65 protein-coding genes and 1 pseudogene (1 of these 66 only partly in view) are annotated in these 57,060 nt (G+C 37.2%); 44 read left to right on the top strand and 22 right to left on the bottom strand.

The genetic code is table 11. From position 1 onward, the window contains the following. The 6 genes from sstT to M5121_RS11195 form a co-directional block, all read right to left on the bottom strand. A protein-coding gene (gene sstT, locus M5121_RS11220; protein ID WP_249571221.1) for a serine/threonine transporter SstT crosses the window boundary here: on the bottom strand, window positions 1–403 show its 5' portion. The gene continues 797 nt to the left of window position 1, outside the view; only the first 403 of its 1,200 coding nucleotides appear in the window; it begins with the start codon at window positions 401–403; the stop codon falls past the left edge of the window. 424 nt (window positions 404–827) lie between these two features. Further along, a complete protein-coding gene (locus M5121_RS11215; protein ID WP_249571220.1) occupies window positions 828–1,613 on the bottom strand; it encodes a thiazole synthase in 786 nt (261 codons plus the stop codon). Between the two features lie 23 nt (window positions 1,614–1,636). Further along, window positions 1,637–1,834 (bottom strand): sulfur carrier protein ThiS, encoded by a 198-nt coding sequence (thiS, locus tag M5121_RS11210; protein WP_087535859.1) that lies wholly within the window; start codon window positions 1,832–1,834, stop codon window positions 1,637–1,639. A gap of 9 nt (window positions 1,835–1,843) precedes the next feature. Further along, window positions 1,844–2,209, bottom strand: coding sequence for a DUF423 domain-containing protein (locus M5121_RS11205; RefSeq protein ID WP_005159854.1), 366 nt, complete (start codon window positions 2,207–2,209; stop codon window positions 1,844–1,846). 107 nt (window positions 2,210–2,316) lie between these two features. After that, a complete protein-coding gene (rpoH, locus tag M5121_RS11200; protein ID WP_004662417.1) occupies window positions 2,317–3,186 on the bottom strand; it encodes an RNA polymerase sigma factor RpoH in 870 nt (289 codons plus the stop codon). A gap of 131 nt (window positions 3,187–3,317) precedes the next feature. Then, window positions 3,318–3,557, bottom strand: a complete 240-nt coding sequence (locus M5121_RS11195; RefSeq protein WP_005159855.1) for a sulfurtransferase TusA family protein — start codon at window positions 3,555–3,557, stop codon at window positions 3,318–3,320. A gap of 564 nt (window positions 3,558–4,121) precedes the next feature. Between M5121_RS11195 and M5121_RS11190 the strand changes: the two genes are divergently transcribed. From M5121_RS11190 to fba, 3 genes are all read left to right on the top strand, one after another. Beyond that, the gene (locus tag M5121_RS11190; protein WP_004653893.1) at window positions 4,122–4,334 is read left to right on the top strand and encodes a cold-shock protein; all 213 of its coding nucleotides are present in this window, start codon (window positions 4,122–4,124) and stop codon (window positions 4,332–4,334) included. A gap of 100 nt (window positions 4,335–4,434) precedes the next feature. Beyond that, window positions 4,435–5,586 (top strand): ATP-dependent RNA helicase RhlB, encoded by a 1,152-nt coding sequence (gene rhlB / locus M5121_RS11185; RefSeq protein WP_005159857.1) that lies wholly within the window; start codon window positions 4,435–4,437, stop codon window positions 5,584–5,586. A 199-nt stretch (window positions 5,587–5,785) separates the two neighbouring features. Then, window positions 5,786–6,823: a class II fructose-bisphosphate aldolase gene (fba, locus tag M5121_RS11180; protein ID WP_004662410.1), complete on the top strand. Its 1,038-nt coding sequence runs from the start codon at window positions 5,786–5,788 to the stop codon at window positions 6,821–6,823. 98 nt (window positions 6,824–6,921) lie between these two features. On the opposite strand, the gene M5121_RS11175 is transcribed toward fba, so the two are convergent. Both M5121_RS11175 and M5121_RS11170 read right to left on the bottom strand, forming a co-directional pair. Further along, a complete protein-coding gene (locus M5121_RS11175) occupies window positions 6,922–8,232 on the bottom strand; it encodes a peptidylprolyl isomerase (RefSeq protein ID WP_249571219.1) in 1,311 nt (436 codons plus the stop codon). Beyond that, a complete protein-coding gene (locus M5121_RS11170) occupies window positions 8,232–10,697 on the bottom strand; it encodes an LPS-assembly protein LptD (protein ID WP_249571218.1) in 2,466 nt (821 codons plus the stop codon). Before M5121_RS11170 ends, M5121_RS11175 begins: the two co-directional genes overlap by 1 nt. A 118-nt stretch (window positions 10,698–10,815) precedes the next feature. On the opposite strand from M5121_RS11170, the gene M5121_RS11165 reads away from it, so the two are divergent. The 27 genes from M5121_RS11165 (at window position 10,816) to M5121_RS11035 (ending at window position 32,210) form a co-directional block, all read left to right on the top strand. Further along, window positions 10,816–11,829: an aminoglycoside phosphotransferase family protein gene (locus M5121_RS11165; RefSeq protein WP_249571217.1), complete on the top strand. Its 1,014-nt coding sequence runs from the start codon at window positions 10,816–10,818 to the stop codon at window positions 11,827–11,829. Continuing rightward, window positions 11,829–12,518 (top strand): N-acetylmuramate alpha-1-phosphate uridylyltransferase MurU, encoded by a 690-nt coding sequence (gene murU, locus M5121_RS11160; protein ID WP_087535853.1) that lies wholly within the window; start codon window positions 11,829–11,831, stop codon window positions 12,516–12,518. Before M5121_RS11165 ends, murU begins: the two co-directional genes overlap by 1 nt. A gap of 176 nt (window positions 12,519–12,694) precedes the next feature. Further along, on the top strand, window positions 12,695–13,330 hold the full coding sequence (rsmG, locus tag M5121_RS11155) for a 16S rRNA (guanine(527)-N(7))-methyltransferase RsmG (protein WP_087545343.1): 636 nt from the start codon (window positions 12,695–12,697) through the stop codon (window positions 13,328–13,330). 18 nt (window positions 13,331–13,348) lie between these two features. Continuing rightward, window positions 13,349–14,131, top strand: a complete 783-nt coding sequence (locus tag M5121_RS11150; protein WP_249571216.1) for a ParA family protein — start codon at window positions 13,349–13,351, stop codon at window positions 14,129–14,131. Beyond that, on the top strand, window positions 14,128–15,015 hold the full coding sequence (locus M5121_RS11145; protein ID WP_249571215.1) for a ParB/RepB/Spo0J family partition protein: 888 nt from the start codon (window positions 14,128–14,130) through the stop codon (window positions 15,013–15,015). The genes M5121_RS11150 and M5121_RS11145 overlap by 4 nt, the downstream gene beginning before the upstream one ends. 47 nt (window positions 15,016–15,062) lie before the next feature. Then, window positions 15,063–15,692 carry a MotA/TolQ/ExbB proton channel family protein gene (locus M5121_RS11140; RefSeq protein WP_005159881.1) on the top strand — a complete coding sequence of 210 codons (630 nt, stop codon included), beginning with the start codon at window positions 15,063–15,065 and terminating at the stop codon, window positions 15,690–15,692. 14 nt (window positions 15,693–15,706) lie between these two features. Then, window positions 15,707–16,135, top strand: coding sequence for an ExbD/TolR family protein (locus tag M5121_RS11135; protein ID WP_005159883.1), 429 nt, complete (start codon window positions 15,707–15,709; stop codon window positions 16,133–16,135). Further along, window positions 16,132–17,859 (top strand): lipid A export permease/ATP-binding protein MsbA, encoded by a 1,728-nt coding sequence (gene msbA, locus M5121_RS11130; protein ID WP_087535850.1) that lies wholly within the window; start codon window positions 16,132–16,134, stop codon window positions 17,857–17,859. Before M5121_RS11135 ends, msbA begins: the two co-directional genes overlap by 4 nt. A 2-nt stretch (window positions 17,860–17,861) precedes the next feature. Then, a complete protein-coding gene (gene lpxK / locus M5121_RS11125; RefSeq protein ID WP_249571214.1) occupies window positions 17,862–18,869 on the top strand; it encodes a tetraacyldisaccharide 4'-kinase in 1,008 nt (335 codons plus the stop codon). Between the two features lie 9 nt (window positions 18,870–18,878). After that, window positions 18,879–19,640 (top strand): 3-deoxy-manno-octulosonate cytidylyltransferase, encoded by a 762-nt coding sequence (gene kdsB, locus M5121_RS11120; protein WP_249571213.1) that lies wholly within the window; start codon window positions 18,879–18,881, stop codon window positions 19,638–19,640. A 2-nt stretch (window positions 19,641–19,642) separates the two neighbouring features. Beyond that, the gene (locus M5121_RS11115) at window positions 19,643–20,626 is read left to right on the top strand and encodes a DNA polymerase III delta subunit-related protein (protein WP_249571212.1); all 984 of its coding nucleotides are present in this window, start codon (window positions 19,643–19,645) and stop codon (window positions 20,624–20,626) included. A 338-nt stretch (window positions 20,627–20,964) separates the two neighbouring features. Next, the gene (locus M5121_RS11110) at window positions 20,965–21,309 is read left to right on the top strand and encodes a PilZ domain-containing protein (RefSeq protein WP_005159897.1); all 345 of its coding nucleotides are present in this window, start codon (window positions 20,965–20,967) and stop codon (window positions 21,307–21,309) included. A 17-nt stretch (window positions 21,310–21,326) separates the two neighbouring features. After that, the gene (locus tag M5121_RS11105) at window positions 21,327–22,100 is read left to right on the top strand and encodes a TatD family hydrolase (RefSeq protein ID WP_249571211.1); all 774 of its coding nucleotides are present in this window, start codon (window positions 21,327–21,329) and stop codon (window positions 22,098–22,100) included. Window positions 22,101–22,140: 40 nt separating this feature from the next. Next, window positions 22,141–22,752 (top strand): TetR/AcrR family transcriptional regulator, encoded by a 612-nt coding sequence (locus M5121_RS11100; RefSeq protein WP_034601445.1) that lies wholly within the window; start codon window positions 22,141–22,143, stop codon window positions 22,750–22,752. Between the two features lie 8 nt (window positions 22,753–22,760). Continuing rightward, window positions 22,761–23,312, top strand: coding sequence for a prepilin-type N-terminal cleavage/methylation domain-containing protein (locus tag M5121_RS11095; RefSeq protein ID WP_005159908.1), 552 nt, complete (start codon window positions 22,761–22,763; stop codon window positions 23,310–23,312). Beyond that, the gene (gene gspI, locus M5121_RS11090) at window positions 23,299–23,685 is read left to right on the top strand and encodes a type II secretion system minor pseudopilin GspI (RefSeq protein WP_004662377.1); all 387 of its coding nucleotides are present in this window, start codon (window positions 23,299–23,301) and stop codon (window positions 23,683–23,685) included. Before M5121_RS11095 ends, gspI begins: the two co-directional genes overlap by 14 nt. Next, entirely contained in the window at window positions 23,685–24,314 is a 630-nt protein-coding gene (gene gspJ / locus M5121_RS11085; RefSeq protein ID WP_087545369.1) for a type II secretion system minor pseudopilin GspJ, read from the top strand. Before gspI ends, gspJ begins: the two co-directional genes overlap by 1 nt. Continuing rightward, window positions 24,311–25,267 carry a type II secretion system minor pseudopilin GspK gene (gene gspK / locus M5121_RS11080; RefSeq protein WP_249571210.1) on the top strand — a complete coding sequence of 319 codons (957 nt, stop codon included), beginning with the start codon at window positions 24,311–24,313 and terminating at the stop codon, window positions 25,265–25,267. Before gspJ ends, gspK begins: the two co-directional genes overlap by 4 nt. A 110-nt stretch (window positions 25,268–25,377) precedes the next feature. Beyond that, window positions 25,378–25,974, top strand: coding sequence for a 6-pyruvoyl trahydropterin synthase family protein (locus M5121_RS11075; protein WP_005159917.1), 597 nt, complete (start codon window positions 25,378–25,380; stop codon window positions 25,972–25,974). A 45-nt stretch (window positions 25,975–26,019) separates the two neighbouring features. Then, window positions 26,020–26,733 (top strand): uracil-DNA glycosylase, encoded by a 714-nt coding sequence (gene ung / locus M5121_RS11070; protein WP_249571225.1) that lies wholly within the window; start codon window positions 26,020–26,022, stop codon window positions 26,731–26,733. Then, complete coding sequence (locus tag M5121_RS11065; protein ID WP_249571224.1) at window positions 26,730–27,854, top strand: enoyl-CoA hydratase/isomerase family protein; 1,125 nt, start codon at window positions 26,730–26,732, stop codon at window positions 27,852–27,854. The genes ung and M5121_RS11065 overlap by 4 nt, the downstream gene beginning before the upstream one ends. Before the next feature lie 5 nt (window positions 27,855–27,859). Next, window positions 27,860–28,384 carry a tRNA adenosine(34) deaminase TadA gene (gene tadA, locus M5121_RS11060; protein WP_249571209.1) on the top strand — a complete coding sequence of 175 codons (525 nt, stop codon included), beginning with the start codon at window positions 27,860–27,862 and terminating at the stop codon, window positions 28,382–28,384. Window positions 28,385–28,450: 66 nt separating this feature from the next. Further along, the gene (locus M5121_RS11055) at window positions 28,451–28,891 is read left to right on the top strand and encodes an SRPBCC family protein (RefSeq protein WP_005159930.1); all 441 of its coding nucleotides are present in this window, start codon (window positions 28,451–28,453) and stop codon (window positions 28,889–28,891) included. Between the two features lie 9 nt (window positions 28,892–28,900). After that, window positions 28,901–29,581 (top strand): (d)CMP kinase, encoded by a 681-nt coding sequence (gene cmk / locus M5121_RS11050; protein ID WP_005159932.1) that lies wholly within the window; start codon window positions 28,901–28,903, stop codon window positions 29,579–29,581. A 115-nt stretch (window positions 29,582–29,696) separates the two neighbouring features. Further along, complete coding sequence (gene rpsA, locus M5121_RS11045) at window positions 29,697–31,379, top strand: 30S ribosomal protein S1 (protein ID WP_005159935.1); 1,683 nt, start codon at window positions 29,697–29,699, stop codon at window positions 31,377–31,379. 156 nt (window positions 31,380–31,535) lie between these two features. After that, window positions 31,536–31,838, top strand: coding sequence for an integration host factor subunit beta (locus M5121_RS11040; RefSeq protein WP_005216452.1), 303 nt, complete (start codon window positions 31,536–31,538; stop codon window positions 31,836–31,838). Between the two features lie 18 nt (window positions 31,839–31,856). Continuing rightward, complete coding sequence (locus M5121_RS11035; RefSeq protein ID WP_249571208.1) at window positions 31,857–32,210, top strand: lipopolysaccharide assembly protein LapA domain-containing protein; 354 nt, start codon at window positions 31,857–31,859, stop codon at window positions 32,208–32,210. A gap of 78 nt (window positions 32,211–32,288) precedes the next feature. Here the strand turns inward: M5121_RS11035 and M5121_RS11030 are convergent, their stop codons facing one another. Beyond that, entirely contained in the window at window positions 32,289–32,555 is a 267-nt protein-coding gene (locus M5121_RS11030) for a hypothetical protein (protein ID WP_249571207.1), read from the bottom strand. Between the two features lie 152 nt (window positions 32,556–32,707). Beyond that, window positions 32,708–32,968 (bottom strand): hypothetical protein, encoded by a 261-nt coding sequence (locus tag M5121_RS11025; protein ID WP_249571206.1) that lies wholly within the window; start codon window positions 32,966–32,968, stop codon window positions 32,708–32,710. Window positions 32,969–33,153: 185 nt separating this feature from the next. Here M5121_RS11025 and pyrF point away from each other — a divergent pair, with 185 nt between their 5' ends. Next, complete coding sequence (gene pyrF, locus M5121_RS11020; protein WP_249571205.1) at window positions 33,154–33,834, top strand: orotidine-5'-phosphate decarboxylase; 681 nt, start codon at window positions 33,154–33,156, stop codon at window positions 33,832–33,834. Between the two features lie 22 nt (window positions 33,835–33,856). On the opposite strand, the gene M5121_RS11015 is transcribed toward pyrF, so the two are convergent. Together M5121_RS11015 and M5121_RS11010 are read right to left on the bottom strand one after the other, a co-directional pair. After that, window positions 33,857–34,774: a LysO family transporter gene (locus M5121_RS11015; protein ID WP_249571204.1), complete on the bottom strand. Its 918-nt coding sequence runs from the start codon at window positions 34,772–34,774 to the stop codon at window positions 33,857–33,859. Window positions 34,775–34,822: 48 nt separating this feature from the next. Continuing rightward, entirely contained in the window at window positions 34,823–36,337 is a 1,515-nt protein-coding gene (locus M5121_RS11010) for a flavin-containing monooxygenase (protein WP_249571203.1), read from the bottom strand. 155 nt (window positions 36,338–36,492) lie between these two features. On the opposite strand from M5121_RS11010, the gene M5121_RS11005 reads away from it, so the two are divergent. From M5121_RS11005 to M5121_RS10990, 4 genes are all read left to right on the top strand, one after another. Continuing rightward, entirely contained in the window at window positions 36,493–37,512 is a 1,020-nt protein-coding gene (locus tag M5121_RS11005) for an AraC family transcriptional regulator (RefSeq protein WP_249571202.1), read from the top strand. A gap of 120 nt (window positions 37,513–37,632) precedes the next feature. Then, a complete protein-coding gene (zapE, locus tag M5121_RS11000; RefSeq protein ID WP_249571201.1) occupies window positions 37,633–38,778 on the top strand; it encodes a cell division protein ZapE in 1,146 nt (381 codons plus the stop codon). A 285-nt stretch (window positions 38,779–39,063) separates the two neighbouring features. Next, complete coding sequence (locus tag M5121_RS10995) at window positions 39,064–41,226, top strand: malate synthase G (RefSeq protein ID WP_249571200.1); 2,163 nt, start codon at window positions 39,064–39,066, stop codon at window positions 41,224–41,226. A 61-nt stretch (window positions 41,227–41,287) separates the two neighbouring features. Next, window positions 41,288–41,956, top strand: a complete 669-nt coding sequence (locus tag M5121_RS10990) for an SOS response-associated peptidase (RefSeq protein WP_005159978.1) — start codon at window positions 41,288–41,290, stop codon at window positions 41,954–41,956. Window positions 41,957–42,001: 45 nt separating this feature from the next. Here the strand turns inward: M5121_RS10990 and M5121_RS10985 are convergent, their stop codons facing one another. After that, window positions 42,002–42,466: a MarR family winged helix-turn-helix transcriptional regulator gene (locus M5121_RS10985; protein ID WP_004662340.1), complete on the bottom strand. Its 465-nt coding sequence runs from the start codon at window positions 42,464–42,466 to the stop codon at window positions 42,002–42,004. 699 nt (window positions 42,467–43,165) lie between these two features. Continuing rightward, window positions 43,166–44,023 (bottom strand): alpha/beta hydrolase family protein, encoded by an 858-nt coding sequence (locus M5121_RS10980; RefSeq protein WP_087545430.1) that lies wholly within the window; start codon window positions 44,021–44,023, stop codon window positions 43,166–43,168. Window positions 44,024–44,156: 133 nt separating this feature from the next. On the opposite strand from M5121_RS10980, the gene M5121_RS10975 reads away from it, so the two are divergent. After that, window positions 44,157–44,612: a hypothetical protein gene (locus tag M5121_RS10975; protein WP_249571199.1), complete on the top strand. Its 456-nt coding sequence runs from the start codon at window positions 44,157–44,159 to the stop codon at window positions 44,610–44,612. 32 nt (window positions 44,613–44,644) lie between these two features. Here M5121_RS10975 and M5121_RS10970 read toward each other — a convergent pair whose 3' ends face one another. Continuing rightward, entirely contained in the window at window positions 44,645–44,887 is a 243-nt protein-coding gene (locus tag M5121_RS10970; protein WP_005159983.1) for a hypothetical protein, read from the bottom strand. 401 nt (window positions 44,888–45,288) lie between these two features. After that, entirely contained in the window at window positions 45,289–46,599 is a 1,311-nt protein-coding gene (brnQ, locus tag M5121_RS10965) for a branched-chain amino acid transport system II carrier protein (protein ID WP_249571198.1), read from the bottom strand. A gap of 351 nt (window positions 46,600–46,950) precedes the next feature. Here brnQ and map point away from each other — a divergent pair, with 351 nt between their 5' ends. After that, the gene (gene map / locus M5121_RS10960) at window positions 46,951–47,745 is read left to right on the top strand and encodes a type I methionyl aminopeptidase (protein ID WP_249571197.1); all 795 of its coding nucleotides are present in this window, start codon (window positions 46,951–46,953) and stop codon (window positions 47,743–47,745) included. A 26-nt stretch (window positions 47,746–47,771) separates the two neighbouring features. Here the strand turns inward: map and M5121_RS10955 are convergent, their stop codons facing one another. Then, on the bottom strand, window positions 47,772–48,689 hold the full coding sequence (locus tag M5121_RS10955; protein WP_005216426.1) for a LysR family transcriptional regulator: 918 nt from the start codon (window positions 48,687–48,689) through the stop codon (window positions 47,772–47,774). 54 nt (window positions 48,690–48,743) lie between these two features. Then, window positions 48,744–49,167, bottom strand: a pseudogene (locus M5121_RS10950) (guanosine-3',5'-bis(diphosphate) 3'-pyrophosphohydrolase). 80 nt (window positions 49,168–49,247) lie between these two features. Here M5121_RS10950 and M5121_RS10945 point away from each other — a divergent pair. Continuing rightward, the gene (locus M5121_RS10945; RefSeq protein WP_249571196.1) at window positions 49,248–49,571 is read left to right on the top strand and encodes a hypothetical protein; all 324 of its coding nucleotides are present in this window, start codon (window positions 49,248–49,250) and stop codon (window positions 49,569–49,571) included. 51 nt (window positions 49,572–49,622) lie between these two features. Here the strand turns inward: M5121_RS10945 and grxD are convergent, their stop codons facing one another. Continuing rightward, entirely contained in the window at window positions 49,623–49,964 is a 342-nt protein-coding gene (grxD, locus tag M5121_RS10940) for a Grx4 family monothiol glutaredoxin (RefSeq protein ID WP_004662328.1), read from the bottom strand. Between the two features lie 163 nt (window positions 49,965–50,127). On the opposite strand from grxD, the gene M5121_RS10935 reads away from it, so the two are divergent. After that, window positions 50,128–51,342: an aspartate aminotransferase family protein gene (locus tag M5121_RS10935; protein ID WP_249571195.1), complete on the top strand. Its 1,215-nt coding sequence runs from the start codon at window positions 50,128–50,130 to the stop codon at window positions 51,340–51,342. Window positions 51,343–51,399: 57 nt separating this feature from the next. On the opposite strand, the gene M5121_RS10930 is transcribed toward M5121_RS10935, so the two are convergent. The 3 genes from M5121_RS10930 to M5121_RS10920 all read right to left on the bottom strand — a co-directional run bounded on the left by M5121_RS10930 (window position 51,400) and on the right by M5121_RS10920 (window position 52,876). Further along, entirely contained in the window at window positions 51,400–51,831 is a 432-nt protein-coding gene (locus M5121_RS10930) for a CBS domain-containing protein (RefSeq protein WP_004662324.1), read from the bottom strand. A gap of 139 nt (window positions 51,832–51,970) precedes the next feature. Continuing rightward, window positions 51,971–52,342, bottom strand: a complete 372-nt coding sequence (locus tag M5121_RS10925; protein WP_004662322.1) for a DUF2750 domain-containing protein — start codon at window positions 52,340–52,342, stop codon at window positions 51,971–51,973. A gap of 300 nt (window positions 52,343–52,642) precedes the next feature. After that, window positions 52,643–52,876 (bottom strand): SEL1-like repeat protein, encoded by a 234-nt coding sequence (locus tag M5121_RS10920; RefSeq protein ID WP_004662320.1) that lies wholly within the window; start codon window positions 52,874–52,876, stop codon window positions 52,643–52,645. 233 nt (window positions 52,877–53,109) lie between these two features. On the opposite strand from M5121_RS10920, the gene M5121_RS10915 reads away from it, so the two are divergent. The 5 genes from M5121_RS10915 to M5121_RS10895 all read left to right on the top strand — a co-directional run bounded on the left by M5121_RS10915 (window position 53,110) and on the right by M5121_RS10895 (window position 56,816). After that, the gene (locus tag M5121_RS10915) at window positions 53,110–53,469 is read left to right on the top strand and encodes a hypothetical protein (RefSeq protein ID WP_005160009.1); all 360 of its coding nucleotides are present in this window, start codon (window positions 53,110–53,112) and stop codon (window positions 53,467–53,469) included. Between the two features lie 107 nt (window positions 53,470–53,576). After that, entirely contained in the window at window positions 53,577–53,906 is a 330-nt protein-coding gene (locus tag M5121_RS10910) for a hypothetical protein (protein WP_005160011.1), read from the top strand. 118 nt (window positions 53,907–54,024) lie between these two features. Then, window positions 54,025–55,143, top strand: a complete 1,119-nt coding sequence (gene ftsY, locus M5121_RS10905; RefSeq protein ID WP_249571194.1) for a signal recognition particle-docking protein FtsY — start codon at window positions 54,025–54,027, stop codon at window positions 55,141–55,143. Window positions 55,144–55,318: 175 nt separating this feature from the next. Then, on the top strand, window positions 55,319–55,915 hold the full coding sequence (locus tag M5121_RS10900) for a nitroreductase family protein (RefSeq protein ID WP_004662314.1): 597 nt from the start codon (window positions 55,319–55,321) through the stop codon (window positions 55,913–55,915). Between the two features lie 223 nt (window positions 55,916–56,138). Further along, window positions 56,139–56,816 carry a YccT family protein gene (locus M5121_RS10895; protein WP_249571193.1) on the top strand — a complete coding sequence of 226 codons (678 nt, stop codon included), beginning with the start codon at window positions 56,139–56,141 and terminating at the stop codon, window positions 56,814–56,816. The last annotated feature ends 244 nt before the right edge of the window (window positions 56,817–57,060 follow it).

The raw sequence follows: 57,060 nt of genomic DNA, 5'->3' as shown, positions 1-57,060 counted from the left end.
GTACAGGATTGGCAATAAAGCTTAATAATAAGTTCTTTAAAATTTCAGCCAAACTACCGGGTGCTTGTAGAGCTGGTTGAGTTGATAAATTAAGAAATAGCTGACTTGGGAAGGCAATACTTGCTACAACAGCACTAAATGCTGCGAGTAGCATTCCAACCACATACAAAATCATAACAGGTTTTAAGTTTGAGTTTTGCCCAACTTTGAAATTAGCAATCGAAGCAAGCACTAAAACAAAAACAAGAATCGGGGCAACCGACTTTAATGCTTTAATAAACAATTCACCTAATAAACTCAAATAAGGTGTAAAGTTAGGAAAAAGCAAAGCTACGCCAATCCCTAAAAAAATAGCAATAATAATTTTGCTGACTAAGCTCAAGCGAGACAATACATTAAACATATAAAAGCCTTATAAACCTATATGTGGTTTAAGGTTAAACAAGCGCCGTATTCTATACCTAAGCACTGTATTTTTTTAAATTTTTTTGATGAACGAATTACTTTAAAAATACCATAAAAATTAAAATAATGTTTTTAAAAGTATTTTATTTAAAAATACAGAATCTTTTTGTGTAAAAAAAGATCTTATCTCTATAGTTTTACTAAAAAACTATAAGTAAAAAGTCAGTATTCTTCTATCTAGTGCTTAAAATTTAGATTGATAACTTATTGATAATTCTAGGAACAATAAATCATTTTATCTCAAAAATTATTGTACAAATGAGTGGTTTTTAAAGAATTTGGTCTTATCCATATAATTATTGCATTAAGCAAATAGCGATTAATACAAATAGAGAAGGGACTTATTTAGTCCCTTCTTTCTCTTACTTGAAAAAATATCCTGTTTCAGGTGAGCTTGCATTGGCCATACGCTTACGTGGCATACGACCTGCTAAAAATGCTTCACGACCTGCTTCAACCGCTTTCTTCATCGCAGAAGCCATCAAAATTGGATTTTGAGCAGCGGCAATCGCTGTATTCATTAATACGCCGTCGCAACCCAATTCCATTGCAATTGCAGCATCACTGGCAGTACCCACACCTGCATCCACTAAAACAGGGACTTTGGCATTTTCTTTGATGATGGAAATAGTATGTGGATTCAAAATACCAAGACCAGAACCGATCAAGCTACCTAAAGGCATGATGGCAACACAGCCCATACTTTCAAGTTCTTGCGCAACAATAGGGTCATCTGAGGTATAGACCATGATTTCAAAGCCATCATCAATCAAGGTTTGCGCTGCTTTAAGCGTTGCAGTGACATTAGGATATAAAGTTTTTTCATCACCAAGGACTTCTAACTTCACCAAATTGTGACCATCAAGCAGTTCACGAGCTAGCATACAAGTCCGAATCGCGCTATCTGTATCAAAGCAACCTGCGGTATTTGGCAGGATTGTGTATTTCTCAGGTGGAATCACAGAAAGTAGATTTGGTTGATCGGCATGCTGACCGATATTTACACGGCGAATTGCCACCGTCACAATCTCAGCACCACTGGCTTGAATGGCTAAATCAGTTTCATTGAGATCTTTATATTTACCAGTTCCGACCAATAAACGAGATTGGAAAGTACGAGAACCAATAATTAAAGGGGAATCTTGCATGGGCTTACTCCATTTTTAGCCGATTATCCGCCACCAACAGCTTGAATAATTTCAATACGATCTTCAGGAGCAATTTTCGTTTGCTCAAGTCTACTTTTCGGAATAATCTGTTGGTTCTTCTCTACAGCAAAACGTTTGCCTTCTAAGGCTAAATTCTGAATCAATTGCTGTAGGTTTTCACAAGACGTGTCGATTGACTCGCCATTTAAATAGATGTGCATGATTAATCCTTATTTCGCATGCTTGATTGCTTGCCATGCGAGTAACAGCCAGCCCGCTATCATAAACGCACCGCCAATCGGTGTAATCGCACCTAAAATACGCGGTAGTCCGAGCGCCATAATGTACAACGAACCGCAGAAAAAGATGATACCAATTTGGATCAAAATAAAAGGAATTTTTATTGGAAATGTTGCTGTGGTTTTATGCAGGACGCCTAAGATAAGCAAACCAATTGCATGATAGAAAAAGTATTGAGTTGCTGTACCCCACCAAGCGAGTTGTTCTAGGGTTGCAAAAGATTTGAGTCCATGAGCACCAAAAGCACCCAACATAACTGCAAGTGCAAGATTAAGCGCCGAGATAGCTATCCACATAATGATAATGGAACTGGAAATTTGATGAACAAACTTAACATATTCGGGTGCTTAAACAAAGCCAGATAAAACAAAAGGGCATTAAAGCCCTTGTGTTTGATTCGATTTTAGCTTGCAGACATGGCAGTTTTGATTTTTTCCATTGCATTCTTTTCAAGCTGTCTAATACGTTCTGCTGAAACGTTATATTCTGCAGCCAGTTCATGCAAAGTCGATTTATCATCATCTAACCAACGACGTTGCAAGATATTACGAGAGCGATCATCAAGCTGTTCCATGGCCTCATGTAAGGCAGAACTACTTTGCTCTTCATAATCTTCTTCTTCAATCAGTCGAGCTGGGTCGTATCGATTATCTTCAAGATAAAGTGCAGGAGCTGTATGTGGGGTATCGTCATCATCATCACCTTGAGCTTCAAAAGCAGCATCATAAGCGGTTAGGCGACCTTCCATTTCGAGCACTTGCTCTGGTGTCACATTCAAATCATTGGCAATTGATTTCGCTTCTTCTAATGTGAGTCGTTTGCTTGATTTTTTAAGACTACGTAAATTAAAGAATAATTTACGTTGTGCTTTGGTCGTTGCGATTTTGACAATACGCCAGTTACGAATCACATATTCATGAATTTCAGCTTTAATCCAGTGCACTGCAAAAGAAACTAAGCGAACACCCATATTTGGATCGAAGCGTTTGACCGCTTTCATTAATCCAAGGTTACCTTCTTGAATAAGATCGCCTTGTGGCAATCCGTAACCTGCATAGCTACGTGCAATATGTACGACAAAACGTAGGTGTGACATTACCAATAGTTTGGCAGCATCAAGATCTTGGTCATAATAATAACGTTCAGCAAGTTCTTTTTCTTGCTCGGCCGTTAGAATTGGAATTTGATTGACAGTACTGATATATGCACCAAGATTTACACCTGGCGCAGACAATGACAGGGGCATCAATTGATTGCTGCTGTCAGTAGTCATGGAGTCTCCTTATAGGATGGTATTTAAGTCAACAATTTCATCTTAATGCGAATGTTCTTCATCACTAAGGAAATTTGAGTATAAAAATGTAAAGTTATCTAGTTTATCTTTAGCTAGAGTTTATCAAAGAATTACATAGATTCAATTAAATAGTGAAACTCATTCTCTGAAATTTTTTGTGTCTGGCATTGAAGTTGCTGGATTTGGCAATATCGTGTTACATCAATTTCACTGTGTGGATCGGATGATTTCAATAAATACTGTTTAGATCCTTCAGCTTTTTTTAAAGCACGTTTCAACATCAATAGTGGCATTGGACAGGGTTGCCCAAGTGCATCAATCACTTCAGGGCATGCGGATATTTGGGTCATAAAGTTTTAATAAATTGAGTTCGATATGATTTTAACAAATTTATATGGTGATTACTGAGGATTTACTCTGAATTATTTGGGAAGTTATATTAATTCGGTTTTTCTCTTTTGAGCTTTTAATCTTAAAAATGGTTGTGAGTGTTTTTTAAACCTAATAACTAGCTCAATAGCGTTGAATGCAAATGAATCGCTTTGATTTTCTTTTCTGATTAATTTTATCTAAAATTGTTTCTCGTTTTATGGCAATAAAGCAGTGCATTTTTATACTAAAAAAAGCACTTGAAAACTGCTAAATTATTGAAAAAAACAGATAGAAACATTGGAAATAACTCAAAATAAATCTATTAATTATCATGAACCCATGTTAAGCTCGATGCGTTTTAGGATGTATGCTATACGATAAGATCGTTAAAAAAACCTATAACAAATGGATGTAACCGGAAATTGTTGATAGTTTTACAGAATGATTACAAGCTTTGAAATTATAAATATTTTAAAACCTTGTTGGCTCTGCTGTTTGCAACACCGGAAGGTCCTTATCTTTCAATATCTGAGGATTGACTTATGACAGCTCGTGAACAAGGCGTAGTAAAGTGGTTTAATGACACTAAAGGCTTTGGTTTTATTCAACGTAATGGTGGTGATGACGTATTTGTTCATTTCCGCGCAATTATGGGTGACGGTCACCGTTCTTTACGTGACGGCCAACGCGTTGAATTCAGCGTAGTTCAAGGACAAAAAGGTTTCCAAGCTGAAAACGTTCAGCCTTTAGACTAATTTGTTGCTTTAACGCAATATAAAAACGCTCCAATGTTATTTGGGGCGTTTTTGTTTATAATGCCACTTTCTTTTGATCATTGATGGTTCGAGAGCATATATGACATCTGGTTTTGAAACCTTAAATTTACATCCGCAGTTGAAGAAGGCAATTGATGCTTTGGGTTTTACACAAATGACCCCAATTCAACAAAAGGTTTTGAAATATACATTAGCAGGGCATGATGCCATTGGTCGAGCGCAAACTGGTACAGGTAAAACAGCAGCCTTTTTGATTAGTGTGATCAATGATCTATTAAATAATCCGCTACAAGAAAAACGTTTTCGTGGCGAACCACGTGCGCTGATTCTGGCTCCTACACGTGAGTTAGCACTACAGATTGAGAGTGATGCACAAGCTTTAACAAAATTTTCAAACTTACATCTTGTTACTCTACTTGGTGGTGTGGATTTTGATAAGCAAAAGAAAATGTTGGATAGTAATTTTGTTGATATTATCGTTGCAACGCCTGGTCGTTTAATTGATTTTGTCGAGCAAAAAGAAGTTTGGTTGGATAAGATCGAATTCCTTGTGATTGATGAGGCCGATCGTTTATTAGATATGGGTTTTATTCCATCGGTAAAACGGATTGTGCGTTATTCACCCTTCAAAGAACAACGTCAAACTTTAATGTTTTCTGCAACTTTTAGCTATGATGTGCTTAATCTTGCCCGTCAGTGGCTATTTGAACCTGTAACGGTTGAAATTGAGCCTGAGCAAAAAACCAATAATGATGTGGAGCAGCGTGTTTATGTGGTTGCGAAACAAGATAAGTACAAATTATTGCAAGAAATTTTGCGTGATGAACCAATTGATAAAGTTATGATTTTCGCAAATCGTCGAGATCAGGTGCGTCGTTTATATGATCACTTAAAGCGTGATGGTTATAAAGTCGGTATGTTATCTGGTGAAATCGCTCAAGATAAACGATTGAAGATGCTCGACCAGTTCAAACAAGGTAAGCATAATATTATGATCGCAACAGACGTTGCTGGTCGTGGTATTCACGTTGACGGCGTATCGCATGTGGTGAATTTTACTTTGCCAGAGCAGTCTGATGATTATGTACATCGAATTGGTCGTACAGGTCGTGCTGGTGCTCAAGGTGTGAGTATTAGTTTCTTATCGGAAGATGATGCTTTCTATTTGCCAGAAATTGAAAAAGCGATTGGTAAAAAGTTACCTTTAACGCGTTTAGATGGATATTGTTAAGTCTAAACAAGATTTTCTGATATTCACATAACATTTAAAAAGACTAAATTTTTTCTTAATTTAGTCTTTTTTTATTTTAAAAGGCTTTCATTTGTTAAATTACACAAATGATTCATGATTTTTTCGGAAATCCAGTGATTAGTTGCTGAATTGAAGTAAATCAACATGTAGAATATGGCGCATTACCTGGGAGGATATTATGGCACTCATCTCAATGCGCCAGCTCTTGGATCACGCTGCAGAACATAACTACGGCGTACCAGCGTTTAACGTAAACAATTTAGAACAAATGCGTGCAATTATGCTCGCTGCTGATGCAACGAATTCACCTGTTATTGTGCAAGCTTCGGCAGGTGCACGTAAATATGCAGGTGCACCTTTCTTACGTCATTTGATTTTGGCAGCTATTGAAGAATGGCCACATATTCCTGTGGTAATGCACCAAGATCACGGGACGAGTCCTGATGTCTGTCAACGTTCTATTCAATTGGGCTTTAGCTCTGTGATGATGGATGGTTCATTGGGTGCTGATGGTAAGACTCCAACATCATATGACTATAATGTTGATGTTACTCGTCGTGTTGTCGCAATGGCACATGCGTGTGGTGTTTCAGTTGAAGGTGAGATTGGTTGCTTAGGTAGCCTTGAAACTGGTATGGCTGGTGAAGAAGATGGTGTTGGTGCTGAAGGTGTGCTGGATCATTCTCAGTTACTCACTTCTGTTGAAGAAGCAACTCAATTTGTCGCTGATACGAATGTAGATGCTTTGGCAATTGCTGTTGGTACTTCACATGGTGCGTACAAGTTTACTCGTCCACCTACAGGTGATATCTTGGCAATTGATCGCATTAAAGAAATTCATGCTGCGTTACCAAATACGCATCTTGTAATGCATGGTTCAAGCTCTGTACCACAAGAGTGGTTGGCTGTGATTAACCAGTATGGTGGTGATATTAAGGAAACTTACGGTGTTCCTGTTGAGCAGCTCGTGGAAGCAATCAAACATGGCGTACGTAAGATTAATATTGACACCGATTTGCGTTTAGCATCTACAGGTGCGATGCGTCGTATGATGGCTGAAAAACCAAGCGAATTTGATCCGCGTAAATTCTTTGGTGAAACAGTTGAAGCGATGAAGCAAATCTGTGTAGATCGTTATAATTCATTTGGTACATCAGGTAATGCAGATAAGATCCGCCCAATTTCTTTAGAGAAAATGGTCGATCGTTACAAATAATTAATTTGTAATATAAAAATAGCGGCAATTGCCGCTATTTTTATTTTGAATATATTTAAAATAAAACTGCCGGCGATCGCTGGCAGTTTTAACTTGGATTATTTCGGTGCTTTCGTGTCTAGATTTGCATCCTTAATTTCAACATAAGCATTAGCTCGAAGTTCACGCATCCAACCGTCTACTTCGGTATCAAACAAACGCTCACCTAAAATTTGACGAGCCATACGTTCTTGCACTTCTTTGGTCATATCTTGTTGGCGAGTATCAGTCACTTGTAAAATGTGCCAACCAAACTGACTTTGGAAAGGCTTACTGATTTGCCCAACTGGTGTTTCTTTCATGACTTGTTCAAACTCTGGCACCATAACACCAGGACTTACCCAGCCTAAACTGCCACCATCACGTGCTGAACCAGTATCATTTGAATAGGTTGCAGCGAGGGTTGCAAAATCTTCGCCCGCCTTCGCACGATTATAAAGACTATCAATCATTTGTTTTGCACGATCTAAGCTGACAACTTCAGATGGTTGAATCAAAATATGTCGAGTTTTATATTGTGATACAAGTGCTTTTTGATCATTTTGTTTGCGTTCTAAAAGTTTTAAAACATGAACGCCATCGCGGACATTGATCAGTTCTGTGGTCTGACCTGTTTGTAATGGTGTTATGCGTGCTGCAAGTTCAGTAGGAATGTCTGATAGTGCTCTGAATCCCATATCAGCACCATCAACCTTGATTGCACTGGTCGCAAGCTTGGTACTAATCGCTTTAGGATCATCACTAGTTGCTAGTGCTTGTTTGACTTCTTGTGCAACTTTTTTAACTTCTTCGCTATTTTCACCAGAAATACGCATGTGAATCACATGGACTTGTGTGCCAAGCGCAGCTTGGCCTTCTGGTGAATTTAAAAAGTTTTCAACATCATGATCACTGATTTTAATACGAGACATGACTTGTTGTTGGCGTAAGCGACCAATTGCTAAATCTTCCGCAATCCTATTGCGTAAATTTTCATAAGTATCTGGTGCAATCGCGTCCAATTTTTGTTGGAATGCTTCTAGTGTATTGGCACCTGATTGATTTGCAATTTTTAAGACTGCAGCATTTAAACTCTTTTCATCAGCTTTAATGCCAAAACGTTTGACCTGTTCTAATTGGGCTTGACGGATAATGAGCTGATCAAGCACTTGCATCTGTAAATACTGTTGGGGCGGCACAGTTTTATTTTGTGCTTTTAACTGATGTTCTGTTTCTGCAATTCCTTGTTCTAAATCACTTTTAAGAATGACACTACTATCAACTATTGCAACAACCTCATCCGTAGGTTGCGCAAAGCTTTGCATTGATGAAGAAATAAGTGTAGCGAGAACAGTCGCTTTAAAGATATGTTGGAAAGATTTTATCTTCATTAACGTTGTGTCCAAGATTGATTAATTTTGTTGAAACCTAAAACTCTATTTTCAAGAAGAGAGGCTAGCTTATTGTTGAGTGCACCTAGACCTTTAAGTGTAACCTCAGCCATAACAGCACGTTTTCTATGAACATCTGGTGAGTTTGGATCATCTAAATCATTGTAGTAAGATCTGCCATAAACTGAAATTGCCCAACAGCAAGATTCATAATTCACACCAAGTAAGTATTCTCGCATTAAACTATTATCTAAGTCATATTGAGCGTGACCCATAATACGCCAATTATCTTTTATTGGTTGTATAAACGATGCAACAGCTTGGTCGTATGAACTTTGACGATCTTGAATATTGCTACGATAGAAATAACCTACATTGTATAAGTTGCCTTTTTCTCCAGCATAGTAGGCTTGGAAGTCACGTTGAGCATTGTCGCCATTTGACATCCAAGCAGAATTTGCAGCTATGGTAAAGTTTTGATTCAATTGACTTGAAACACTTACAATTGGGCCAGTATGGCGCTGTGTGTCAAACTCATCTGGTTGCTGATTTAATGTGACACGTCGATCACTAAAATAATAGCTTTGCCCAATACTTGCTTTAATACGTTCTAAGCCCTCTGTATCTAATAGGCTATAAGTTACACCCAGAGACAAGAAGTTATTATCATCTAAGCGGTCGTGTCCATAGAATCGATAAGGGTTGAAAAGTTGATCGTAATTAATTGATGCGGTGGTGGAATCAAAGTTAGGATGATCATCTTGTTTTTTATAAGGAGAATAGGCATAAAACGCACGAGGGGAAATACTCTGCAAATATTTACCTTCTTTTTCAAAAGTAACGCCTGTTGCAAAACTAAATTGAGGTACCGCAACTGATTTTTCTAAATCATCAGATATAGAAAGATCGCGACCTTCTTTAGAGTCTTGATCATAAAAAGTATTAATGCTTCTTACAGATATTTCTGGAATTGCATAAAACCACGATGGAGTTAGGTAGTTATAGCGAACGGCAAATTGATTATAAATACGTGTACCACTTGACTCTAACGCAGAGCCATCGGTGATCGATTTCTTAAAATAAGCAGTGTCGTTATTAAACTCATATTGTAAGCCTTGAGGGTTCCCACCTACATAATTTAATAAAAACTGTGGAAGTCGTGCATAAGGCTTATCTGCATCTTTGATACTTTGATCTAGCGTTTGAAAGTCTTCAACCTTTAATTGAGCCTTAAGTCCAGGAATACCATTGCGATAATTAATTTCCCATGCGCGACGTAAGTTAAGATCTGTTCGCGTGTTTGGGTTGTTATTGAAGTCTGCGAAGTAATCTTTATCGGAAGCGTAGTTGTACTCTAAGTTAGTTGACCATTGGTTATTGATTTTCCAATCATGAAGAAAATGTAAATCACTTCGATCTTTATCTTCGTAATAGTTGTCGTTTGGTAAATATCCACCCCAAATACGTCCAGAACCAAAACTTTCAGTCATATAACGGAATTCGGCATCTAATTTTGCGCCGCGTTTGCTCATATAACTTGGTGTGAGTGTAAGATCATAATTTGGTGCAAGGTTAAGGTATACAGGTGCAGTCAGTTGGACGCCACCTTCGTTACTATAACCAAAAGTTGGACTTAATAAACCAGTGGTACGACGGTCATCAATTGGAAAATTGAAATATGGCACGGCTAAAACAGGCACGTCTTTTACATACAGTTTTGTTCCGCGAGTTACGCCACGACCAGTTGCTTGGTCAAGTTCAATTTGTTTAGCTTGGATTTTCCAAGCCGGTTTTTGTTCAGGAGGGCAAGCGGTATAACTTGCATCTTTCAATACAACTAAATTTTCATTCTGTCGTTTAATCTGACTTGCATGTCCGTGAGCATGTTGCTGTTCAGAAATATAAAAACTATTGTTCAAATCGCCTGTTTGGGTTTTTAAATTATAATTTATTGCGTCACTTTGAGTAAGTAGGCCTGATTGAGCCAGTTGTACTCGACCTTGAGCGGAGGCGTGCGTCTGAGTTGAGTCAATCGTAACTTGATCGGCACGAATTGTGCGGCCTTCTTGATCAATCACGACATTGCCTTGTAGAACAGAATCGCCAGTTGGGTTGTAATGCCCATAATCAGCGGTAATCACGGAAGTCGTTGTATTGGAATTGCTTGCCTTTGTTTCGGGGTTAATTGGTGTGACCCATGTTCCCTGACAAAAAGAAGAGCTTAAATAACGATTGTCTCGTAAATGTGCTTCTGGTGCAGATTTGTCGACATAATATTGCTGAAAAAATTTTTCACCAGGATAACTGTCTTGATCTTGGTTTTTTTGGATAGTGGCTTGCAGCTGTTTATTGTCAAGCGTAGAGACAGCATCAGCTGGAGCTGCGAAACCTGATTGGATCGAGCCGCCACACAAGAGTGTCAAAATAGCTGTTGCTAAAGGATTAAATTTAAACTGATGTTTCATTGTCTCATTAACCAGTACGCTAATTCACAATTAATTATTGTCGCATCATAGAGAAAAAGTTGATAAGTGGCTACACTTAAGCTTTCAAAATCTCAGCTAGTTTTAGATTTTATTGCAAATGAATACACAACGTGAACAATTGATACAAACTTGGCTCCAAGCCACTCTCCAATCTGATCAATTCGAGATCAATTATTTGGCTGGAGATGCAAGCTTTCGCCGTTATGCGCGAATTAAGTTACAAAACAAAACATATATGCTGATGGATGCGCCACCTGAAAAAGAAGATTGTGCACCATTTGTAAGTATTGATGAGTTTTTTGACAAAAATGGTGTGCGTGTTCCGCATATCGTCGCTAAAGACCTGACTTTGGGGTTGTTACTATTGGAAGATTTTGGTGATGTTGTTCTTTCAACCTTACTAACAGATGAAACTGTTGACCAATACTATGCACAAAGCTTTGAACAGTTGATTGAATTACAACAAATCGACGGTCTTGAACAACTGCCTGCATACTCTTATGAAAAATTAATGACAGAGATGCGTTTGCTGACAGAGTGGATGTTGCCTTCATTAGATATTCAGCCTACAGAGCAACAGTTAGAAACGATTGAACAAGCTTTTGACTTTTTAGCTGTTGAGGCGACGCATCAGCCACAAGTGATTGTGCATCGTGATTATCATAGTCGTAACTTGATGAAAATAGAAAACGAGCAAGCATTAGGCGTGATCGACTTCCAAGATGCAGTCATTGGTGCAGATACCTATGATCTGATCTCGATTACACGTGATGCTTATGTACAATGGAATGCTGAGCGTGTCTACGAATGGTTTGAGGTGTTCTATAACTTATTACCAGCTGTAGCAAAAGAAAACCGTAATTTTGAACAGTTCAAGCGAGATGCAGATTTGATGGCAATTCAACGCCATCTCAAAATTCTAGGTATCTTTGTCCGTCTGTTTGAGCGTGATGGTAAATCTGGGTACTTAAAAGACTTACCACGAGTAATGTGGTATTTGCTTGAAGAAAGCCAAGGCTATGATGAGCTGAATGAATTTATGCAGTTTATTCGTGACGTGGTCATGCCTAAATTTATTGCGAAATATGGCGATTACGAGGTTGCAGCATAATGAAAGCGATGATTCTTGCTGCAGGGCTAGGGAATCGCATGCGTCCTCTGACCTTACATACACCTAAACCTTTGCTTGAAGTAGGTGGAAAGCCACTGATTGTTTGGCATATTGAAAAGTTGCAAAAGATTGGTGTTACAGAGATTGTCATTAATACCGCTTGGTTGGGTGAAAAACTGGCAACTACTTTAGGAGATGGCTCTAAATTCGGTGTGACGATTTTGTGGTCTCATGAAGGAGAAGGGCTTGAAACCGCAGGTGGTATTATCAATGCTTTACCGTTACTGGGTGATGAACCTTTTATTTTGGTGAATGGTGATGTTTGGACCACGATGGATTTTTCGTCATTGTTAAATGTCCATTTGGGAGATAAGCAAGCACACTTAGTATTGGTTGAAAATCCACCGCAGCACCAGAAAGGTGATTTTATCTTGTCTAATAATTTGGCCCATACTTTTGAGCAGGGACAAATAGGTGAAGCCTTAACTTATAGTGGTATTGCAGTATTAGCTCCGCAGATGTTTAATGGTTTGGAAAATGGTAAAAGACCTCTAGCGCCATTGTTAAAGCAAGCGATGCAACAACAACAAGTGTCAGCTGAAAAATTACAAGGGATTTGGGTGGATGTTGGCACACCTGAACGTTTGGAGCAGCTAGATCAACAAATTAAGCAAAATAAGTTTTCGTAATAGGTTATTGTCTTATTTACCTTAAATTTATCTAAGGAAAGACAAAAAACTGAATAGATTGTGCAGTTTATCAGGTTTGAAAATGTTTAACTGCATAATCGTTCAACAAGTCCTACTGTGCCTTGCATCAGAAATGGGTATACTGCACGGCAAGTTTATCGAGATCTCGCACTGTTATGCATCCTTTTTTTCAAGAATTAAAGCAAGGTAGTCAAGCGTTAGGTTTAAACCTAAGTGAGGAAGCGCTAACACTCTTATTGAAATATCAAGATGCTCTCGTGCTATGGAATAAAGCATATAACCTGACAGCCATTCGTGACCCGAAAGAAATGCTGGTTAAACATTTATTAGATAGCTTAAGTATTTTAAATGATTTGCCACAAGGACGTTTATTAGATGTTGGCACGGGTGGTGGAATGCCGGGCATGATCATTGCATTATGTCAACCAGAGCGCTCGTGTGTATTATTAGATTCAAATGGAAAAAAAATTCGTTTTCTTAAGCAATTTATTGCCGATTTAAAATTGGATAATGTTGTTGCAGTTCAAACACGTGTAGAAAATGAGGACACGATTGATGAACTTGGTCAGTTTGATGTCATTACTAGTCGTGCATTTGCTTCATTAACTGATTTTGTAGATGCAGCGCAACCCTATATGCATGAGCAGAGTATTATTGCGGCAATGAAAGGTTTGGTTCCAACTGATGAAATGGAACAGATGAAAGAACAGTATTCATGCAAAGTGATTGAGTTGCGTGTGCCGCGATTAGATGAACAACGTCATTTACTTTTACTTCAACGAATTCAATAAAAAATATTAAGGGTAATCATGGCTCAAATTATTGCGATTGCAAACCAAAAAGGTGGCGTGGGAAAAACCACAACAGCCGTTAATCTTGCTGCTTCTTTGGCGATTTTGAAGAAACGTGTCTTATTGGTTGATATGGATTCTCAAGGTAATGCCACTATGGGGTCTGGCGTTCAAAAGAATGACTTACTTTACTCGATTACCGATGTGTTGTTGGGTGAAGTGCCAATTGAAACAGCAATTCAGAAAGCTGACGTTGGTTATAAAGTTTTAGGTGCAAATCGTGAACTTGCTGGCGTTGAGTTAGCAATTGCCGAGCAAGAAGGACGAGAGTTTATTCTCAAAAATGCGTTACAAGAAGTAGATTCAGCATTTGATTATATTATTGTAGATTGCGCACCAAGCCTAAGTTTGATAACTGTGAATGCTTTGGCTGCGGTCAATAGTGTAATTATTCCGATGCAGTGTGAATATTATGCTTTGGAAGGTTTGGCAGATTTGACACAAACAATTGATCGTATACAAAAAGCCCTGAATCCAAACTTGGAAATTGTAGGGGTATTACGTACGATGTATGATGCTCGTAACGCTTTAACCCGTGACGTGTCTGCTGAGTTAGAGCAATATTTTGGTAAAAAGTTATACGAAACGGTGATCCCTCGGAATATTCGCTTGGCTGAAGCGCCAGCACATGGCTTACCAGTGATTTATTTCGAAAAAAGCTCAAAAGGTGCAGTTGCATATTTGAATTTAGCTGCAGAAATGTTGAAGAAAAGTAAAGTGAAAAAAGGAAGTGCTGTATGAGCATCAAAAAACGCGGATTGGCTAAAGGTCGTGGTTTAGATGCACTATTGGGTTCAATTCAAAAAGAGAAATTGCAACTTGAAGCACAGGCTTTGGATCATGGTCAACTCAAGCAAATTGATGTCAATTTACTGAAACGTGGCGAATATCAGCCACGTCGTTTTATTCAAGAAAAAGATTTACAAGAACTTGCTTCATCGATTGAGAAACACGGGGTGATGCAACCGATTGTGATTCGTCCAGTGGATGATGAACAACACCCTTATGAGATTATCGCGGGTGAGCGCCGTTGGCGTGCTGCCCAATTAGCAGGTTTGGCTGAAGTTCCGGCAATTGTACGTGACTTAAATGACCAAGTTGCAATCGCATTGGCGTTAATTGAAAACATTCAGCGACAAGATCTCAATCCAATTGATCAAGCGGTAGCTTTGCAGCGTTTCCATGATGAATTTGGTTTAAGTCATCAAGAAATCGCGGATACAGTAGGTAAGGCTCGTACTACGGTGAGTAACTTATTGCGGTTATTAAGTTTGGCTGATCCAATTAAGGACTTAATGCAACAAGGTCAACTTGATATGGGACATGCTCGTGCCATTCTGACCCTAAAAGCAAAAGAGCAAATGGATGTTGCTAAAATCGTAATTGAAAAAGCATTATCAGTGCGTCAGACTGAACAGTTAGTACGTGAGTGGAGTGAACCAAAGCCTGAAAAGGAAAAGGTGCAGGTTTCTCCTGATATTGAACAATTGACTCAGAAACTATCGGAACGTTTTGGAGCAAATGTTAAAATTGACCATAACCAAAAAGGTAAAGGAAAAATGGTCATTCATTATCACTCATTGGATGAGTTGGATGGAATTTTAAATATTTGTTTACCTAACTAATATTTAAGGTGCGTCCTTTTATATTTTAAATATTATTGGGGAATAATATGTGGGAACTTGTGAAAGCCGGTGGTTGGTTAATGCTACCGCTTATTCTCTCATCAATTTTTACGGTTGCTATTACAATTGAGCGATATATTCGCTTAAGACGGTCACAAGTTTTACCTCAAGCATTACTGGTTCAAGGCTCAAATGTGGACAATGTTATTTCACATTTAGAGCAAGAAGACGTTGTAAAAAGTCCGTTAGGTCGTATTTTAAAAGCTGGTTATGATCATCAAGATCAAGGTGAGCAGTTTGCGCGTGCACAAATGGAAGCAACAGCTTCCCAAGAAATCAGCTATCTAGAAAAAAATATTAACTTTTTAGGTACATTGAGCGCGATTGCACCCTTGCTTGGTTTGTTAGGAACAGTACTTGGTATTATTGAATCGTTTTTAGTGATTGATATCGGTTCTGCTGGAAATGCAAGCATGATGATGCCTGGTATCTCTAAAGCATTGATTACTACGGCTGTAGGTATGCTGATAGCGATTCCAGCAATGATTGCTTATCGTTATTTTCAACGTGTAGTACATGAATATATTGCTGAGTTAGAACAACAATCAACATTATTTCATGCTGCACTTTTCTACAAAAAAGCACCTCATGTGCAAGAAAATCGCCGTGCAAGCTGAGCATAGGTGATATTATGAAATTTAAACGTTCTCAAGTTGAAGATATTCATATCAATTTGACGCCAATGATTGACTGTATGTTATTCATTTTGGTGTTTTTATTATTATCTACCACATTTAGTCAGCAAAGCCGTATAAATCTTACTTTACCAGATGCTCAAGGTGTTCCGCCTAAACAATTCGATCACAAAATTGAAATCATGGTAGACTCCACGGGACATTATTCTGTGAATGGTCAAGCATTATCGACCAAAGATAGTGCCGATCTCAGTACTGCGATTAAACAGGCTGCACAGGATCGTCGTGATTTTATGTTTATTATTGCAGCTGATGCAAAAGCAAAACATGAAGATGTGATTCGTGTAATGGATGTGGCAGGTCAACTCGGCTTTGTTAATGTCAATATTAGCACCAAAGTTCCAACTAGAGGTTTTACTGAGTGAATCAGGATTTTAAGGTTTATGTCCGTTTAATATCATATTTAAAATCTTATTGGGGCGTTGCCTTATTCGTCTTACTTGGTTTTGGAATCAACGCTGCGACAGAGGTTTCTGTCGCAAAGTTATTGAAATATATTATTGATGCAATCCAAAATGGTAGTCGCGAAAATTTAGATTGGTTCCCGGCCTTAATTGTCTTACTTATGTTTTTCCGTGGCCTTGGTTTGTTCTTAGGTGGATACTTTTCAGCAGTTATTTCACGTAGTTTGGTATTTAGTATTCGTCAAGAAGTTTATGCTAAATTACTGCGCTTACCTGCGCAATATTATCTTGATAACAGTGCAGGTCATATCAGTGCAAAATTGATGTATAACGTCGAACAACTCACAGCAGCATCATCTGAATCTCTACAAACATTAGTTAAAGATGGTTTAATTGTTATTGGTTTGTTGAGTTATTTACTCTATACCAACTGGCGTTTGACTCTATGTATCGTGGTTTTCATGCCTTTCATTGGGATATTGGTCAGAATCGCATCTAAGAAAATGCGTAAGTTGTCAATTCAAGTGCAAAACACGATGGGCGATGTGAACCATGTGGTACAAGAAACGATTAATGGAAACTCGGTGGTTAAGAGTTTTACGGGTGAGGTTTTTGAGCAGCAACGTTTTTACAAATCTTCTGAGGAAAATCTTCGTCGTGGCCTAAAAATGGTTGTGGTGCAGAATATTAATAGCCCGATCATACAATTACTATTGTCTATGGCAATGGCAATTATTTTATGGTTAGCGCTTCGCCCACAGGTTTTAGGTGACACCTCAGCAGGAGAGTTTGTTTCCTACATTACTGCGGCAGGTCTGATCTCTAAACCAGTGAAGAATTTAACTGATATTAATGAGAAACTTCAGCGTGGTTTAGCAGCAGCACATTCGGTATTTGAACTACTTGACATGCCAGAAGAAGAAAATAATGGTCAGCTTAAGCCAGTTTTGAAAGGCAATATTAAATTTGATCATGCTAATCTGCGTTATACAGATGGTACGCATGCAATTAAGGATTTTTGTCTAGATATTGAAGCCGGTCAGACCATTGCTTTGGTTGGTCGATCTGGTGCAGGGAAAACCTCATTAGTAAATATGCTGCCGCGTTTTCAAGAATTAAGTGAAGGGCAAATTTATTTTGATGATATTCCTGTACAAGAGATAGAGCTTTCTTATCTTCGCTCACAAATTGCGACAGTCAATCAACAGGTTGTGCTATTCAATCGTTCTGTGCGTGACAATATTGCTTATGGTCAGCTTCAAGACTCAAGTGATGAACAGGTTATTGCAGCTGCAAAAGCTGCTTATGCACATGACTTTATTATGAATTTGCCACAGGGTTACGACACAATACTTGGTGCGCAAGGTTTGAATCTTTCAGGCGGTCAGCGTCAACGTATTGCGATTGCCAGAGCAATCTTAAAAGATTCTCCGATCTTAATTTTAGATGAAGCAACCAGTGCGCTTGATAATGAGTCGGAATACTTTATCCAACAAGCTTTTGATGAAGCGATGCAAGGTCGTACGACGATAGTGATTGCGCACCGTTTATCTACAGTTGAAAATGCAGATCTTATTGTGGTAATGGACAAAGGACAAATTATCGAGCAGGGTACACATACTGAGTTGCTAGATAAACATGGCGTGTATTATCAATTGCATCAACGTAATTTTGAGGAAAATTAATCATGTCTATTGCGCAACACGTACAAGATGCTTGGAATAAAAAAGCGTCGTGGTTGATCGTGTTGCGTCCTTTATCATTATTGTATCGCTTAGTTTTTGAATTAAATAAAACCTTATATACGATTGGTCTTAAGAAAAAATACACAGCCCCAATTCCTGTGATGATTATTGGTAATATTACGGTTGGAGGAAGTGGGAAAACACCTTTATTAATTCAGCTCGTTAAATATTTACAGCAACAAGGTGTTCGTGTTGGTGTAATTAGTCGAGGATATGGTGGCAAAGGACCTTTTCCAGTTTTGGTGAATGCTTTGTCTGAACCAGATATTGCTGGTGATGAGCCGTGCCTAATCGTTCAATCTACTCATGTAGCCATGGCGGTTGGGCCAAATCGTCAAGCATCAATTGAATTATTATTGAAATCTGAAAAAGTCGATTTAATTATTAGCGATGATGGTTTGCAGCATTGGGCATTAGCACGTCAAATTGAATGGATTGTTCTAGATCAAAATCGTGGTTTGGGGAATGAAAAGTTGTTGCCTGAAGGGTATCTACGTGAGCCTAAATCGCGCTTAAATAGGAGTACGGTTATTGAACATACTAAAATTGCTCAATCACAAAAGAATATGCATTTAGCAATTGGTCAGCCATATCTGTTAAATTTAAATACAGATTCAAATGTATTTGATCCAAATCAGTATTTTAATGTGGTTGTTGGTATTGGCTTCCCACAACGATTTTATCAAACTTTAAATCAATTGAATGTGAAGCAATATCAAACACATGAGTTTGCTGATCATTATGATTATCAGATCGATGATCTCACCTTCAATAATCAAGATGCAATTATTACCACAGAAAAAGATGCGGTAAAGCTTAAGGTTTTATTGAAACAATACCCAGAATTTAATATTCCGATTTGGGTTGTGCCTGTTGAAGCGGTTTTATCTGCAGACTGTTATGATTTATTGAAACAACAATTGCAACAAGTCGGTATCCAATTTTCTTAGAGTTCTAACATGAAACATATTGTCATTCCTGCTCGTTTTGCGAGTTCACGTTTACCTGCAAAACCACTTTTACTTATTCATGGTCGCCCAATGATTTTACGTGTCGTAGATCAAGCGAAGAAAGTTGCAGGTTTTGATGATTTATGTGTTGCGACTGATGATGAGCGTATTGCAGAAGTGTGTCGTGCGGAAGGAATTGATGTGGTTTTAACCAGTGCCGATCATCCGTCAGGCACAGATCGTTTGAGTGAAGTTGCTCGTCTAAAAGGCTGGGCAGAAAACGATATTATTGTCAATGTACAGGGTGATGAACCATTACTTCCTGCTCAATTGGTTCAACAAGTTACTCAGCTTTTAGTTGATCAACCGCATTGCTCAATGTCTACTTTATGCGAGCCTATTCACGCATTAGATGAATTCCAGCGTGACAGTATCGTCAAAGTCGTGATGAGTAATCGTAAAGAAGCATTATATTTTAGTCGAGCAACTATTCCTTATGATCGTGATGGTGCAAAATTACAGCAGCCAAAGCTGCATGATCGTGCTTTTCGTCATCTGGGTTTATATGCATATCGTGTGAAATTGTTGCAAGAATATGTGTCATGGGAACAAGGCGATCTTGAAAAATTAGAAAGTCTTGAACAATTACGCGTATTAGAAAATGGTCATCGTATTGCGATCGATATTGCTGAAGCCAATCTGCCTCCGGGTGTAGATACACAAGCTGATCTAGAGCGTTTAAATGCGCTACCAGTAAGTTTATTTGAATAATTATGATGAGTATGCAGTCAACAACCGTTTATCCTTGGCACAAGCAGACATGGGCGTTGTTGACAACGCGTTTTCCCGATATAGGTCATGGTTTACTTTTTTATGGTAAACATGGCTGCGCGAAACATCAATTTACTGAGCGTTTTGTGGCATGGGTATTATGTTTAAACAAACAAGCCGAACAAGCTTGTGGTGAATGTACAAGTTGTCTTTGGTTGAAGTCTAATACACACCCTCGCTATGTTCATATCACCACAGATGAAGAAAATAAAAAGCAAAATGCCAAGATAAAAATCGAAAAGATTCGTGATTTATTACCATTTGTTCAACAGACTGGTGATGGATGGCGAGTCGTTGTGATTGAGCCAGCGGAGGCTTTGAATATAGCATCCGCAAATGCATTGCTAAAGACTTTAGAGGAACCTGGAGAAAGGGTTATTCTGATTCTATTGGCGGATCATTACTTGAAATTAACAGCAACGATTCGAAGCCGTTTGCAGCATTTCGCTTTAGACCGTCTAGATACCCAAGATGCACAAAAATTTATTCAGCAGCAAATACCGAATATCTCAGCTGAACACATTGATTTGTTGCTTAATCTCGGAAATGGCATGCCATTGACTGCCGTTGAAATTAATCAGAGCGATTGGTTGCATAAAAGAGATTTATTCTTGAAAGATTGGTTTAAGTTGGTCTTAGAAAAAAATATGCCTTTAAGTTATTCAAGCAAGTGGTCGAAAGAGTTGAGTTTCTCTGAATTTATGACAATGTTTGAATATTTGTTGGCGGATTTAGTCGCTATAAAATTAAATCAATCTTTGAGAAATAAAGACTTAGATTTAACACAGCTTGCACAGCTTTATGACTTGGAAAGCTTATTTCAAATTTATTCTGACCTGCAACAGAAAAAATTGATGGTTGAGCAAAATGTACAAACACAGTTGGTACTAGATCAGTTGTTTATTCAATTGATGCATGTGGTTTAGATAGGGTATTAAAATCTTTTATGTTGATTGAATGCTTGATTTTGTAATAGCCAAAAAGCATTTGCTTTCGATATGGTGATCACCTATGAAATCGTGATTCATCGAAGGCTATATTTGCTTAAATAAAAACCATTTTTGTTTGTTTTCGAACAGTTTTCCTCAAACATTATTTGTTGTTTGTCGGATTGTTTCCTATAATTAAAATAGCAGTAATTATAGTTTTTTAAATTGACGGTAGAAAATATTGAATTTGAGAGGCATGCAAATATGCTTAAAATTTTATTAATGCTATGAAAATATAGATATTTCAAGTTATTTGTATTTGACAGGGGAATGTTATGCAACCACAAATGATGGGCGGAATTATACAGGTCAATATTCCTGATAAAGCAACTTTGCAATCAAGTTATATGCCTTTTGTGCAAGGTGGCGGTTTATTTGTTTCCACGAAACAAGCCGTAAAAATGGGACAGGAAGTTTTTGTTTTAGCGACTTTACCAGAGCAGTCACAAAAAATCCCATTAACGGGTAAGGTGATTTGGATTTCGCATAAACAAACACATTTTAAACCACAAGGCTTTGCAATTCAGCTTGCTGGTGAAAAAGGTGTGTATTACAAAAATGAGGCTGAGAGATTGTTGGCTGGTTCAAAAGCGATGGATCGTCCAAGTTTTACGATGTAAGTTGATAGGAAATAAGCGTGTTTGTTGATACCCATTGTCATTTAACGATGTTAGATCTAAGTCCTTACGATGGGAGTTTAGATCAAGCGCTTGCCCAAGCTCGCCTTGCAGGTGTTTCAAAATTTATGGGCATCTCAGTTGATTTAGATGATCATATTAAATTGGCTGAAATCGCCTCTCGACATGATGACGTGGGTTATTCTGTAGGTGTTCATCCATGCGAGGATGATCATATTATGGCGCGAGCAACAACAGACTACCTCGTAGAGCTAGCACAGTCTGATAAGGTATGGGCATTAGGGGAAACAGGTTTAGATTATTATCACAGTACAGATTTTATTGCAGAACAGAAACGATGTTTTGCCCGTCATATTCATGCATCAAAAATTGTAAAAAAACCTGTGGTTGTGCATACACGATCAGCCAAACACGATACCGTCGATATTATAAGAGCAGAGCAGTCCACACATGGTATTTTGCATTGTTTCACCGAAGATTGGGAAACAGCGAAGGCTGTTTTAGATTGTGGTTACTATATTTCTTTTTCTGGTATTGTTTCATTCAAAAATGCACAAGAATTACGTGATGTAGCTAAACAAGTGCCGCTTGATCGGTTGTTAATTGAAACGGATAGCCCATATTTAGCACCTATGCCTTATCGGGGTAAAACCAATGAGCCTAAATATGTGCCTTATGTTGCAAAGGCGTTAGCGGATGTATATAACAAGTCAGTTGAAGAAATAGGTATGATTACCACACAGAATTTTGAGAATCTTCTTCGTTTGAAGTAAACGGTTTAGTTGTATTAGCAAAGAGAGTTATCACGTGAAAATGGATCGCCAAGCTCAGTTTAGAGCACGAGAAGCCTTAATTTTTCAGATCGCTGAGCAACTCCTATTAGAAAATGGTGAAGCAGGCATGACTTTGGACGCTTTAGCGGCGGAATTAGATCTTGCTAAAGGCACGTTATATAAGCACTTTCAGAGCAAAGATGAATTGTATATGTTGCTGATTATTCGTAATGAACGAATGCTGCTTGAAATGATTCAGGATACAGAGAAAGCTTTCCCTGAGCATCTAGCTTTTTTCATGCTACACCATTTACATCATCCTGAACGTACTGCTTTATTTCATCAAATTGAAGAACGCCTCTCTACGACGGGTCAAGGTATTCAGTTATTATTTAGTGAATTGTATAAAGTTCGTCGTCAACGTTTACGTATTATCATTCGTATGACAGAAAGTTATTTATTAGATATAAATAGCACGATGACAACGCGTGATTATTTGGCTTCGATTTGGTCTTTGACTTATGGTGCAGCAGTTATTCTGAATTCGAGCTTTTATCAGCGTTATTTAGGTTCACGTGATAGTTTACGTGTGGCTTATATTGATCAAGCTTTAGGTTTGCCAAAACAAATTGAATATTTAGCGAATGGCTGATAAATAAAATGAAATCACCACATAGATTACAACAAGGTTTTACCCTCATTGAGATCATGGTGGTGATTGTAATCATGACGATTATGACATCTTTGGTTGTTCTGAATATTGGTGGTGTAGATCAACGTCGAGCGATGCAAGCTAGAGAAATGTTTATACTTGATTTAAAAAAGATTAATAAAGAATCAACGGATCAAGCTAAAGTTTTTGCCTTAAATACTCAAAATGCGACTGACGTTGCACCATTTCGCTATAATTTGTTTGAATATCATGATCAGAGCCATGAGCAAATTCAGCAAGCTGATCGGACTTGGCAGCCATATAAAGAGTTTAAACTTCGAGAGCTACCGACTAGCGTATCTTTTAGTATTCAAACTTTAAATGCTGAAGAATACCGAAAAGCGAGAAATGAGGACTTATTAGGTGGTAAAGCACCGCAACTCATATGGTTTGGCAATGGTGAAGTTAAGCCTGTCCGTATTCAATTTTATTATGAGCAACAGCCAATTGGACATGAGTTTGAAATAGATCATTTGGGTAAAATAAATGAAGAAGATTAAAGCATTTACCCTGTTGGAAGTAATGGTTGCTTTAGCGATATTTGCTGTCGCTGCAATTGCATTAACAAAAATTGCCATGCAATATACACAATCTACATCGAGTGCGATTTTGCGAACAAAAGCACAGTTCGTTGCAATGAATGAGGTTGCAATGATGGAAATGAATCAAGAGTGGTTAGATGGAACGCAATCGAAACAGGTGACTTCTCAAGGTGAGACTTGGCAGATTGATAAAAAAGCACAGGCTACAATTAGTCCCAAAATACAACGTATCGAATTACAAGTAAGTTTATTTAATACTGAGCAAGGTAAAGTTGAAGCGGGCATCACCAATATGGTGTTTTTTAATTATCCAGCAAAAGCTAAAACATGATGAAAATTAAAAAGGGTTTTACCCTTGTTGAATTGCTGGTTGCAATTGCTATTTTTGCCGTACTTTCAATGCTTGGTTGGAAAGTTTTTGATTATTTATTAAAAGTCAAAGATCGTAATGCAGAGCATGAAACACATTTATTTGCGTTACAAGATGCCTATCAGCAGATTCTAAGAGATAGTCTGCAAATTATTCCATTAACGGCAAATGATGGTCGACAATTACAAGCTGCTTTGGTGCTAAATGATCGTGGTTTTATGTTTAGTAAAGCAGGAGTGTCCGATCCGTTGAAACAAGGTTTGTCACCTTATGAACGTATTGAATATCGCTACGATTCAACACAGAAAAAAGTTTATCGACTCAAATATTCAAATCTAAATATTCCAAATCGGGTACAACCCATCTCCAGTACCTTATTAGAAAATGTAGATCAATTTAAAGTAGTCGTCATGAATCCACAGGAACTGACACAATGGCCTGAAAATATTGGTGATCCTAATAATATTAATGAGTTAAAAAAATTACCATTAGGCATAAAAATACAGCTTAGTGTTGCAGGCACGGATTACGAGTGGATTTATAGTCTACTGAATGCAAATCAATTGTTGGGAAATAACTCACCACCATGAAAAACTATTCATCTCAGCGTGGCGTAGCTTTATTAACGATTTTAGTCATGGTTGCTTTAGCAACGATTTTGGCTGCAACAATTGCAAAACGACAAACCAATACCGCTGAAAATACGGGCTATTTGATGCGTCAGGATCAATCGTTATTGTATGCAAAAAGTGCAGAAGCTTTTTTTTCAGAGTTACTCATTCAAGATAGCGATAATGGTAGTAGCATTGACCATTTACAGGAAAACTGGGCAAAACCGATGCCATCATTTCCCGTAGAAGATGGATCAGTCTCAGGAAAACTACTAGATGAGTCAGGAAAGTTTAATCTAAATAATTTGGTTAAGGCTGATGGCAATCAAGTTGATGATTCTGCTCGACGTTGGTTTGAAAAGTTATTGCAACGAGTAGGTCTGCCTGCTGAACTCAGTCAAGCTGTGATTGATTGGCAAGACACAAATGATGAAGTGACTGGCGCAATGGGTGCGGAGAGTAGCTATTACCAAGGACTAGATCCTGCATATTTAACGCCGAATACCAAGTTTCATAGTATAGAAGAATTAAAACTTGTACGAGGTTTTGAAGGCAAAAACTACGATTTGATCAAACCTTATGTCACGGCATTACCTGAACAGACGAAGGTGAATATGAATACAGCACCTGCATTACTATTAGCCAGTATTGATCCTAAAGTAGATGTCAAAGCTATCGAACAACAATTAAAAATCAAGGAAACTGAGTTAACGCATTTTAATAATGTAGATGATTTATGGAAATTAAGTGCTTTTTCTGGGATTGATGAGCAGAGTAAAACCGATGCTGCGTCTTTATTAGATAGTAAATCAAATTATTTTACGGCTCAAATTGAAGTGATGCTAAGTGAGCGTAAGCGTCAATTTACGAGCTTAATGATGAGAAAAGATAAACAAGTGATTGTGTATTCAAGAAGTCTTGCACCATTCTAGTCTTTGTATAGATTGGATTATTGAATAGTCACAAGGCTTAAAATCAATCCCACCGATGATTTTTTTGCTTTATAATAAAATCTGTTTGCAGATATAGATCAGCTTGGTGCATGTTAATTCGTAAATTATTTAAGTTTGAAAATGCTCATATTGTACGTAATTGTACATCAGATCGCTGTAAGCGTTCGATTCACGGGCATAGTTATAAAGTTGAATTACTGTTAAAAGCCTCAAAATTAGATCATGGGCAAATGGTCTATGATTTTGGTCTATTAAAAGGTGTGATTAAAGAGCTTTTTGACAGTTTTGATCACGCAATTTGTTATTGGCAAAAAGATGATCCTGAATATATTCAAGCGTGTAAAACTTTTAGTGCACGTTGGGTTGCCTTGCCAGTTTCACCATCAGCTGAACAGTTTTCAAGGATTTTCTTTTATCTAGCGCAACAGGTGCTCGCTTCAACCACAACACAGAATGGTGAGGGTGATGTTGAGGTCTATTCAGTGATCGTGCATGAAACTGATACAGGTTACGCACAAAGTTTTTTAGAAGATATTGAAAATGAGCAAATGGGTTTACTTAGCCTAGACCAAATTATTTTTTCAGAGCAAGTACAAGTCGAGTGGAGCGATCCTCAAATGTATGAAAATCTGAAAAATGGAATTAAATTCCAAAATCCAAATGTAGAGTTACAAGTTAACATTTAGGTCAGCAAGATTTAAATGTTGGAGTCGTTATTTCAAGGAATGTTGATGCAATTTACTGAACAGCAGCAGGAAAAACTTAATAAAGTTCAGTTGGACGAGTCATGGAAAATCTCTTTGTCAGAATTTCTACTCAGTCAGAAAATGGATCATTTAAGAGAGTTTCTACAGCAACAAATCCTTGCTCAGAAAACGATTTATCCACCTAGCAAGCAAATTTTCAATGCATTGAATACAACCCCGTTACAGGATGTAAAAGTCGTGATATTGGGTCAAGATCCATATCATGGCCCTAATCAAGCCAATGGTCTAAGCTTTTCTGTACAAAGAGGGGTTGCATTACCACCATCTTTGCGTAATATTTTTCATGAATTACATACTGATCTCACAGTGCCGATTTCACGTCATGGGGATTTAAGTAAATGGGCTGCTCAAGGGGTATTGCTATTAAACAGTGTACTCACTGTTGAAGCAGGACAGCCAACTTCTCATCAAAAACAAGGCTGGGAAGAATTTACTGATGCTGTAATTGATGTGTTAAATGAACAGCGTGAGCATGTTGTGTTTATCTTATGGGGTACTTATGCACAACGTAAAGGACAGCGCATTGATCGAAATAAACATCTAGTGTTAACAGCAGCTCATCCATCACCGCTTGCTGCAAACCGAGGTGGTTTTTTTGGCTGTAAAGTATTTTCTAAAACAAATCATTATTTGAAACAACATGGCATTGAGCCAATAGACTGGCAACTGGACGCATAATGACTTCTCCCGATTTAAATAGTTATCACCCAGATTTAATCATCGAAAACGCTAAAAATGGTTGGCGTATTGTTCGTTTAAATCGACCAAAATCTTTACATGCACTTGATGAGTCAATTGTGAGCGCTTTATTGAAAGTATTTGAATATTTTCATGAAGATGACAGTGTTAAAGCAATTTGGTTTGATTCAACCACACCGAAAGCATTTTGCGCAGGTGGTGATGTTCGTAAACTCCGTCAACTTGTCATTAATAATGAAGTAGATACGGCAAATAAGTTTTTTGAACAAGAATATGCGCTTGATTTATTGCTTCATAACTATGCTAAGCCAATTGTAGTTTGGGGTGAAGGTTATGTCATGGGTGGTGGTTTAGGCCTATTCATGGCTGCGCCATTTCGTCTAGTTACACCTTATTCACGTCTTGCAATGCCTGAAATCAATATTGGTCTCTATCCTGATGTAGGGGGGAGTCGTTTCCTTGCAGATCGTGGTCAAATTGGGCTGTTTACAGGTTTAACGGGTTCAATCATGACTTCAGCTGGTGCTTTTAGCATTGGTTGGGCAACTCATATTTGTGAAGCACAGCGAGATAATGTTCTTCAAAAAGTTTTGAATGTGGATTGGAGTCATTATCCTGCGGGTGCTTTCCGTGCAATCGATGATACTTTAAATAGTCTACATCGCCCTGTATCATCAGGTCCGTTACAAAATTCAATCGATGTGATTCATAGCGTATGTCGTGGTCAAAGTTTTGAGTATGACTATCAAGCGATTATTGGTTTGAGTGATGCAAGTAGTGATTGGTTACGTCAGGCAAGTGAGAATCTGCAAAAAGGTTCTCCAAGTACTGCTGCGATTACATGGTTGCTATGGCAATGGGGTAAGCAAGGACATGCTTGGGATGAAGTTTTTGCACTAGAATCACAAATCTCTGATTGGAAAATCCGCCATCCAGATTTTGTTGAGGGTGTCCGTGCACGTTTAGTTGATAAAGACTTATCACCAGAATGGAAAGCAGCGGAAAAGATTACATTGAAAGATATTTTATCTGATTGTGCTCCAGTAACTACAATTGATAGTTGGAATGCTTTACTAAGACAATATGGTATTATTGCTTAAAATCGATGAGTATAGACGTCACAACTTCAGAAAACTTTAATGATGAATATTGGATGCAGCTTGCTTATGAGCAAGCTGCACTAGCTGCTTCGCGGGATGAAATTCCTGTTGGAGCGGTGATAGTGAGTCAAGAGAAAGTTATTGGTGCTGGTTATAATGCACCAATTAAACAATCTGATCCTACCGCTCATGCTGAAATTCAAGCTTTACGTGCAGCCTGTCAATCATTGAATAACTATCGTTTACCAGATGATGCCATATTATATGTGACGCTTGAACCTTGTACGATGTGTGTTGGCGCACTCATTCATGCTCGTGTCAAAAAAGTAGTGTTTGCTACGACAGAGCCTAAGGCTGGTTCGTTGGTCAGTGCTCGACAATTATTAGAAAATGGCTATTACAATCATAAATTCGTATTTGAACAAGGTTGTATGCAAGCTGAATGTTCATTGCAATTAAGTGAATTTTTTAAACAAAGACGAGAAGAAAAAAAGAAAACTCGGCTATTAAAAACGTCCTTAAATGATTAAAAATGTCTCATTAGTTGTGGCAAACTATGCCTCCGAAGATTTTAGCTAAATCAAAAAGGCAAAGTTATGCGTAACGCAATCACCATACAAAAAGAATTCAACGCACCAATTTCTGAAGTTTTTGACTTATTGTCAAAGCACGCAACTTATAGTAAAGCATTTGCTCCTTTACAAGTTGTACGTGTAAAAGATTCTGCTGATCCTCAGCGTCCAGATGGAATCGGTTCAATTCGCCGTATGGGCTTTGGACCAATCAAGCCTCTTCAAGAAGAAATCACATTACTAGAAGAGAATAAGCGTATTGAATATAAATTGATTAATAATCCTTTGGTTAAACACCATCTCGGGCAAATTGATTTTAAAGAAATCACACCGTTTATTACTTTAGTGACCTACAAGATTGAATTTACAGCAAAAGCGCCTTTTGTAAGTAAATTAGTTCTTGCACAACTCAAAGCAGCGATTACACTAGGTTTTTCAAAATTAGCGAAGTCAGTTGCTTCATAAGAGACGGGAATGACAGTTCATATTATTACGATTGATGGTCCTAGTGGTTCTGGTAAAGGGACCTTGGCAGCCAAAATAGCTGCTTATTATGGTTTTAATCTATTAGACTCTGGTGCTTTATATCGTTTACTCGGGCTGTCATTATTTCAACGTGGCTTACTTGATCAAATCGACTCTAATTTAGGTCAATGCGTTGAATACGCAACGAATTTAGATATTGAATTTAAAACGACTGAGGCTGCGACCCTTGTTTTACTAGAAGGTGTAGATGTCACAAATACCATTCGTACTGAACAGGTCGGAGAATATGCCTCTAAAGTTGCAACTGTTCCTGAATTAAGAAAAGCATTATTTGCGCGCCAACGTGCATTTATTCAAGCCCCTGGTTTGGTAGCTGATGGACGAGATATGGCGACATCAATTTTTCCAGAGGCTCAAGCTAAAATATACTTAACAGCATCGGCTGAATCTCGAGCAGAGCGTAGAGTAAAACAGTTGCAGGGTATGGGTCTTGATGCTAAAATAAGCGACATTTTATCTAACATACAGGCTAGAGATAAAAGAGATATGGAGCGAGCTGTTGCTCCGCTCAAGCCAGCTGAAGACGCGTATATCATTGATAGTTCTACAATAGGCATCAATGAAGTATTTCAGTTAATGGTGAACTATATTGATAGCCGTATTCAATAGATAGACCATTTTATTTTCAGTTGAAGCATTGCTTGATCAGATTTTTTGGACAATGTAACAACTTAACTAAACCGGCCTTGTCTGATCCAAGACCGCGGACTTTATCAGGTATATCATGACCGAATCTTTTGCAGCCCTCTTTGAAGAAAGTGAATTAAACCTCAACGTTGAAAAGGGTGCAGTCATCCAAGGTACTGTTGTTAGTATCGATTCTGACTGGGTTACTGTTGACACTGGCCTTAAATCTGAAGGCGTAGTTGACCGTGCTGAATTTTTAAATGAACAACGTGAACTTGAAGTTCAAGTTGGCGATACTGTTGACGTAGTTGTTGAAGCGCTTGACAACGGTATGGGTCAAACAGTTTTATCACGTGAAAAAGCGAAACGTGCTGAAACTTGGACTAAACTTGAGAAAATTTTTGAAGACGGCGAAATCGTTACTGGTGTTATCTCTGGTAAGGTTAAAGGTGGTTTCACTGTTGACATCGGTCCTGTACGTGCATTCTTACCAGGTTCTTTAGTTGATACCCGTCCTATCCGTGACACAACTCACCTTGAAGGTAAAGAGTTAGAGTTCAAAGTAATCAAACTTGATGCTAAGCGTAACAACGTTGTAGTTTCTCGTCGTGCAGTTATGGAAGCTGAATCTTCAGCTGACCGTGAAGCATTACTTGCTCAACTTGAAGAAGGTCAAACAGTTACAGGTACTATCAAGAACCTTACTGATTACGGCGCGTTCGTTGACCTTGGCGGTATTGATGGTCTTCTACATATCACAGATATGGCTTGGAAGCGTATCAAGCACCCTTCAGAAGTTGTTGAAGTTGGTCAAGAAGTTACTGTTAAAGTACTTAAATTTGACCGCGAGCGTAACCGCGTATCTTTAGGTCTTAAGCAATTAGGTGAAGATCCATGGTTAGCGATCATGAGCCGTTACCCTAAAGGTTCTATCGTTAAAGCACGTGTAACTAACTTAACTGACTACGGTTGCTTTGCAGAAATCGCTGAAGGCGTTGAAGGCTTAGTACACGTTTCAGAAATGGACCACACAAACAAAAACATCCACCCATCTAAAGTTGTTCAGATCGGTGACGAAGTTGATGTTATGGTTCTTGAAGTTGACGAAGAACGTCGTCGTATTTCATTGGGTATCAAACAAACTCGTGCTAACCCATGGGAAGAGTTTGCTAAAGCAAATGAAAAAGGCGAAAAAGTTTCTGGTACGATCAAGTCAATCACTGATTTCGGTATCTTCATCGGTTTATCTGGTGGTATCGACGGTTTAGTACATTTATCTGACATTTCTTGGAACGAGCAAGGCGAAGAAGCTATCCGTCGTTACAAGAAAGGTGACACAGTTGAAGCAGTTATCTTATCTGTAGACGCTGAAGGTAACCGTATCAGCCTTGGTATCAAGCAATTAAACAGCGATCCATTCAATGATTTCTTAGCTGCGAACGAGCGCGGTGCTTTAGTTAAAGGTACTGTAACTGCTGTTGATGCTAAAGGTGCTACAGTTAAATTAGCTGACGACATCGAAGCAACGCTTAAAGCTTCTGAAATCAACCGTGACCGCGTTGAAGATGCAACTAAATTCTTAGAAGTTGGCCAAGAAGTTGAAGCGAAGATCATCAACGTTGATCGTAAATCTCGCTCTATCAACTTGTCTATCAAAGCGAAAGACGAAGCTGAAGAGAAAGAAGCTGTGAACAATGCTCGTCAAGCAGCAGCAGCTCAAGTTTCAGAAGCTAATGGTCCTAAGACTATTGGTGATTTGATTAAAGCTCAAATGAAGTAATTTGTTAAAAGGTACATTTCTTGTAACAGAGATGTACCTTTTTATACAAAAATACTGCAAACGGTAGCGTAGTATCGATGTACTGCGCTACCGTTTTGTATTTAAACAGGTTATTATTAAAATATTGAAAAGTAGCAATAATTAAAGAGGTCATCGATGACTACTGAAGCACTTAACAAATCTGATTTGATTGAACGGATTGCCCTTAAAAACCCTCATTTGGCAGAACCGTTGGTTGAAGATGCCGTTAAAATTATGATTGATCAAATGATTGAAGCACTTTCGAGTGGCGATCGTATTGAAATTCGTGGTTTTGGCAGTTTTGCATTACATCATCGTGAGCCACGTTTAGGGCGTAATCCTAAAACTGGTAAATCAGTTGATGTTGCAGCAAAAGCTGTTCCACATTTCAAACCAGGTAAAGCACTTCGTGATGCAGTAAACGAGACTGTTGATTGATAAAAAATTGAGGTGTTTATGCGTTATATCTTAATTGCATTACTTGTTGCTCTATTTAGTTATTCGCTTGCCCTAGTTTTACAGAATCCAGCAGAATTAGAAGTGAACCTATTGTTTACTCAAGTTCCTGCGATGCGTTTAGGTTTATTGCTTTTATTGACTTTGGCATTAGGTGTCGTGGTCGGTTTACTTCTAGGTGTTCAAGTATTTCGAGTGTTCCAAACGAATTGGGAAATTAAGCGATTACGTAAAGATATTGATCACCTCAGAAAAGAGCAGATCCAACTTGCTCAGCAAGCAGCCGCAGAAGCTGCTGCAAGCGTAAGGCATGAAAAAACTGTTTTAGATGTTTATCCGAATGATAAGATCTAATAGTTGAATTGCTATTTAGTATTGAAAAGGGCTATTTCACAATTGAAGTGGCCCTTTTAGTTTGTGATTAAAAAATATTTAATTAATTTTAATTTCATTTTTCAAGTTCAATTCAAGCTGATCCATAAATTGATTAAAAGCATTAAAACTTTTTTCTACTACGATCAATGTAGTTTCATTCATTTCTCGCGTTATAGGCATATTTTCAAAAACTTTTTCTTCATCGCCTATAGTATGTACAGTTTCTTGCCTTAAATGAGTTTCACTACAGAACTTTAATTCTAAATCGGTAGTTTTGGTAATTTCATTCAATACATTAAAAACTACATTTTCTGTAGACTCCATAACTTCAATTGCTACATATCTTATAAGTTCCGTTTGATTCGAGACCAAGCCTATTAATTCTTAAGATAGTTTACGGCTATGTGACATGTCATCACACCAAATAAATCTAAGGGTGTTGGTAAGTTCTTGTTAATTCTTGCGCTCGAGTGTTTCTAGGTCATGCAAATACCAAGGCCAATGATTAGTATCTTGTTACGGTGAACATTGATTACCTCTTCATATTTATTCTGCGGAAAATTAAAGGGTAGTACATATTTATTTAAATCCGCAAAACTCATTATAAAGTGAGCAAGATTAGGTAAGAATTTTAAGCGTTGTTGTATGGGTATTTCTTGATTTTTCAGAATCTTAAAAAAATGATGATGACTAAATTGATACCTTTTTATGCCTATAGCAGTTTTAATCGTTTTCATTTTTAACCTTATTCGTTTTTAATTTATTTTTAGATAAAAATTTAATCAAATTTTACTATTTGGTATGTTTTAGTTTTGTTGTTGCAACTTAAATGTGCGAAGTGAAAATGTGTTGAATGAAATTTTACACTTAAATTAAAACCTATTTATAATAGCGACTTTGAATCAACTGGGAAGAAACGCTCTTGAGTATCATTGTTGCCTTGGATGCAAAAAGCGAATACGACGCTCTGACAATTGTGGAACAACTTGATCCTACTCTATGTCGTGTCAAAGTAGGCAAAGAGCTTTTTACTCATGAAGGTCCGTCTGTTGTTAAAAACTTACAGAACAAGGGTTTTGAAGTTTTTTTGGATTTAAAATTCCATGATATTCCGAATACAACTGCTCAAGCTGTTTGTGCTGCGGCAGATCTGGGTGTGTGGATGGTCAATGTTCATGCTTCTGGTGGTCGAAAAATGATGGAAACCTGTGTTGAAAGACTCAAAGCAGGCAATTATCAAACACAACTTATTGCAGTTACTGTGTTAACTTCTATGGGGCGTGAAGATCTACGTGATATTGGTTTAGACATCGAGCCGGTAGAGCATGTCAAACGTTTAGCTAAATTGACTCAAGAAAGTGGTTTGGATGGCGTAGTTTGCTCAGCACAAGAAGCTAAGATTCTTCGTGAAATGTTGAATGCTGATTTTGCATTAGTTACCCCAGGCATTCGTCCAGAAGGTTCAAATGCAGATGACCAAAAACGTATCGTTACACCTAAACAAGCTATGCTTGATGGTTCGACGCATTTAGTGATTGGTCGCCCGATTACAAAGGCTGAACGTCCAACAGAAATGTTGAAGTCAATTTTGGCGTCTATCTAAGTTTATTTAGTTTATAAATACCTTAGAACTTGAGATTTAAGAATAGGCTGATTAATAAAGGCGCAAGAAGCGATAAAATTAATCCGCTCATCATTGCATGTGGTACGTAATGCGTGCCACATGACTGTTTAACCATTGCAAGGGTGACATCCATTGAGGTTGCTCCAGCACTCGAAATCGCTGAACGTGGAAAACGCCAGCCTAGACAATACATAAGAAGAATGGCGAAAATTTCTCTGAAGAGGTCGGTTAATAAGGCAATGCCACCAAGTCGTGCTGAATGTAATTCAGTGAATAGAATGCCAGACATTGAGTACCATCCATATCCCTGAGCTAAAGCCATTATTTCATTTAAGTTAAAGTGATTAGATAAAATTAAATAATTCACGATTGCTGCTAAGCAGGAACCAACAAAGGCTGCAGCGGGAACCAATAGTACTTTCCAACTTAACCAACTGCGATCAAATTGCGTAAAAGCAAGCTCAATGCCAATCAAAAAGATAAATATGAGTAATAAATACCAACTATTAAATGCAATTTGTAGGTTAGATTGAGTGACTAGTATTCCAAGTAAAATCCCTAAACCTAATGCTAGAAATGCTTTAGCGATATTCTTGAGTGCATTGATAAAGAGGTGTAATGAAATTTTTCCTTGTATGCTTTGACGATCAATCAGTTTGTAAGTAATCAGACAGATAAAGAAAGAACCAACTGATGTAGTAAATGCAATTAATAATGCAGGTGGTAATATTGCTGCTGGATCTGAGATATGATTCAAAGCTTGAGTCAGTTCAAATGCAACACTCATTAATAATAAATAAGAAAAATAGGGTAAAATTTTAAATACAAATTGTTTAATTCGCTGTGATAGTTTTGGGGCGAGAAAATAGCCTAAGCATATTGCGATAAAAATTTGGAAGATAAGAACAAAAGATTGCATAAAAAAAAGCAGGTTACGAATAACTTGCTTATTATGAAGAATTATTGGTTAGGCTGCATTGTTTTTTGCATTTGTTGCTGTATGAATAAAATTATAGTCAGCGACATTTACTTTACGTGTTTCTAACCAATATTTCCAAGTATATGTTGGCCATAATGAGAAGTTTTTACCATCGGCTGCTTGATACCAACTACTGCATCCACCTGCTTGCCAAACTGTTCCTTTGAGTTGTTCCTGCACACGATCATTAAATTGATCTTGTACCTGTTGTTTAATCTCAACAGCTTGAGAACCTGTTTTATCTACGGTTTGAATCAATTGCAAAATATAATTCACTTGAGATTCAATCATAAAAATAATAGAGTTATGACCTAAAATCGTATTTGGACCTAATAGTTGGAATAGGTTAGGGAAGTTTTTCGTACTAACACCATAGTAGCTTTCTGCACCATCTTTCCAAGCTTGCTTAAGTTCGATTCCATTACGACCAACACAATCGAAATGCTTTAAGTAAATACGTGGGTCAGTAATGAATCCCGTACCATAAATCAAACAGTCAATTTGGCGTTCTTTACCATCTTTGGTAATAATGCCGTTAGCTGTAATTTCCTGAACGCCATCAGTAATTAATTCAACATTTTTACGGTTGAACGTTGGGAAGTACTTATTTGAAATCAAAATACGCTTACAACCCATCACGAAGTCTGGTGTAAGTTTTTTAGCGAGCTCTTTGTCTTTGATTTGAAAGCGGATAAATGCTTCTGCAAGCTTTTGACCATATTTCATGATCTGTGGTTGTACGATAGGTACGACACGTGATTCGTTGCTCCAATACAAACGAGTACGATGAATTTGACGATAAATATTTGAAGCTTTAAATAAAGATTTGCTTAATTTTGAATATTTACGTTCATCACGTGGAATGACCCATGCGGCAGTACGTTGGAATACATAAAGCTGTTTCACTTCTTGTGCAATCTCGGGGATATATTGAATTGCACTACCACCAGTACCAATAGAAGCAACAGATTTACCTTCTAAGCTGTATTGATGATCCCATTGTGAAGAATGGAAGACTTTACCTTTAAACTTTTCAATTCCTTTTAAGTGAGGAATTTGCGGAACGTGTAGGGGACCAGAAGCAAAAATAACAAATTGAGCTTCAATGGATGGTTGATCTTTAAAATCTAATAACCAAACATTTCGATTTTCATCAAACTCAGCATGAGTAACTTCATGATTGAATTTGCAATAATCTTTTAATCTATATTGTTGAGTAATATCTTGGATATATTCAAAAATTTCATCAGCTTCAGCGTAACGTTTTGACCAATCTGTTTTGGGAGCAAACGAAAGTGAATACATGTGTGATTGAACATCACAGGCAGCACCCGGGTATTGATTTTCACGCCATGTGCCACCAACGTCATTGGTTTTTTCTAAAATTACAAAATCATTCATTTGACTTTGTAATAGTCGAATAGACATTGCTAAACCACCAAAACCTGCACCAATAATTGCAACTTTAGTTTTTTGAATAGCATTTTGGGGTACATCACGCATAGTCCACGCCCTACACATCTAAATTTTATGCAAGTTTAAAGGTTTTGTAGAGATTAAATATGATTGTATAGACGCAAAACTTGATCATTTCGGCAATTCATTTATTCGTATTTTTATAGTACAACGTTAAAGTTTTGGGAATTACATTCGGAATTATGAAGAGATCTATCCTCGGATTGATGTATTTAATTCAAGGCATGCGTCATGTGGGCATTGATGTTGATGCTCGTTTAGCAGACATGGGAATACAAGCCGAAGCTTTAGATCCGAGTTCAATTATTCCAGATGAAATTGAATGGGATATTTTACAGTATATTAGTCAAGATATTTCTCCTGAACAGGGCTTAATCATTGGTCAACATTATGCGCTTGCAGGGTATGGCCCATTCTTGATGCTGCTTGTTACAAGCGATACTTTACATAAAGCTCTGTTAAATGGTGTGCGATTTCAGCAATTGACACACCTGTTTGGTTCATTACAACTAAATATTAAAAAAGATTACATCCATTTGCATTATCAACCCATTGATTTAAATACGTATTTAGGATTATTTCGTGCTCAATGTGAAATCTCAGGAACTTATAAGTTCTTACAAGATATCTTTAAGATGATGGGGCTTGAAATCCCTAATATTCGTATTGAATTACCTTTTAAAGCACCTAAAGAATTAGAATTAATAGTGGCTTATCAAGACTATTATGGTCAGGATGTAAAATTTGAATGTCAGCATGCCTCTTTTATTCTAGAAAATACTGAAATTTTAAATATAAAAATACCATCTGCTGATGTTCTTACTTACCGTGTCTATGAAGAAAAATGCCTACAAGATCTGAATAAATTGGAACGAAGTAGCCGTGCAAAGTTGACCATTTTAGAATATGTCGAGGAATATCTTGAAATGCAAAATGGTGTAATACCTACAATGTCTGAAACAGCATGTGCGTTAAAGATTCCTGAGAGGACTCTAAGACATAAATTGCAGCAAATGCAAACAAGTTATAAGGAAATACGCGAAAGGCTCATTAAGCAGAAAGCATTAAAGTTTATTGAAAATAGTGCGTATTCAATTGAGCAAGTTGCGGAAATGTTAGGTTATTCTGAACCTGCTGCATTTAATCATGCGTTTAAACGATGGTTTGGTCAAAGTCCAAGACAATATAATCGTAATCATTAAAATGATTAAAAAATGGTACATTATGATGTTTAAACTCCATGATAATTAAGCCTAAAATCTAATGCCTTTGGACTTAATGTTCGATATAATTTTCACCAATTAAAATTGTAATAACACCTTATGTTAAATTCTAAACCAGACTCACATAGCACTTCATTTATGCCGATCTCACCTGCGGAGCGTTATGCTCAAGCAATCGAATCAGGTCAATTCATGCCAGATGAAGCTCAAGCTCAGGCAGTGCAAGAGTTAGATCGAGTATGGAAAGAGTTGCTTACTCGTTATAAAGCCTCAAAGAAAGCGTTTAGACGTTTCCGTCGTCAAACCTACCCAAAAGGTGTTTATATGTGGGGTGGCGTAGGGCGTGGGAAAACATGGTTGATGGATCAATTTTATGAGTCAGTTCCATTTCGCCGCAAAACACGCATGCATTTTCACCATTTTATGCAACATGTCCATAAAGAATTGAATAAGCTTTCAGGTCAACGTAATCCATTAGATTCTGTTGCGGATCAAATTTATAAAAATGCGGTTGTCATTTGTTTTGATGAGTTTTTTGTATCAAATGTGACGGATGCAATGATTATTAGTGATTTATTTCAAAAGTTATTTGAACGTGGCGTCACGTTGATTGCAACGTCTAATATTGCACCAGAAGGTTTATATAAAAATGGTATCCATCGTGACCGTTTTCTTCCTACAATTGAATTGGTTCAGAAAAACTGTACGGTTCTGAATGTAGATGCTGGTGTTGATTATCGTTTGCGTGTTTTGAAGCAGGCTCAATTATTCAAACATCCATTGAGTAATGATGCTCAATCATGGATGTATGAGCGTTTTCAAGCGCTGACACAGACACAAACGCTCTTTAATACACCTATCATGATTAACAATCGTATTGTAGAAACGCTTGGGCATATAGAAGATGTATTGTGGTGTGAATTCTCTGAGTTATGTTTTAAACCACGTAGTCCAGCTGATTTCATTGAAATTGCTAATATTTACAACACGGTACTGGTAAGTAACGTGCCGCATTTAACTGATTTTCTCTCAGAAGGAACCCGTCGCTTTATTTATTTAGTGGATGAGTTTTATGATCGTGGCGTGAAATTACTTTTAACTTCAGAAGATTCAATTATTGATCTTTATGAAGGTGAAAAATTAGCATTTGAAATTGAACGAACACGTTCACGTTTATTAGAAATGCAATCCGATGATTATCTGCATTCAGAGCATCGTCAAATTCAGGTTTCAAAAACTTCATAAATTATAAAGGCATTCTCAGGAATGTCTTTTTTATAAATTCATATAGAGAAAGCTTTATTCTTAATTGAATTTTGTTATAACTAAATGAGTTTTAAAAAGTGAGTATGTCGCAGAATAGAAGTAGCTAGATCAAAACTTGGTTTTGGTGTTTATAAAAATTATATTTGTCAATACTTAGACTAAGAAAATGCTTACTATTTAGCAATGTGATATTACTATTCAGGCTAGTATAAATCGGTATACTAGGTTTCTTGTTATAAAAAGTTAGCATCATCAGGAAAGACAATGACTGTACGTATTCAACAAGGCAAGCTAGCGATTGCTAAAGAACTTTACGATTTCATCGAAAATGAAGCTTTACCAGGCTCTGGTTTAGACAGTGAAACTTACTGGAAAAATTTCGAGCAAGTCGTTGTCGATCTTAGCCCAAAGAATAAAGCACTATTAGCTAAGCGTGATGAAATTCAAGCTAAGATTGATGAATGGCATCGTAATAATGAATTTGAGTTAAATGCGTATAAAGCATTTTTAACTGAGATTGGTTACTTAGTACCAGAAGTTGCTGATTTCCAAGTAACGACTGAAAATGTAGATGAAGAAATTGCATTATTAGCTGGTCCTCAGCTTGTTGTGCCAGTACGTAACGCACGCTATTGCTTAAATGCTGCGAATGCACGTTGGGGTTCATTATATGATGCACTTTACGGTACTGATGTAATTTCTGAAGAAAATGGTGCAGAGAAAGGTAAGGGATACAACCCAGTCCGTGGCGATAAAGTAATTGCTTTCGCTAAAGATTTTCTTAATCAAACATTCCCACTTGCTCAAGGCTCTCATGCCGATGCAACTAAATATGCAGTTGATCACAATCGTTTAGTTGTAACTTTAAAAGATGGTTCAACAACCTCTTTAGCTCATGAAGTTCAATTTGTTGGCTTTAATGGCGATGCTGCAAACCCAACTGAAATCGTTTTATTAAATAATGGCTTGCACGTTATTATTGATATCGATGCAAATAGCCCAATCGGTAAAACTGATGCGGCTGGCGTCAAAGATTTAACTCTAGAAGCTGCTATTACAACGATCCAAGATTTAGAAGACTCAGTTGCAGCTGTTGATGCAGAAGAGAAAGTTGAAGGCTATCGTAACTGGTTAGGTTTAATGAAGGGTGACTTGCAAGAGTCAATCGAGAAAAATGGTAAAACCATTACTCGTGCATTAAACAAAGACCGTACAGTTCAGAACTTAATTGGCGGTACTACAACGCTACATGGTCGTTCATTAATGCTTCTTCGTAACGTTGGTCATTTAATGACTAACCCTGCGATCCTTGTAGATGGCCAAGAAGTATTTGAAGGTATTATGGATGCATTAGTTACTCCATTACTTACAATTACAGATATTCGTGGCGAAAACGAAAATAAGAACTCTCGTAAAGGTTCTATGTATATCGTTAAACCAAAAATGCATGGTCCAGAAGAAGTTGCATTTGCAGTTGAATTATTTGAGCGTGCAGAACAAGCACTCGGTTTACCTGCAAAAACTCTCAAAATCGGTATCATGGATGAAGAACGTCGTACTTCAGTTAATTTGAAAAACTGTATCGCAGCTGCAAAAGACCGTACGATTTTCATTAACACTGGTTTTATGGATCGTACGGGTGATGAAATCCATACCTCTATGGAAGCAGCGCCAATGGTACGTAAAGAAGCTGTTAAAGCTCAGAAATGGATTGCTGCTTACGAAAATCGTAACGTTGCGATTGGTTTGGCATGTGGCCTACAAGGTAAGGCACAAATTGGTAAAGGCATGTGGCCAAAACCAGATAGCATGAAAGATATGTTGGCGACTAAGACAGCTCATCCAAATGCGGGTGCTTCTTGTGCATGGGTTCCATCACCTACAGGTGCTGTACTTCACGCAATGCATTATCATCAAATTAATGTAAAAGCACGTCAAGACGAATTGGCTGCTGAAAATATGTTGAGTTTAGATGATTTGTTAACGCCTCCTTTTGCACCAGAAACAAACTGGACTGCTGAAGAGTTGAATAACGAACTTGAAAATAACTGTCAAGGTATCTTGGGTTATGTTGTACGTTGGGTTGATCTAGGTGTAGGTTGTTCTAAAGTGCCAGACATCAACAACGTTGGTTTGATGGAAGACCGTGCAACTTTACGTATTTCTTCTCAGCATGTTGCAAACTGGTTGCGTCACGGTATCGTAACGAAAGAACAAGTTGAAGAAGTGCTTAAACGTATGGCTGTGATTGTTGATCAGCAAAATGCCAATGATCCGCTTTATACGCCAATGGCACCAAATTTTGATGGTATTGCATTCCAAGCTGCCGCTGATTTGATCTTCAAAGGTGCTGAGCAACCTTCTGGTTATACAGAGCCATTGTTACACGCTGCACGTTTAAAACTTAAAGGTTATACAGGTGATTAATTTCATCTAAAATAAAAGCCTCCTCGGAGGCTTTTTTATTAAGTAAGGTGCTTGTGATTTTATGTGTGCTAACTACAAACCAGTAACACTTGAGCAATTACAACAACTTGAACTACCACTTGTTCCTTTTAACTATCTCGATGAGATTTATCCAAGTTATAAAACACCGTTATTATTTAAATCTGAACATGGATTGGAGTGGCGAGAAGTATTATTTGGTTTAGTGCCGAAATGGGCAGAGGATATTAACAGCTCTAAACGTGCTTATAATGCTAGACATGAGACCATTTTTGAGAAACCAAGCTTTCAGGAGGCAGCTTATAAATGCAAGTTCGGTGTAATTCCAGTCACTGAGTTTTATGAAAGTAAATATACTGGAAATAAACCTCAACGATGGGGTGTAAGGCGTAAAGATGGCAGAGCCTTTTTTATTGCTGCACTTTATGAAATTTGTAAAATCAATAATCAAATTATTCGTTCAGCAGCGATGCTCACAATGAACGCAGTCGACCATCCGATGATGAAAGAATTTCATGAACCTGGCGATATAAAAAGATCAGTTGTCATCATTCCACATGATCGTCTTGATGATTGGTTGAGTTTAAAACAACCACATCAAATGATTCAATTTATGCAAGGGTTTCCAGTCGAAGAGTTTGAATGTTCACATGTACCTAAGGCAAAAATAGCAAAACAAACACCTCAGTTAAATATGTTTGATCTTTTCTAAATAAAAAAGGTTTCTAATAAGAAACCTTTTTTTATATTTTATCAATCAACGAGCAAGATTTTTAAACATATGTTTTAAAATTTCCATCGTCTTTTCAATTTGCAACGGTGTTAATCCATCAAATGATTGTTCTAATATTACAGAGGTTAGATCATTAATTTTAGTAATCATTTCTGTACCCTTATCAGTAAGATAAACGCGGGTAATACGACCATCTTCTTTACATGAATAAGTTTCAATATATCCCTCATCTTTAAGGCGATATACGATTTTTGTGGTTGTAGACATTTTAGAAATCACCATGTCTGAAAGTTCAGACACGCTTGCATGTGGTTTGACATTCAATGCAATTAAAATACGACGGCGAGAGTTGTCTAAACCATACTTCTTAAGTACGTTATCGATATTTTGAACGTACTGTGCATTTACTTGAGAAATCCAGAAATAAGGAAAGTCTTCTAAGTTAAATGTTTCTGATGTAGGTAAAAAACGCGCATATTTTTTAGGCATTAAGTTATTTCCTATGCTTGTTACACAGAGTTGTTAGATGCAACTCCTAAATTCCATGAAATGTCTACAATTTATACGCTAGAAAAATGATGAAATCTAATTTTTCTAACATTCCATTTATAACAAATCTTCCTAAAAATGGTTGTATAACCATCTTTGCTTAGGATAGGGGTATCATCATGTAAACTATATAAAACTGTTATTAATGATGGTCTTACCTATCCATCTTACCCCAATTGTATTTCTACAGTGCTGCATTGTAGCTTATTTGTAGAACAAATGTATTGTAGAAAATAAATACAAATTATGACGTGACTTTTTTATAAAAGATTCTGTCTAAAATGTCATATAGCTTTAAAATTATTACATTTGTAAAATAAAATAATCGAAAAAACAAATTAAATACATATATTTGAATTTAACATTTGGTTAAAAATTAAAATCCATAGTGCTGCTAAAAAGTTGAATAAATACATTCTTTATCACATTTAATCATTATTAGTTAATTAATTTGCTTAAAAAGAATACAAATGTAGCTTTATTATTTAATTTTATATTGTTAAAAAATAATTCATTGTAAAAAACTTCTACTTAGTTATGTCATTTATCGTTTATGTAAATAATTGTAAATTAAAAAGGCGCATCTAAATAGGATTACAAACTTAGATACGCAAAAGGGTAAAGCTGTGAGTTTAGGGATTACATTCTCAGTTCTTTTTCTAATACGGGCCATAATTTCTGATGTGATTTTTTGAACATCAGCATATGTCCAATTTGTTTGTAACCATATTGTTGTGGTTTCAATTCAATCAAATTGGTTTGGGCATTAGGATAAAGTCTGAGTAAATCTTTAACATTTGCCTGTGTTGCGATTTCATCATCACTTGCCCAAATTGATGTAATCGGACAGACAATCTCTTGGTGATAATCAGCAAAAATACTTTTACCAATTGCATTCATGACATAACCAGGTTGACTACAAAATTCAGCCCATTGTTTTGCTACATTTTTAGGTAAATTTTCACCCATACCAATAAATTGTGTTGCACCGTATCCTTTAATAGCACTGGATATTGGAAAAATGACATTAAACATTAATGGAGCAAGAAGTTTAGTTTTTCCTTTTAAGCCTTTTACATGACCCGTTGAACCAGCGATTGCGACAACTTTAGCAACTTTTTGATGGTTAGGGTTGATTCCAAGTAATTGACCACCGGCACTATGTCCCAAAATAATCACTTGTTTAGCTTGAGCACGATTCAAGAGTGTTTCGATGGCTGCGGGAATATCTAATAAACCCCAATCATTGATACTGGCATTCGAATTTTTCAGTGCCCCATGTAAAGATTGACCTATTCCTCTAAAGTCAAAACTTAAGACCTTGTAGCCTTGTTGATTTAACCATTCAGCAAATGAGTGATAAAAACCTTTGGTAATACCTGTTGCTGGACAAATTAGAATCGGAAATGGTTTAGTGGCATCACTTGCTGGATAATACTGTGCTGCAAGTTGGTAACCATCTTTACAACTGATCCAAAATGATTCAAATGTAGTCATTTGAGAAATACTCTTGTCTGGACATATTTTCAGTTTATACAAGTTCTAAAAAGAAACTCGTTTAAAAAATGACTTAAAAGTCAAATTTTATGTAATATAGCTATTTTGGGAAAAACAATTTGGGGAAAAGGGAATGTTAATTTTAACCAGTGCAACCAAATTGGCGATCATTTTTAGTGGAATATTTCTTTGGATAGGGATGCTAACTGGTGTTTGGAAGTATTATCAAATTAGAAATACAGAGCTTGCACGTGCACATTATTATGTCGATATTGCACATCGCAGTAGTTTGCTTTATGCCGCTGCGAGTTTAATCTTGGCTGCATTAAGTTATTTTACAAGTTTATCGGATAGTTTGAGTCTATTTTGCGTTGTGGCGAATTTATTCTTTTTCTCAATGTCAATTTTGGTCTATATCATTCATGGAATGTTAAAAGATACAACGAATCAGTTTAAGCAACCGCATAAGTTGGGGCAGTGGTCGATTCCAAGATGGTGTATGACATTTTTAATGTTGAGTTTAATAATGGTCGAATTAGCTGCTACAGCAGTATTACTATTAGGAACAATCTTAAAATTTACCAGTTAGAAAAATGGATGATTACTCATCCATTTCTTATATTAAAAATTCTTTTGGCGCTCAGCACTTATCTGTCGAAACTTTCGATCAATAATCCCCCACGTACAAAAGGCTAAAGAGACGATTAAAGCGTATGCAAAATATTCAGGTTTTAAATTACCCTTAATAGTGCCTTGCAATAACAGCGTCGCCATTAAGGCAAATGTCGTAATTGCATATACGATGGAATCATTGGTCTTTAGAGTGTCAATGAAGACTTGCTTGTTGAAATGTAATGAGAACATCTCCATCCCTCCTTGAGTAGTGATGACAAAACCTAATCGTTTTTGTCAGAATTAAGATTAAAGTTGTACTTTGATTTTTTCAGTATTTCAATAGCTAATTTCACTATTTTTTAAATAAATTTATGAATGTATTGATTTCTATATAGATTGAACATTTTTTGGTGTATTAAGGTTATTTTTATTATGAATAGTACTGTGGGTTTTTTACAATTTGAAAAAGTTGCTGAAAAGATGCTTTTATTATTCAGATCAATTACAGTGTGAATAATACGGGTAGAGGTAGATACAAATAAGATAGAAAATAATTTGTCGTAAACAAAAAATGTAAGTTGGATAAAAGAACATTTTTTGTATAGCTAAAATTATGTTTGGGTAAAACATCATTTTAACGACAAATCATTTTAATTTTGAGAAGCAGTATTGCTAGAGAATCGATCTACAGCAATTGCGATAACGAGTACGACCAATGAAGGCAATAACCAAGCAAGGTTCTGTTCATTCAACGGTAAATTATTAATGAATTGAGGGAGTTGTTCAGAGAATCCAGCCGCTTTGAGTGCTTCAATAATGCCAAAAAGAAAAGCAACAGCAGTAACAGAGCTCACGACAGTTGAAGGTTTATTCCAATATTTCCAGAAGAAACTCATCATAATCACAACAATCGCTGGTGGATAAATTGCACTCAACACTGGAACAGAGAACGCAATTAGTTTTGTTAAGCCTAAATTTGAAATTAATAATGAAAATCCAATTAAGATAAAAACTAATAATTTATACGGTAAGCCTGTTAATTCAGTGAAATATTCTGCACATGCACAGGTAAGGCCAATTGCAGTTACCATACAGGCAAGAAAAATCAAACCAGCTAAAAACAACGAACCTAGATCACCAAAGGCGTGTTGTACATAAGCATGCAGAATTACTGCACCATTCGCTGCATTCGCCGCAACTTCATGGCTACCTAATCCAAGTTTAAATAGGCTGATATATACTAGGGTTAAACCTACACCAGCAATTAAACTCGCGATAATCGCATATTTGGTGATCAGCTTTGAATCTGTCACTCCACGAGACTGAATCGCTTGAATAATCACAATACCGAATACTAAGGCACCCAAAGTATCCATCGTTAAATAGCCGTTTACGAAGCCTTCAGAAACAGGACTAGTCACATACTTATGGATTGGTGGAGAAATATAGCCAGTAGGGATAAGAATTGCTGCAATACCAAGAACCGCTAGAGCAGCAATTTTTAAAGGAGCTAAGACGTGACCTACTGTATCTAATAATTTATTCGGGTAAAGCGAGATCACAGTGACAAGTGTAAAATAAATAACACTATAAATCAGTAGACTGCTATTTGATGTACCAAAATATGGAGCAAATCCTATTTCATAAGAAACAGTTGCAGTACGTGGTGTGGCAAATAATGGTCCAACAGACAAATAACAGACAATCGTGAGGAGTAAGCTAAAAAAGCGTCCAAGTGGCGAGCTGATAATTTCAATAGAGCCTTGCATACGAGACAAAGCCATAATGGTAATTACAGGTAGACCGACTGCGGTAATTAAGAATCCAAAAGCAGCGAGCCAAACATGCTCACCTGCTTGTTGCGCAACGATAGGGGGGAAAATAATATTGCCAGCACCGATGAAGAGTGCAAAGGTCATGAAACCGAGAGCAATAATATCTCCTGTACGAAGATGGTTCATAAAAGGGAGGTATAAAATAAAAGAGCGGATTCTAGAACAAATTTGTAGTCATTTGAAACTAATTTTATGTGAAATTTGGTTTATTTTTGTCTAATAAGAACTGATTAAAATCATATAATTAGCATTGGTAAACTTAATTTATTGAAAAGATTTTAAAAGTAAAAAATATAGCCCTTTATACTTTTTTACTATGATGCCAATTGAAATTAAATGTAAAATAATAGCAACCGTTCAATCTTAAAACGATTGAAGATTTTTGTACGACAGCGTACAACTGTTGAAATACGAGATGCAGTACAAAAATGAATCTGCATGTTGCATTAACCTATATTTAAATAAGGAAAATCTCGAATGAGAGCTTCTACTGTGACGATTAAATCTGAGCAAGATATTGAGAAATTACGTATCTCAGGACGTTTAGCGGCACAAGTATTAGAAATGATTGGTGATTATATTAAGCCCGGCGTTTCAACTGAATATTTAGACGATATTTGCAACGACTATATCGTAAATACTTTGCAGGTGATTCCAGCCAATGTGGGATATCACGGTTTTACCAAGACGACATGTATTTCAGTCAATGAAGAAGTGTGCCATGCAATTCCTTCCGCAAAGAAAATTTTGCAAGAAGGAGATATATTAAATATCGATGTTGCTGTAATCAAAGATGGTTATTTTGGGGATACCAGCCGCATGTATTTTGTGGGCGAGCCGAGCCCAGAAGCCAAGAAACTGGTGGAAACAACTTATGAAGCCATGCTTGCAGGGATTCATATGGTAAAACCAGGTACGACACTCGGTGATATTGGTTATGCAATTCAATCCGTTGCGCAACGTGAAGGTTATAGTATTGTCCGAGAATATTGTGGTCATGGTATTGGTCGTATCTATCATGAACAGCCGAATATTTTGCATTATGGTCAAAAAGGACAGGGCATGACCTTGAAAAAGGGTATGGTATTTACGATTGAACCGATGGTGAATGCTGGTAAACGACATGTGAAAGAACTGAATGACGGATGGACTGTGGTGACACAAGATAAGTCCTTATCAGCGCAATGGGAACATATGGTTGTTGTTACTGATGATGGTTTTGAGTTGTTAACACCTTGGCCAAATGGAACAGGACACTATCCAGCGGTGTAATGTATTTAAAAAAGAGCTTGAATGATTCAAGCTCTTTTTTTATTCGGTGATTCTGTTAATTGTTCTACTAAATAATCGATAAAGACTCGTACAGCGGGTAATAGACCTCTACGTGACGGATAAACGGCATGGAAAATACCATGTGGGGCAGTCCATTCAGGTAAAACTTTGACCAATTGCCCTGATTTTGTGAAATCTTGTGCAATACTATCTGGTAATAAAGCAATTCCACAATTTTGACTTGCCAATTCCGCGAGCATCAACAAATTCGAACCCATAATGACAGGATTTACTTTAATTTTCTTTTGTTGATTTTCAGGTCCAAATAATAAAAAGTGTTGATCTAGATGTTCTTCGGACATACTGATAATACGATGCTCAGATAATTGTTCTGGCGTTGTTAAATGACCGAATTCATTTAAATAAGCTTGACTAGCAAATAGACGTTGCTCAATTGCTGTAAACTGACGCAAAACTAAATTAGGGTCATCGTCTAGCTTAGAGCGAACACGTAAGGCGAGATCAACGCCTTCGTTAATTACATCAATTCTGCGATTGCTTACCATCATTTGAACCCGAACTTCAGGGTACTTCTTTAAAAAGCTCGGTAATATTTTCGCCATTTGATTTTGTGCAATATCAACTGGAACACTGACTTTAATTACACCGCGTGGTTCGCTACTTAAGTGATTGACAACATCATGTGCAGCTTGGGCTGCATTCATCATCACTTGAGCATGACGATAAACATCCATGCCAATATCGGTAACGGCAAAGTGTCGTGAACTACGTTGAATTAAGCGTACACCCAGCTGTTCTTCGAGATTATAAACTCTGCGACTTAATTTGGATTTAGGAATATCAGTTGCTCTTTCAGCCGCACTAAAACCACCATGTTCGACAACAAGGGCAAAGCAATAAAAATCATCTAAATCCGTTAGCATTACGCTATAAACTCCAGCTTTTGTGATTAGGGTGAATCATTATAAAAGAGATTATTAAACATTTTGGAGTAATAAATCTCGAACCTGTTGGTATTCTTTCAAACGCTCAAAATCTTTGACTGTTGGTGATTGAATGCGAGATAAGTCCATATTGTCATTGATATCTGCTAATTTAACAACACGTGCGATTGGATTTTGTCGCGCTCGTTGAGCTGCTTCTAGACGAGTTTCTCCCTGTTTTTTAGTAAGCGCGACGATTGCGTCAATGATATGCTCTTGAAAACCGAATTGGTATAAATCTTCAATCGTTTTCTGTATCTTCTAAAATATCATGCAAAACGGCTACAATTTTATGTTCAATTGTAGGAACATTTAACATGACTCTTAATGGATGCAATATATAAGGAGCATTTGCTTTATCTACTTGTCCTTCATGTTGTTGTGCAGCTAGTGAAATCGCTTGTTCAAGTGTTGCCATAATTTAAATCCCTGTTATTCAGATAGATTCACAGATCGTATTCTTTTAAACTAAATCCAAATTTTCTATGCTTTAAAATTATGACATACCAACTTATAAACGTTATCGATGCGACTCAAAACATAGCATGTCCATATTGTCATCAAGCTGTTTTAGATTGGGAACAAGAACAGTATATTCAGCCGTGTGAGCATACTTTATTCCTGGCTATGGATTTAGGTTTTGAATTTATTGCTGATCGTTTTGAAGCAGTTCTACCACAGTCGGTTGATGAAATTCATGAAGATCCAAGTATGAATATTTATGAGACGATCACTCAGGCAGACTATCCAAACATGCAAATTTACAAAGCCGATTTAGGGGTGGAAGGTATGTTTCGGTATGTTGGTTTTAGCTTAAACTAAAACTCATTGCAATAAAAAAGCCAATCATTTGATTGGCTTTCATTTTTTAGCTTATGCTTCAGGAGCAGGGCTATACTGTTCAACTAATGGCTTTAACTCACCATTTTGGAACATTTCAAGCATGATATCGCTACCACCAATGAGCTCGCCGTTTACCCATAATTGTGGGAAAGTAGGCCAGTTAGCAATTTGAGGTAATGTTGTACGAATATCTTGATTTTCCAAGATATTTACATAGGCAAATGGGCGACCAATTTGGCTAAGTGCTTCAACTGCACGCGCAGAAAAACCACATTGCGGAAATTGTGGAGTGCCTTTCATGTAAAGTAAAACAGGGTGTTTCGCAATTTGATCACGAATTAACGCTACTGTATCACGCGCTTGTTCCGTCATAGATAGATCCTCAACTAATCTTCGTAAATTATATACTGAAAAACAGTTTTGCGGCTATTGCTAAAGATTTTTCTTATATAAATGTGAGTTTGAGCTTTCAATCTACTCAAGTTTTTGCTTATATAACTTTTTTCACCACAACTAATGATAGATTGAGTTTGTTATGACTAATATCACTCTTGCTCCTGTGCAACCTGATCAACCATCACATCTTATGGCAACTTATGGTCGCCAAGCGATCAGCTTTGTACGAGGACGAGGGGCGTATTTATATACAGCGGATGGTGCGGAATATTTGGATGCCTTAACAGGTATTGCTGTTTGTGGTTTAGGGCATGCACACCCAGTGATTGCGGAAGCGATTGCTGAGCAAGCTGCAACTTTAGTGCATACCAGTAACTTATTCGAAATTCCTTGGCAAACTGCTGCAGCTCAAAAACTTGCACAAGTTTCTGGAATGGAAGAAATTTTCTTCTCAAACAGTGGCGCTGAGTCAAATGAAGGTGCGATCAAAATTGCACGTAAATTTGGTTCCCAGCAAGGGATTGTCAATCCAAAGATTTTGGTTGCTGAACAGTCTTTCCACGGCCGTACACTGGCCACCTTGTCTGCGACAGGAAATAAAAAGGTTCAGGAGGGTTTTGCGCCGTTGGTTCAGGGCTTCATCCGTGTACCGTTTGGGGATGTCGAAGCGATTCAGGAAGCGGCAATCCATCATCCTGATATTGTTGCAATCCTGATTGAACCGATTCAAGGTGAAGGTGGTGTCAATACAGCTCCGCAGGGTTTTAGTTATCTCGAGGAAGTTCGTGCTTTATGTAATCAGCATAATTGGTTAATGATGCTTGATGAAATTCAAACAGGGAATGGACGTACAGGTAAATACTTTGCTTATCAACATACGAACATTATCCCTGATGTCATGACCACTGCGAAGGGTTTAGGAAATGGTTTCCCTGTGGGTGCAGTAATGACACAGGGTAAAGCGGTAGGCTTACTCGGTGCAGGCAGCCATGGTTCAACATATGGCGGTACAGTACTTGGCTCACGTGTGGTTTACACTGTACTTGATACACTTGAAAATGAAAATGCCGTTGAAAATGCAGCCGTAGTTGGAGCCTATATTGTTGATCAACTACGAGCTCAATTGATTGATCAAAATGTACAGGTGCGTGGTTTTGGTATGATGATTGGTGTTCAATTACCAAAAGATTGTGCTGAACTAGTTGCTATTGCACGTGATCAATATAAGTTGATTATTAATGTAACGGCAGGTTCGGTAGTACGTTTATTACCACCATTAAACCTGACTCAAGCTCAAGCTGATGAATTGTTGAAGCGTCTTGTACCTGCAATTCAAGGCTTTTTAGCAGCGTAATGACGTATTAGTCATACAATAAAAAAGGGCAATTTGAATTGCCCTTTTTTGCGGCGATTAGCCTGAAATATATTGTTGAAGTTGTTCGATAAGAACGCGTTGATCTTCCATTGCAGCTTTGACTAAGTCACCAATTGAAATAAAGCCAACAAGTTTTTCTTTATCTAAAACAGGTAAGTGACGCAAATGGCGATCAGTCATTAATTGCAAGCATTCTTCAACTGTATTGTTTAATCCAACGGTGATGACTTTGGATGTCATAATATCTGACACGGGTGTCGTATTTGATGAACGCTCCATCAACGTCACTTTACGTGTGTAGTCACGTTCAGAGAAAATACCAACTAGCTTTTCATCTTCTGCAACGACTAAAGCTCCCACGCCTTTATCTGCCATAATTTTGATTGCTTCAAGTACAGTCGCATTTGGCGAAATTGTAAAAATTGATTGTACAGCTTTATTTTTGATGACTTGGGCAACGATTGTCATTGTTTATCTACCTCTGTTGTATTGTCATTTTCATTTAACTTAACGGTATTTTTTTTAATTGCAAAGTCCTAAATGCACAACAATGATAACTTTCTCTTGTGAATGTCTAAAAAGTCATCATGATTGGTGGGCAAATTTATTACGCCATAACTGGTTCTGGCATAAAAAAGAAATGCTGCATTTGTTGTGTCGAAAGTTTGAATTTGCGATGCGAAGAATTAAATAAAGCAGGCTCTACTTGTAAACGCGTTAAGGTTGGTAATAGTGATTCATGAAAATCTTTAGGTGTAATTTTACGTGGTTTATAATTTTTCCAATTTGATTTTGCATAACGGTGTGCTTGTACGCCATTCAACCAAAATGGGAATACATGACCATCGTGATCGGACTTGATTGCCCAACCTTGATGATATAAACCCCAAAGTACACCACAATACATCATTGTTTTTAGAATTGAAATTTTAATCATCAACTCGCGTGATACTGGTTGGAAATTATTAAAACGATACATGTTCGTAAACTAATTTTATTTAAACTCATGTTTAATTATAAGAAATTTATATGGCATTTATGTTTAAACAATTGATCTAAATCGTAAGCAAATATTCTTTTGGGTCAAAATATCATCTTGATTATTCAATCTTTGCATCAGATAAAAGCAATTCAGAAAGACTCTAGAAATAATTTTTTATTAAAGTTAACACTACCTGAGCAAATCAAAGCTTTGATGCAGCGCAAGTTAGACCTTGGGAGGTAGCGATGTTGTACGTTTTAAGGAGGTATTAAAAAACGCCACCTGAGTGACGTTTTCTTATGCTTGCATTGTTGCTAACTTTTGCCAATATTGAGCTTTCAAAGAATCACGTTCTACTCGAAAACCTTGATAATACAATTCCGCTAAAAATAATGCTGCTTTACCGTGACCTGCTTGAGCTACTTGTTCAAGCTCTTTCACAGCATCTAGAAAGTTTTTTTGCGATTGAATTGTATTTACTGCATTGGCATACACATGCTCTAGTTCATGTTGTGTAAAATGCTGAATCATATATAACTCCTTATTTTAATTATGATTACTTCAGATTCTATTCAAAGATACTTTGCTTTGAACTTAAGTCACTATAACTCTGAATTATGAAATAATTATGACAACATTACTTGAATTGTCAAGTATATTGCGTGTCTTTATTTAATTTGTAAGCTTACACGATTAAACACTTCTCGCAAATATTTTTAAGTAAAATCAAAGTGAAAATAATAGAAATCGATAAGGAGAATAATATGTCAAATGTAATTGATGGCTTCAGCTTTGATGTACCGCCAGCAGAAAGCCAAATTATTGCTTTAGCTCACCATCACCGTAAATTACTCGATGAGGCAATCTTTCATCAGGAGATTCACTTAGGTGACTATTGTTTAGCACAGCGTAAAAGAGTTTACGATTTCGCAAGTCATTTAAGCCCTGAACAAAAAGATCGGTTTTATGATATTTACAATGGCGAGTTGAAACGTATTGCTGATGATGATGATTTACATCCAGCTGATGCTGAAAGTGGTGTAGGGATGTTTGCTATATTTTTGGCACTTGTGATTATTGCATTTATTTTATATTTCGCCTTTGTCCGTTCGCTGATGAGTTGATTAATATCATATGAGCGTTCAATAAACTTACTAGCGGTGAATTATTGAACGCTACACTTGTCCTAAGCGAGCTAGACACATACACTACATCTAATTCGAGGTAGATTATGCTGTCTATAATTTCTAAACATAAATTTTTACAATCCAAATTAGGGTTGAAAATTGACCAATTTTATAATGCTTTGGTCAGTATCATTATTTTGTCTATTTTTATCCTTGCATTTTATGCATTGAAACTTCCTGTCAATCCTTTGCAATATCAACAAGTACTTCAGTTTTCACAGCAAGCCAGTCATCCTAAAACACAACAAATGGCAGTACATATACTGGAAAATTCTCAGATTCGCCGTGAAGATTATTTAAAGCTTTTGAACGCTTATCAATTTGAATCTAGTCGAATCAAAGAGTACCCAGCGATGGCACAAGAAGATGAATAAGTTTTAATCGACTCATTTCTATTTATAAATGAACAGTTTGCCTTAGTCAGGAAAAAGAAATCAATTTGTGCTAGACTGACTATCTTTAAAAAAGCTGCTTTTTTCTCAAGGAATCGACATGCAACAGCAATCGAATATGCAAAATAAATTCTTGATAAATGCCGATATCGGAGATGACGATGTCACATTACCAAGTTTACCTGCTGTCGATGTTCCCATTATTGAGCCAATAGCTAAAAATACTGTTGAAACGCCATCACCTGTAGTTGTGGAAGAAACATCTGTTCCTGCTACTACAGAAGAAGTCAAGTCAACAGGTTTCTTTGGTCGTATGAAGGATGGTTTGACTAAAACGCGTCGTAGTTTTACGGATGGTGTGGTCAATATCTTAATTGGTGGCAAAGAAATTGATGATGAGTTATTAGAAGAAGTTGAAGAACAGCTACTCATCGCCGACATTGGTGTCGATGCGACCAAAACTATTATCGCGAATCTTACTGAAAGAACTGCGCGTGGAGATTTAATTTATTCGCATGCGCTCTACAAAGCATTACAAGAAGAGTTGGTTGCATTACTTGCGCCACGTGTAAAACCATTACATATCGATCCAAATAAATCGCCTTATGTGATTTTAATGGTGGGTGTAAATGGCGTAGGTAAAACGACGACGATTGGTAAACTGGCTAAACGTTTACAAGGTGAAGGTAAAAAAGTCATGCTAGCGGCGGGTGATACTTTCCGTGCTGCAGCGACTGAGCAACTACAAATTTGGGGTGAACGTAACGATATTCCAGTTGTCGCTCAGGGGCATGGTGCTGATAGTGCTTCGGTTATCTTTGATGCTTTTGAAAGTGCGCGTGCAAAGGGTATTGATGTTCTTATCGCAGATACAGCAGGTCGTTTGCAAAATAAATCAAATCTTATGGAAGAGTTGAAAAAAGTTAAACGTGTGATGCAGAAGATCGATGCAACGGCACCGCATGAAATTATGTTAATTGTAGATGCGGGGACAGGCCAGAATGCAATTAACCAAGTACAACTGTTTGATGAAGCAGTTGGCTTAACGGGTATTACGATTACTAAACTTGATGGTACGGCGAAAGGTGGTGTGTTATTTAATATCGCGAGCCGTACCCATGTGCCAATTCGTTATATCGGTGTCGGTGAAAAGATTGATGATTTACGCCCATTCTCAGCAAAATCATTTGTTGCGGCATTATTTGAAACTGATAAGTAATTAGTTTATGTTAAAAGGACTCCACTCAATGTGGAGTTTTTTTATAGTTCACAAATAGTATTGTTTCAAAAATAAAACGATATGTCATATTTTTTAGACTATTCCTAAAAAATGTATCGTTATACACTACATTCAATCCAAGATAACGCCTTAAAGGTATAGTGGGAATAACAACATGAGTAACTTTCTAAATAGCATTAAATCACGTCGTACCATTTATGCAATTGGTAAAAATCTTACAGTTGACCAAGCAACGATTGAAGAAACAATTCGCGAAGCAGTAAAACAAAGCCCATCATCATTCAACTCACAAACTTCACGTGTTGTAACTTTATATGGTGAATCACATCATAAATTTTGGGAAATTGTTCGCGAAACTTTACGTAAAATGGTTCCAGCAGAAGCATTTGCAAATACTAGCGCGAAAATTGATAGTTTCTCAGCAGGTTTTGGTACGGCGTTATTTTATGAAGATCAAGATGTTGTAAAAGGTTTGCAAGAGCAATTCGCATTGTATGCGGATAACTTCCCAGTTTGGTCTGAACATTCAAGTGCAATTGCACAGTTCGCAACATGGACTGCATTATCTGAAATTGGTGTTGGTGCATCATTACAGCACTATAATCCAATCGTGGATGCCGAAGTGGCTGAAACTTTTGATATTCCATCAAACTGGAAACTACGTGCACAGTTAGTATTCGGTTCTATTGAAGCGGCTGCTGGCGAAAAAACCTATATGGATGATGCTGCACGTTTCAAAACTTTTAACTAAGTAAATATACGTATCATTAAAAAGAGCACTCAATGTGCTCTTTTTTTATTTAAGGGTTTGTATTCGCCAAAAGAACTATGGTGTTTAGCATTAGAATTGATGTATATATCTTAAAAAAGCCAAATTGTTGGAATAGACAGTTTTGTTTTATGTCATAAAATGGTCATAATCGAAGAGCATAGTGCTTACGATTTCATAAATTGTTTATATCGAGAAGAGTCTAATGTCTTTAAGAGTTGGTGTTGCTGCTTTCGGGTTATTATTGAGTAGTTCAGTTTTTGCGGCAGTCACAATCACTGCACCTGAAGAAATCGTGATTCTTGCGGTAAATGGTCAAGAAGTAAATAATGGGTTAATTCCTTCAAACAAAAACAACTATCAGGTTGATCCTGGGAACTTAACGGTAAATGTTCGTTATCGTGAATATTTTGAACACTTAAATGGTGAACACGATATTGTGAAATCAGGTGTGGTAACAATTCAAGCAACGGACCTGAAAGACAATCAAGCGTATAATTTAGCGTTGATAAATGCTCCAAAGAACTTTAGTGAAGCAAAAAAATATGCTGAACAACCAACAGTTGCTTTATATGATCAAAACAAACAGCTTGTTGTGCAGCAAACTGGTGCAAATAATGAAGCTCAACCGTGGTTTTCAGGTAACAGTTTGCTAGGTCGTACTTTAGATTTAACGCAAAAAAACAAAAATAATGTCGTGAATCAACCTGCACCCGTCTATGCAGCTTCGACAAAAAATGTAGCACCTGTTGCTGTAACAGCAACAACGGTAGTATCTGGCAATATAAAAACCACAGATCAGCAATTAGTAGAGTTGTGGCAAAAAGCATCGAAAGCTGAGCGTCAAAAATTTATGGCGTGGTTAGCAGGGCAAACGAACTAATTGCTCAACTGTAAAAGAACCGATGTTATCATCGGTTTTTTATTGAGCGTATAAAATAGAAATGTCTTTAAACATTAGAACTGCAAAAAATTGATGATGTAGCGCAATTGGTTGAATGAATCAATTTGGCTGATCGGGCTCAATCTGAGCGAAGTTGGACCACTGATGTGTGCTTAAAAAACAGGAGGGTTTAACTTGGTAAACTATACATACTCATTAGGAGTTTACCATGAGCAAGAAACAG

Source organism: Acinetobacter sp. ANC5681 (assembly GCF_023488045.1).
GTDB lineage: Bacteria > Pseudomonadota > Gammaproteobacteria > Pseudomonadales > Moraxellaceae > Acinetobacter.
This window is presented reverse-complemented; position numbering and strand designations above follow the sequence as displayed.

Coding starts and splice junctions, on each gene's coding strand:
- M5121_RS11215 (WP_249571220.1), bottom strand. CDS start 1,613: ATGCAAGATTCCCCTTTAATTATTGGTTCTCGTACTTTCCAATCTCGT.
- thiS (WP_087535859.1), bottom strand. CDS start 1,834: ATGCACATCTATTTAAATGGCGAGTCAATCGACACGTCTTGTGAAAAC.
- M5121_RS11205 (WP_005159854.1), bottom strand. CDS start 2,209: ATGTGGATAGCTATCTCGGCGCTTAATCTTGCACTTGCAGTTATGTTG.
- rpoH (WP_004662417.1), bottom strand. CDS start 3,186: ATGACTACTGACAGCAGCAATCAATTGATGCCCCTGTCATTGTCTGCG.
- M5121_RS11195 (WP_005159855.1), bottom strand. CDS start 3,557: ATGACCCAAATATCCGCATGCCCTGAAGTGATTGATGCACTTGGGCAA.
- M5121_RS11190 (WP_004653893.1), top strand. CDS start 4,122: ATGACAGCTCGTGAACAAGGCGTAGTAAAGTGGTTTAATGACACTAAA.
- rhlB (WP_005159857.1), top strand. CDS start 4,435: ATGACATCTGGTTTTGAAACCTTAAATTTACATCCGCAGTTGAAGAAG.
- fba (WP_004662410.1), top strand. CDS start 5,786: ATGGCACTCATCTCAATGCGCCAGCTCTTGGATCACGCTGCAGAACAT.
- M5121_RS11175 (WP_249571219.1), bottom strand. CDS start 8,232: ATGAAGATAAAATCTTTCCAACATATCTTTAAAGCGACTGTTCTCGCT.
- M5121_RS11170 (WP_249571218.1), bottom strand. CDS start 10,697: ATGAAACATCAGTTTAAATTTAATCCTTTAGCAACAGCTATTTTGACA.
- M5121_RS11165 (WP_249571217.1), top strand. CDS start 10,816: ATGAATACACAACGTGAACAATTGATACAAACTTGGCTCCAAGCCACT.
- murU (WP_087535853.1), top strand. CDS start 11,829: ATGAAAGCGATGATTCTTGCTGCAGGGCTAGGGAATCGCATGCGTCCT.
- rsmG (WP_087545343.1), top strand. CDS start 12,695: ATGCATCCTTTTTTTCAAGAATTAAAGCAAGGTAGTCAAGCGTTAGGT.
- M5121_RS11150 (WP_249571216.1), top strand. CDS start 13,349: ATGGCTCAAATTATTGCGATTGCAAACCAAAAAGGTGGCGTGGGAAAA.
- M5121_RS11145 (WP_249571215.1), top strand. CDS start 14,128: ATGAGCATCAAAAAACGCGGATTGGCTAAAGGTCGTGGTTTAGATGCA.
- M5121_RS11140 (WP_005159881.1), top strand. CDS start 15,063: ATGTGGGAACTTGTGAAAGCCGGTGGTTGGTTAATGCTACCGCTTATT.
- M5121_RS11135 (WP_005159883.1), top strand. CDS start 15,707: ATGAAATTTAAACGTTCTCAAGTTGAAGATATTCATATCAATTTGACG.
- lpxK (WP_249571214.1), top strand. CDS start 17,862: ATGTCTATTGCGCAACACGTACAAGATGCTTGGAATAAAAAAGCGTCG.
- kdsB (WP_249571213.1), top strand. CDS start 18,879: ATGAAACATATTGTCATTCCTGCTCGTTTTGCGAGTTCACGTTTACCT.
- M5121_RS11115 (WP_249571212.1), top strand. CDS start 19,643: ATGATGAGTATGCAGTCAACAACCGTTTATCCTTGGCACAAGCAGACA.
- M5121_RS11110 (WP_005159897.1), top strand. CDS start 20,965: ATGCAACCACAAATGATGGGCGGAATTATACAGGTCAATATTCCTGAT.
- M5121_RS11100 (WP_034601445.1), top strand. CDS start 22,141: ATGGATCGCCAAGCTCAGTTTAGAGCACGAGAAGCCTTAATTTTTCAG.
- M5121_RS11095 (WP_005159908.1), top strand. CDS start 22,761: ATGAAATCACCACATAGATTACAACAAGGTTTTACCCTCATTGAGATC.
- gspI (WP_004662377.1), top strand. CDS start 23,299: ATGAAGAAGATTAAAGCATTTACCCTGTTGGAAGTAATGGTTGCTTTA.
- gspJ (WP_087545369.1), top strand. CDS start 23,685: ATGAAAATTAAAAAGGGTTTTACCCTTGTTGAATTGCTGGTTGCAATT.
- gspK (WP_249571210.1), top strand. CDS start 24,311: ATGAAAAACTATTCATCTCAGCGTGGCGTAGCTTTATTAACGATTTTA.
- M5121_RS11075 (WP_005159917.1), top strand. CDS start 25,378: ATGTTAATTCGTAAATTATTTAAGTTTGAAAATGCTCATATTGTACGT.
- ung (WP_249571225.1), top strand. CDS start 26,020: ATGCAATTTACTGAACAGCAGCAGGAAAAACTTAATAAAGTTCAGTTG.
- tadA (WP_249571209.1), top strand. CDS start 27,860: ATGAGTATAGACGTCACAACTTCAGAAAACTTTAATGATGAATATTGG.
- M5121_RS11055 (WP_005159930.1), top strand. CDS start 28,451: ATGCGTAACGCAATCACCATACAAAAAGAATTCAACGCACCAATTTCT.
- cmk (WP_005159932.1), top strand. CDS start 28,901: ATGACAGTTCATATTATTACGATTGATGGTCCTAGTGGTTCTGGTAAA.
- rpsA (WP_005159935.1), top strand. CDS start 29,697: ATGACCGAATCTTTTGCAGCCCTCTTTGAAGAAAGTGAATTAAACCTC.
- M5121_RS11040 (WP_005216452.1), top strand. CDS start 31,536: ATGACTACTGAAGCACTTAACAAATCTGATTTGATTGAACGGATTGCC.
- M5121_RS11035 (WP_249571208.1), top strand. CDS start 31,857: ATGCGTTATATCTTAATTGCATTACTTGTTGCTCTATTTAGTTATTCG.
- M5121_RS11030 (WP_249571207.1), bottom strand. CDS start 32,555: ATGGAGTCTACAGAAAATGTAGTTTTTAATGTATTGAATGAAATTACC.
- M5121_RS11025 (WP_249571206.1), bottom strand. CDS start 32,968: ATGAAAACGATTAAAACTGCTATAGGCATAAAAAGGTATCAATTTAGT.
- M5121_RS11015 (WP_249571204.1), bottom strand. CDS start 34,774: ATGCAATCTTTTGTTCTTATCTTCCAAATTTTTATCGCAATATGCTTA.
- M5121_RS11010 (WP_249571203.1), bottom strand. CDS start 36,337: ATGCGTGATGTACCCCAAAATGCTATTCAAAAAACTAAAGTTGCAATT.
- M5121_RS11005 (WP_249571202.1), top strand. CDS start 36,493: ATGAAGAGATCTATCCTCGGATTGATGTATTTAATTCAAGGCATGCGT.
- zapE (WP_249571201.1), top strand. CDS start 37,633: ATGTTAAATTCTAAACCAGACTCACATAGCACTTCATTTATGCCGATC.
- M5121_RS10995 (WP_249571200.1), top strand. CDS start 39,064: ATGACTGTACGTATTCAACAAGGCAAGCTAGCGATTGCTAAAGAACTT.
- M5121_RS10990 (WP_005159978.1), top strand. CDS start 41,288: ATGTGTGCTAACTACAAACCAGTAACACTTGAGCAATTACAACAACTT.
- M5121_RS10985 (WP_004662340.1), bottom strand. CDS start 42,466: ATGCCTAAAAAATATGCGCGTTTTTTACCTACATCAGAAACATTTAAC.
- M5121_RS10980 (WP_087545430.1), bottom strand. CDS start 44,023: ATGACTACATTTGAATCATTTTGGATCAGTTGTAAAGATGGTTACCAA.
- M5121_RS10975 (WP_249571199.1), top strand. CDS start 44,157: ATGTTAATTTTAACCAGTGCAACCAAATTGGCGATCATTTTTAGTGGA.
- M5121_RS10970 (WP_005159983.1), bottom strand. CDS start 44,887: ATGTTCTCATTACATTTCAACAAGCAAGTCTTCATTGACACTCTAAAG.
- brnQ (WP_249571198.1), bottom strand. CDS start 46,599: ATGAACCATCTTCGTACAGGAGATATTATTGCTCTCGGTTTCATGACC.
- map (WP_249571197.1), top strand. CDS start 46,951: ATGAGAGCTTCTACTGTGACGATTAAATCTGAGCAAGATATTGAGAAA.
- M5121_RS10955 (WP_005216426.1), bottom strand. CDS start 48,689: ATGCTAACGGATTTAGATGATTTTTATTGCTTTGCCCTTGTTGTCGAA.
- M5121_RS10945 (WP_249571196.1), top strand. CDS start 49,248: ATGACATACCAACTTATAAACGTTATCGATGCGACTCAAAACATAGCA.
- grxD (WP_004662328.1), bottom strand. CDS start 49,964: ATGACGGAACAAGCGCGTGATACAGTAGCGTTAATTCGTGATCAAATT.
- M5121_RS10935 (WP_249571195.1), top strand. CDS start 50,128: ATGACTAATATCACTCTTGCTCCTGTGCAACCTGATCAACCATCACAT.
- M5121_RS10930 (WP_004662324.1), bottom strand. CDS start 51,831: ATGACAATCGTTGCCCAAGTCATCAAAAATAAAGCTGTACAATCAATT.
- M5121_RS10925 (WP_004662322.1), bottom strand. CDS start 52,342: ATGTATCGTTTTAATAATTTCCAACCAGTATCACGCGAGTTGATGATT.
- M5121_RS10920 (WP_004662320.1), bottom strand. CDS start 52,876: ATGATTCAGCATTTTACACAACATGAACTAGAGCATGTGTATGCCAAT.
- M5121_RS10915 (WP_005160009.1), top strand. CDS start 53,110: ATGTCAAATGTAATTGATGGCTTCAGCTTTGATGTACCGCCAGCAGAA.
- M5121_RS10910 (WP_005160011.1), top strand. CDS start 53,577: ATGCTGTCTATAATTTCTAAACATAAATTTTTACAATCCAAATTAGGG.
- ftsY (WP_249571194.1), top strand. CDS start 54,025: ATGCAACAGCAATCGAATATGCAAAATAAATTCTTGATAAATGCCGAT.
- M5121_RS10900 (WP_004662314.1), top strand. CDS start 55,319: ATGAGTAACTTTCTAAATAGCATTAAATCACGTCGTACCATTTATGCA.
- M5121_RS10895 (WP_249571193.1), top strand. CDS start 56,139: ATGTCTTTAAGAGTTGGTGTTGCTGCTTTCGGGTTATTATTGAGTAGT.